General features: G+C 45.3%; 44 protein-coding genes, 1 tRNA gene, 4 pseudogenes and 1 other annotated feature. Of the genes and pseudogenes, 29 read left to right on the top strand and 20 right to left on the bottom strand.

What is annotated here, in order from left to right:
- Positions 1-119, top strand: a pseudogene (locus tag H6F66_RS15915) (IS1 family transposase); the annotation flags it as partial.
- Between the two features lie 27 nt (positions 120-146).
- A pseudogene (locus tag H6F66_RS15910) lies at positions 147-398 on the top strand (transposase); the annotation flags it as partial.
- Positions 399-1,076: 678 nt separating this feature from the next.
- Here the strand turns inward: H6F66_RS15910 and H6F66_RS15905 are convergent.
- Entirely contained in the window at positions 1,077-1,817 is a 741-nt protein-coding gene (locus tag H6F66_RS15905; RefSeq protein ID WP_190423019.1) for a peptidylprolyl isomerase, read from the bottom strand.
- 308 nt (positions 1,818-2,125) lie between these two features.
- Between H6F66_RS15905 and H6F66_RS15900 the strand changes: the two genes are divergently transcribed.
- Complete coding sequence (locus H6F66_RS15900) at positions 2,126-2,596, top strand: hypothetical protein (RefSeq protein WP_190423010.1); 471 nt, start codon at positions 2,126-2,128, stop codon at positions 2,594-2,596.
- 453 nt (positions 2,597-3,049) lie between these two features.
- Here H6F66_RS15900 and H6F66_RS15895 read toward each other — a convergent pair whose 3' ends face one another.
- The 9 genes and pseudogenes from H6F66_RS15895 to H6F66_RS15855 form a co-directional block, all read right to left on the bottom strand.
- A complete protein-coding gene (locus H6F66_RS15895) occupies positions 3,050-3,340 on the bottom strand; it encodes a hypothetical protein (protein WP_190423009.1) in 291 nt (96 codons plus the stop codon).
- 568 nt (positions 3,341-3,908) lie between these two features.
- Positions 3,909-4,136 carry a hypothetical protein gene (locus H6F66_RS15890; RefSeq protein WP_190423007.1) on the bottom strand — a complete coding sequence of 76 codons (228 nt, stop codon included), beginning with the start codon at positions 4,134-4,136 and terminating at the stop codon, positions 3,909-3,911.
- A 116-nt stretch (positions 4,137-4,252) separates the two neighbouring features.
- Positions 4,253-4,477: a hypothetical protein gene (locus tag H6F66_RS15885; RefSeq protein WP_190423005.1), complete on the bottom strand. Its 225-nt coding sequence runs from the start codon at positions 4,475-4,477 to the stop codon at positions 4,253-4,255.
- A gap of 241 nt (positions 4,478-4,718) precedes the next feature.
- Positions 4,719-5,168, bottom strand: coding sequence for a HetP family heterocyst commitment protein (locus H6F66_RS15880; RefSeq protein WP_190423003.1), 450 nt, complete (start codon positions 5,166-5,168; stop codon positions 4,719-4,721).
- A 36-nt stretch (positions 5,169-5,204) separates the two neighbouring features.
- On the bottom strand, positions 5,205-6,896 hold the full coding sequence (locus H6F66_RS15875) for an HlyD family efflux transporter periplasmic adaptor subunit (RefSeq protein ID WP_190423001.1): 1,692 nt from the start codon (positions 6,894-6,896) through the stop codon (positions 5,205-5,207).
- A 290-nt stretch (positions 6,897-7,186) separates the two neighbouring features.
- Entirely contained in the window at positions 7,187-10,384 is a 3,198-nt protein-coding gene (locus tag H6F66_RS15870) for an ABC transporter transmembrane domain-containing protein (protein WP_190422999.1), read from the bottom strand.
- A 440-nt stretch (positions 10,385-10,824) separates the two neighbouring features.
- Positions 10,825-11,468, bottom strand: a pseudogene (locus H6F66_RS28425) (IS4 family transposase); the annotation flags it as partial.
- A gap of 222 nt (positions 11,469-11,690) precedes the next feature.
- On the bottom strand, positions 11,691-12,971 hold the full coding sequence (locus H6F66_RS15860; protein WP_190422989.1) for an MFS transporter: 1,281 nt from the start codon (positions 12,969-12,971) through the stop codon (positions 11,691-11,693).
- A 302-nt stretch (positions 12,972-13,273) separates the two neighbouring features.
- Positions 13,274-15,682 (bottom strand): GH116 family glycosyl hydrolase, encoded by a 2,409-nt coding sequence (locus H6F66_RS15855; protein ID WP_190422988.1) that lies wholly within the window; start codon positions 15,680-15,682, stop codon positions 13,274-13,276.
- Positions 15,683-16,022: 340 nt separating this feature from the next.
- On the opposite strand from H6F66_RS15855, the gene H6F66_RS15850 reads away from it, so the two are divergent.
- The gene (locus tag H6F66_RS15850) at positions 16,023-16,346 is read left to right on the top strand and encodes a hypothetical protein (protein WP_190422986.1); all 324 of its coding nucleotides are present in this window, start codon (positions 16,023-16,025) and stop codon (positions 16,344-16,346) included.
- A 62-nt stretch (positions 16,347-16,408) separates the two neighbouring features.
- Here H6F66_RS15850 and H6F66_RS15845 read toward each other — a convergent pair whose 3' ends face one another.
- The 3 genes from H6F66_RS15845 to H6F66_RS15835 form a co-directional block, all read right to left on the bottom strand.
- Positions 16,409-19,684, bottom strand: a complete 3,276-nt coding sequence (locus H6F66_RS15845) for a tubulin-like doman-containing protein (protein ID WP_199295324.1) — start codon at positions 19,682-19,684, stop codon at positions 16,409-16,411.
- Positions 19,685-19,838: 154 nt separating this feature from the next.
- A complete protein-coding gene (locus H6F66_RS15840; protein ID WP_190422984.1) occupies positions 19,839-20,744 on the bottom strand; it encodes a vWA domain-containing protein in 906 nt (301 codons plus the stop codon).
- A gap of 436 nt (positions 20,745-21,180) precedes the next feature.
- A complete protein-coding gene (locus H6F66_RS15835; RefSeq protein ID WP_190422982.1) occupies positions 21,181-22,818 on the bottom strand; it encodes an ABC transporter substrate-binding protein in 1,638 nt (545 codons plus the stop codon).
- A 241-nt stretch (positions 22,819-23,059) separates the two neighbouring features.
- Between H6F66_RS15835 and H6F66_RS15830 the strand changes: the two genes are divergently transcribed.
- The 5 genes and pseudogenes from H6F66_RS15830 (at position 23,060) to H6F66_RS15810 (ending at position 26,741) form a co-directional block, all read left to right on the top strand.
- Positions 23,060-23,221 carry a hypothetical protein gene (locus tag H6F66_RS15830; RefSeq protein WP_190422980.1) on the top strand — a complete coding sequence of 54 codons (162 nt, stop codon included), beginning with the start codon at positions 23,060-23,062 and terminating at the stop codon, positions 23,219-23,221.
- Between the two features lie 63 nt (positions 23,222-23,284).
- Positions 23,285-23,827 carry a GIY-YIG nuclease family protein gene (locus H6F66_RS15825; protein ID WP_190422978.1) on the top strand — a complete coding sequence of 181 codons (543 nt, stop codon included), beginning with the start codon at positions 23,285-23,287 and terminating at the stop codon, positions 23,825-23,827.
- 59 nt (positions 23,828-23,886) lie between these two features.
- Positions 23,887-25,695 (top strand): serine/threonine-protein kinase, encoded by a 1,809-nt coding sequence (locus H6F66_RS15820; RefSeq protein ID WP_190422976.1) that lies wholly within the window; start codon positions 23,887-23,889, stop codon positions 25,693-25,695.
- Positions 25,696-26,025: 330 nt separating this feature from the next.
- A pseudogene (locus H6F66_RS15815) lies at positions 26,026-26,274 on the top strand (serine/threonine protein kinase); the annotation flags it as partial.
- 167 nt (positions 26,275-26,441) lie between these two features.
- Positions 26,442-26,741 (top strand): hypothetical protein, encoded by a 300-nt coding sequence (locus H6F66_RS15810; protein ID WP_199295323.1) that lies wholly within the window; start codon positions 26,442-26,444, stop codon positions 26,739-26,741.
- Between the two features lie 20 nt (positions 26,742-26,761).
- Here H6F66_RS15810 and H6F66_RS15805 read toward each other — a convergent pair whose 3' ends face one another.
- Positions 26,762-29,152, bottom strand: a complete 2,391-nt coding sequence (locus H6F66_RS15805) for an ATP-binding cassette domain-containing protein (RefSeq protein ID WP_190422973.1) — start codon at positions 29,150-29,152, stop codon at positions 26,762-26,764.
- A 625-nt stretch (positions 29,153-29,777) separates the two neighbouring features.
- On the opposite strand from H6F66_RS15805, the gene H6F66_RS29375 reads away from it, so the two are divergent.
- Positions 29,778-31,223 (top strand): serine hydrolase, encoded by a 1,446-nt coding sequence (locus H6F66_RS29375; protein ID WP_199295322.1) that lies wholly within the window; start codon positions 29,778-29,780, stop codon positions 31,221-31,223.
- A gap of 405 nt (positions 31,224-31,628) precedes the next feature.
- On the opposite strand, the gene H6F66_RS15795 is transcribed toward H6F66_RS29375, so the two are convergent.
- Entirely contained in the window at positions 31,629-31,964 is a 336-nt protein-coding gene (locus H6F66_RS15795; protein ID WP_190422971.1) for a hypothetical protein, read from the bottom strand.
- Between the two features lie 18 nt (positions 31,965-31,982).
- A complete protein-coding gene (locus H6F66_RS15790) occupies positions 31,983-32,729 on the bottom strand; it encodes a creatininase family protein (protein WP_190422969.1) in 747 nt (248 codons plus the stop codon).
- 170 nt (positions 32,730-32,899) lie between these two features.
- Here H6F66_RS15790 and H6F66_RS15785 point away from each other — a divergent pair, with 170 nt between their 5' ends.
- The 3 genes from H6F66_RS15785 (at position 32,900) to phoU (ending at position 36,049) form a co-directional block, all read left to right on the top strand.
- Positions 32,900-33,652, top strand: coding sequence for a response regulator transcription factor (locus H6F66_RS15785; protein ID WP_190422967.1), 753 nt, complete (start codon positions 32,900-32,902; stop codon positions 33,650-33,652).
- A 197-nt stretch (positions 33,653-33,849) separates the two neighbouring features.
- The gene (locus tag H6F66_RS15780; protein ID WP_190422965.1) at positions 33,850-35,148 is read left to right on the top strand and encodes a HAMP domain-containing sensor histidine kinase; all 1,299 of its coding nucleotides are present in this window, start codon (positions 33,850-33,852) and stop codon (positions 35,146-35,148) included.
- A gap of 316 nt (positions 35,149-35,464) precedes the next feature.
- Positions 35,465-36,049, top strand: a complete 585-nt coding sequence (gene phoU, locus H6F66_RS15775) for a phosphate signaling complex protein PhoU (RefSeq protein WP_199295326.1) — start codon at positions 35,465-35,467, stop codon at positions 36,047-36,049.
- Here the strand turns inward: phoU and H6F66_RS15770 are convergent.
- A complete protein-coding gene (locus H6F66_RS15770; protein WP_190422961.1) occupies positions 35,992-36,210 on the bottom strand; it encodes a hypothetical protein in 219 nt (72 codons plus the stop codon). The two genes, phoU and H6F66_RS15770, sit on opposite strands and share 58 nt — an antisense overlap.
- A gap of 57 nt (positions 36,211-36,267) precedes the next feature.
- Between H6F66_RS15770 and H6F66_RS15765 the strand changes: the two genes are divergently transcribed.
- The 11 genes from H6F66_RS15765 to rplL all read left to right on the top strand — a co-directional run bounded on the left by H6F66_RS15765 (position 36,268) and on the right by rplL (position 46,962).
- Positions 36,268-38,532, top strand: coding sequence for an alkaline phosphatase PhoX (locus H6F66_RS15765; RefSeq protein WP_190422959.1), 2,265 nt, complete (start codon positions 36,268-36,270; stop codon positions 38,530-38,532).
- A 185-nt stretch (positions 38,533-38,717) separates the two neighbouring features.
- Positions 38,718-40,691, top strand: coding sequence for an iron uptake porin (locus H6F66_RS15760; RefSeq protein WP_190422957.1), 1,974 nt, complete (start codon positions 38,718-38,720; stop codon positions 40,689-40,691).
- Positions 40,692-41,146: 455 nt separating this feature from the next.
- The gene (gene pstS / locus H6F66_RS15755; protein WP_242019237.1) at positions 41,147-42,241 is read left to right on the top strand and encodes a phosphate ABC transporter substrate-binding protein PstS; all 1,095 of its coding nucleotides are present in this window, start codon (positions 41,147-41,149) and stop codon (positions 42,239-42,241) included.
- Between the two features lie 403 nt (positions 42,242-42,644).
- A complete protein-coding gene (gene rplS, locus H6F66_RS15750; protein WP_190422946.1) occupies positions 42,645-43,007 on the top strand; it encodes a 50S ribosomal protein L19 in 363 nt (120 codons plus the stop codon).
- 91 nt (positions 43,008-43,098) lie between these two features.
- Positions 43,099-43,171: transfer RNA gene (locus H6F66_RS15745), tRNA-Trp, on the top strand.
- Between the two features lie 257 nt (positions 43,172-43,428).
- Positions 43,429-43,653 carry a preprotein translocase subunit SecE gene (secE, locus tag H6F66_RS15740; protein WP_190422944.1) on the top strand — a complete coding sequence of 75 codons (225 nt, stop codon included), beginning with the start codon at positions 43,429-43,431 and terminating at the stop codon, positions 43,651-43,653.
- Complete coding sequence (nusG, locus tag H6F66_RS15735) at positions 43,650-44,309, top strand: transcription termination/antitermination protein NusG (protein WP_190422942.1); 660 nt, start codon at positions 43,650-43,652, stop codon at positions 44,307-44,309. The genes secE and nusG overlap by 4 nt, the downstream gene beginning before the upstream one ends.
- A 19-nt stretch (positions 44,310-44,328) precedes the next feature.
- The gene (rplK, locus tag H6F66_RS15730; protein ID WP_190422940.1) at positions 44,329-44,754 is read left to right on the top strand and encodes a 50S ribosomal protein L11; all 426 of its coding nucleotides are present in this window, start codon (positions 44,329-44,331) and stop codon (positions 44,752-44,754) included.
- Between the two features lie 150 nt (positions 44,755-44,904).
- On the top strand, positions 44,905-45,621 hold the full coding sequence (rplA, locus tag H6F66_RS15725) for a 50S ribosomal protein L1 (protein ID WP_190422938.1): 717 nt from the start codon (positions 44,905-44,907) through the stop codon (positions 45,619-45,621).
- A gap of 83 nt (positions 45,622-45,704) precedes the next feature.
- Positions 45,705-45,884 (top strand) — a sequence feature (ribosomal protein L10 leader region).
- A gap of 44 nt (positions 45,885-45,928) precedes the next feature.
- Positions 45,929-46,483, top strand: coding sequence for a 50S ribosomal protein L10 (gene rplJ / locus H6F66_RS15720; RefSeq protein ID WP_190422936.1), 555 nt, complete (start codon positions 45,929-45,931; stop codon positions 46,481-46,483).
- An 80-nt stretch (positions 46,484-46,563) separates the two neighbouring features.
- On the top strand, positions 46,564-46,962 hold the full coding sequence (gene rplL, locus H6F66_RS15715; RefSeq protein WP_190422934.1) for a 50S ribosomal protein L7/L12: 399 nt from the start codon (positions 46,564-46,566) through the stop codon (positions 46,960-46,962).
- Between the two features lie 304 nt (positions 46,963-47,266).
- Here rplL and H6F66_RS15710 read toward each other — a convergent pair whose 3' ends face one another.
- Together H6F66_RS15710 and radA are read right to left on the bottom strand one after the other, a co-directional pair.
- Positions 47,267-47,731, bottom strand: a complete 465-nt coding sequence (locus H6F66_RS15710; RefSeq protein ID WP_190422932.1) for a DUF2141 domain-containing protein — start codon at positions 47,729-47,731, stop codon at positions 47,267-47,269.
- A 78-nt stretch (positions 47,732-47,809) separates the two neighbouring features.
- Positions 47,810-49,339: a DNA repair protein RadA gene (gene radA / locus H6F66_RS15705; RefSeq protein ID WP_190422930.1), complete on the bottom strand. Its 1,530-nt coding sequence runs from the start codon at positions 49,337-49,339 to the stop codon at positions 47,810-47,812.
- A gap of 260 nt (positions 49,340-49,599) precedes the next feature.
- On the opposite strand from radA, the gene rpaB reads away from it, so the two are divergent.
- From rpaB to H6F66_RS15685, 4 genes are all read left to right on the top strand, one after another.
- The gene (rpaB, locus tag H6F66_RS15700; protein ID WP_190422928.1) at positions 49,600-50,328 is read left to right on the top strand and encodes a response regulator transcription factor RpaB; all 729 of its coding nucleotides are present in this window, start codon (positions 49,600-49,602) and stop codon (positions 50,326-50,328) included.
- A gap of 83 nt (positions 50,329-50,411) precedes the next feature.
- A complete protein-coding gene (locus H6F66_RS15695; RefSeq protein WP_190422926.1) occupies positions 50,412-51,083 on the top strand; it encodes a cofactor assembly of complex C subunit B in 672 nt (223 codons plus the stop codon).
- Between the two features lie 156 nt (positions 51,084-51,239).
- Positions 51,240-51,779, top strand: coding sequence for a DUF456 family protein (locus H6F66_RS15690; protein WP_190422924.1), 540 nt, complete (start codon positions 51,240-51,242; stop codon positions 51,777-51,779).
- A 118-nt stretch (positions 51,780-51,897) separates the two neighbouring features.
- Positions 51,898-53,001, top strand: coding sequence for an acyl-CoA desaturase (locus tag H6F66_RS15685; RefSeq protein ID WP_190422923.1), 1,104 nt, complete (start codon positions 51,898-51,900; stop codon positions 52,999-53,001).
- 248 nt (positions 53,002-53,249) lie between these two features.
- Here the strand turns inward: H6F66_RS15685 and rfbB are convergent, their stop codons facing one another.
- Positions 53,250-54,449 (bottom strand): dTDP-glucose 4,6-dehydratase, encoded by a 1,200-nt coding sequence (gene rfbB / locus H6F66_RS15680; RefSeq protein WP_190422921.1) that lies wholly within the window; start codon positions 54,447-54,449, stop codon positions 53,250-53,252.
- A gap of 70 nt (positions 54,450-54,519) precedes the next feature.
- Here rfbB and H6F66_RS28955 point away from each other — a divergent pair, with 70 nt between their 5' ends.
- On the top strand, positions 54,520-55,014 hold the full coding sequence (locus H6F66_RS28955; protein WP_190422919.1) for a CatB-related O-acetyltransferase: 495 nt from the start codon (positions 54,520-54,522) through the stop codon (positions 55,012-55,014).
- Positions 55,015-55,114: the final 100 nt, after the last annotated feature.

Here is a 55,114-nt window from a genome sequence, read left to right as displayed (position 1 = left end):
GTCAAAGAATTTCTCGATTGGTTAGGAAAACTTTATCTTTTTCTAAAAAGTTAGAAAATCACATTGGGGCTATATGGTATTTTATCCATCATTATAATGCGTCGCTATCTATGCAGTAATTTTTTCACTACATATTTACCACTACCCAACTGATTACCAAGCTCAAACGAAACATGAAAAACCGCTTGATGACATTGGCTGATAAGCTGCTCCTGCGGCGACGAGCCATCATTGAATCGGTGATTGAGCAGTTGAAGAACATTTCTCAGATTGAGCATTCTCGTCACCGTTCGCCGGTCAACTGCTTGGTCAACTTGGTCTGTGGGTTGATTGCCTACTGTCACCAGCCCAAGAAACCGTCCCTCCTACCCGATGCCTTTTTGCCTGAGTCTATTTAACCCGAACTCACGTTAAGTAGATAAAGGGGTAGGCAGAAATAAACCTAGGAATAAACCTATTACAAAAGTCCCTTTTGCAATAGGAGGAAAAGGGAAAAGCTGCTCCTGCTAGGAAAGCATAGTAAAAACGGAAAAACCAAGTAATCTTTCTTCCCCTTCTCCTTTAACCTTTCTTCTGACTTGGAGCAAGAAGTTTAAACCTCGACTTAAAAACCCATTTTCCTAGAGAAAATGGGTTTCTTGATGTTAAGTTTTTTTGTGTATATTTAGAGGTACTAGAAAGCCAGTCCAGTAGAAGTATTTGACAAGATAAGCAAAAGATGTAGTCGGTAGGGGCTTTTGCCTTCAGACAAAAAATCTTGGCCGATCGCGATAAGATAAATTGTCGCCCGAATGCGAAAGCCCCTACTTTTATCAATATCGATTAATGGACTGACGCTGTAGATGTTGAGCTACTGCTACAACCCTTGCTGGAAGAAACTTGAACGGTGACGGTTTGACTAATTGTACTCTCAGCGCCAGATGCGCTCGCTATGCTCTTGGCTGACGCAACGCTTTTTCCATCTGGTAAAACTACCCGTTGGATTAAGATTCTAGAGTGGATCATAATCAATGTTTATTTATAGGCTAATAATCTTTTAACTTACCCCAACCCGAAATATTTAGGGAGGTAGCTTTTTAAGCTGTGGTGCTATGTAGCATATAGTTTAGCTCGCTAGCTAGCCACTCTTTAAACATCCTATCCACGATCTCTTGATGTGTTTGAGGCGTTAATTGAGCTGGGATAAACTCTTCAACTATAAACAGATGATAACCTTGGTCGGTGGAAATTGGGCCAAACACCTCTTTGCGTTTGGCACTAAAGATAATCGCTGATATATCTGGCTTAAAGCTCCAACGGTAAAGCTTGCCTTCATAACCGCATTGATGTCTGCGCCGCTCATCAATATCATAAAGGTGAGCTGCCTCATAAAAGCTAATTTCCCGTTCTTCAATTTGATAGAAGAGTTCTTGGGCCAGTCTTTCATCAGGAAGAATAATTTGATACAGTAAGATTTGGTCAAAATTCAGCTTATTTTGGGCAAAAAACTTCTCTGCTTCTTTGGCAAAAAGACTCTCTGCTAATTTTTTAGCAATCAGGCGATCGCAAATTCCTGCCTCCCAGTCCTCCGCCGATATCATCTGATCTCCTAACCATGCTAGGGTGTCAGCAGCCTTCTCCAAACGCTTTGCGTAACGCAGCTTGTTCGCTTCAGCTTGAATTTCCTCTGGAGTAACCGTTAGACTTTTTTCCTGAGCTGCTTGGTTAATAACTCTTTGATATAGAATCTTCTGACATACTTCTTTTAACTGTAGGTCTTTTTTCAGGAAATCAACAATTTCATTAACTTCAACGGATGACCCTGAAAAATCTTTCATGTTAGGTTTTATTTGATACACATAAAGTGGTCAAAACTCATTACTACGCATTCCAATTTTCCTAGAGTTAGGGTATCGCAGAAACATCGTGAAACTGTATTATACTATTTCGCGTCATTCGTGCATAGTATTAATGTGCAATGACCACTGAGCAATTTTATGCAACTGCACATTAGTATTAGTTGGAATTAATGGGAATTGCCCTCATACCTAAACCTGGAAAAACGCGGCTGGGTACTCCTATCACTCTGTAGGGAATCTGTCGGCTGACGCTACTATCCTGATTATCCTCAACACGGTTTTCTTTGTTGCCAGCACTAATAGCGCTGTTAGTTGGGAGAGACGATGGTAAGGAAAAGGTGCTAATGGATGTTGTTGCGGATGAAAATGTTCTTACGAATGGTGTTTTTCCCGAACTTACAGAACTAGCAGAATTACTAAATACGGCAGCAGGTGCGTTTACATTTGCGGCGGTAGCAGAATTACTATTACTAAATACGGCGGCGGGTGCGGCACTGGGATTGGTAAATACGGGTGCGGGTGCGGGTGCATTTACACTTGCGCCACCGGGATTGGTAAATACGGGTGCATTTACACTTGCGCCACCGGGATTGGTAAATACGGGTGCGGGTACGGGTGCAGGTGAAGTTGTGCCAGAATTCGGAGATACGGGAGCGGGTGCTGTTGCTGTGGCGCTAGTAGTAGGAGGAGCGCTTGTTGTCGCAGTTGCTGTAGCGCTAGCGCTGCTGGAGGTTGCTCCAGGAGTGAACGTTGCCTGACTACTACTACTGGTTCCTGTAGGCGAGGTTGCTGTCGCACTACTACTGCTACCAGAACCGCCTGAAGAAGAGGATGAACTAGAGCTGCTTGAGCTACTGCTGACGCTAGGGGCAGCGCCACCAGTGCCACCAGGAGGTGTAAAACCAGGAGCAATAAAATTAGGGGGAGTAGAACTAGGGCGAGGGCGAGCTTGGGAAGGAGAAGCAAAAGTAATTACCATGCTTCCGACTATGCAAAGATACAAAGCGCCTTTATGTGATGAGCTAATCATCGCTATCTCCTTATTAAATGATATAGAGGCGGTGGTATATTAATTTGATTAAATAAAAGCGATTAGAAATTTATGGCTATAAAAAAGTTTAAAAACCGACTATAAGCCATTGATTAGAACAAGCATTTTTGTAGCATCTCTAATCAACAGCTTATTAAGTCAAACACGAGTTTCAGAAGCTTTAGTAGGTATAAGCTTCGCTATAGGATGAGGTATACTGATAACCATCAGAGGCAGCACCTGCTGCTGCGCCAGCGACAGCTCCAGAGTATCCAAATCCTATTGAATAGCCAAAGGCACCCGTGGATTTGTCAAAGAAAGAACTCACATAATAGCCCGAACTTTTATTAGAGCTAACGCTGGTGGAAAAGCTACCTGTAGGATTGGAGATACTAATTCCTCCAATGACTTCCTCATTACTGGGGATTTCAAACTCACAGAAGTCTAGATCAACTATTTTTAATTGAATCATGCATTCCTCCTGGTAAATAGGGAATTAACCGCTGAATGCTTTTTAAATTTTGATTAATTTAGCCTTCAGCGATTTTTATATTCTGGCTACTCTGTTTTGTTTTGGTAAATATCTAGCTAATACCACTGTTATTTGCAGATGAAACAGATAGGAATTATCAAAACCTCTCTCAGACTGAATTTTTGACTTCCTATCAGCTTGGTGACTAAATAAAATTGGTATAACTCGCAGTTGCACCAGTGAAAAAGCTAGTATCAGCGGTAGGAACCAGGGGAGTAGTACCCTATGAACGAGTAGTTTGAAAGAGTACCAGTATAAGTGGTGCTGGAGGTAATGGCTACATAGTTACCGGTAGCATAGGCATTAGCAAATGCATATGCAGAGGCATACCCGCCTTTTACACTGTTTTCTTTGCGAACTACTTCCAGATGCTCTAGGTCAGAAATAATCATGAAATCCCTCTGTTGCAGTTTCAACTCTTTGTTGCCGGATCGCAATCAAATCTTGTTGTGCCGAAAGCTTCTCAACTGTGGAGTAGTTAGGTAGAAGCGTTTCGGCAAATATCTACCTAAGCAGCAGTTGAACTAGAGGAAGAGCCAGAGGAAGCGGAGTTGGGGAGGTCGTAGTAGTAATAGTAATACCCCGAACGAGCGCTGGTATAAGTGCTGGTGTAGGTGGAGGCGAAGTTGTTTCCATTAGCATAGGCACTAGCGTTTGCATCAGCGGATGCAAACCCGCCTTCAACGCTGATTTCTTCAGAAACGACTTCCAAAATATCTAGATCAGAAATATTCATCGCTTTCTCCTTGAGATTTACAAACATTTGTTAGCTGGTCACAAGCAAATCTTGTTGTGCCGAAAGCTTATTAATTTTGGATTTATTTAGCCAAAAGTGTTTCGGCAAATATCTGCCTAAGCAGCAGTTGAACTAGAGGAAGAGCTAGAGTAAGCGGAGTTGGGGAGGTCGTAGTAGTAGTAATACCCCGAACGAGCGCTGGTATAAGTGCTGGTGTAGGTGGAGGCGAAGTTGTTTCCATTAGCATTGGCACTAGAGTTTGCACCCGCTGATGCAAATCCGCCTTCAACGCTGGTTTCTTCAGAAACGACTTCCAGAATATCTAGATCGGAAATATTCATTGTTTTGTCCTTGGCTTGATTAACCTGTTTGGTTCTTATGAATAATGTAACCAAAGAGAGTAGAACAGTGTTGCCATTTTGGCAGGTTTATTTATGCCAAAAAACAGTTGAAGTAGCCAATAAAAAACGCCTGGCTCTGGAGAAGAATGAACTAGGCATTAGTTAAGCAACACAATAAAACTGTTGCGTATATTTAATTAAATTGAATCTGAATTTTGTAACTCTTGAAGAAGCTTTCTCGTTAAAAAATAGAGAACCAATGCTTCTTCACTGGCACCACTTGAACTGGACTGTCTTCTGGATGGGAGAAGACCAACTCCTGCTCTAGATTGCCACCCGTTAGGTGGGGATGTGGTTCGCTAACTGCCTCTAGATAACCCAAATCCGTAATTTTGCTTAAGCAATTGTGCGGAGATAAATCCTCAGAGCGAGTAGGAGCGCTTTGGTTATCCGTATTTATACTATCTGCTTTCCGTTGGCTTGGTCTGCCAATTTGGCAGTTTTCTTTGAGCAATCGGTTGTATGTACGGTAAGGGATGTAGTGTAAAGGATTGTAACCAGAAAACCTCAGAAGCAAAACACAAGCCCAGGAATATTTTCCAGCCATGATAGCTTCAACGACTTGATTAAACTGTTCGGGATTTATGGTTTTGTCAAGATTGGGATTAGAACAGGGAATTCGATAAGTCATAGCGATCGCCCTTTTTACTAAACTGTTTTTTGCGTTTTATAAATTGATGCCGCCTTTTTGCAGCTGCCGGATCGGATCTAGCAAGATGTCGGCGATGCGACGATGCCGGATGATAATATCAGCGGTCGCTGTCTGACCCGTCTTAAAGTGGATGGTTTGATTATTGGCGGTGACAGAGTTCCGGTCTAGCGCCACTTCTACCTGATAAACTGCCCCGAGTCGTTCATCGGGTTTAGCATCGGGGGATACGGATAGTACCTTCCCGGAAACGGTACCGTAGTCTTGATAAGGAAAAGCGTCAAATTTGATTTGCACCGACATTCCTGTCTTGACAAAGCCTGCTTCTTGATTGGGCAAGCTAGCCGATAAAATTAGAGGTGCTTTGTCAGCAGCCAGTTCAGCAACGGTCTGTCCAGGTTGCACAACAACGCCTGTGTTGTGGATGTTGAGGGATGACACGACACCATCCACGGGAGCGTAGAGAAACCGCTGTTTTAGCTTGCTCTTAGCACTGGTAAGCAGATTTTTATTTTCAGCAATTTTAGCTTTGAGCTGGGTGATTTCTACTTCCAGTTGCTGAATTTGCTGCTGTGCCTCTAACTGCGTTCGGCGTGCTTCGGCTTGCTTCTGGTGCAGCTGTGCTTGCAGTTGCTCGGCTTGGGCTTGAGCTTGCTGGAGTTCGCCTTGGGTTTCGGTAATGGCGCTTTGGCGATCGCGTAATGCTTGCTCGGCTTGAAACAGTTGTTCCTTGACACCCGTATCCTCTTCCAGCTTGTTTTTGGTAATAGCACTTTGGCGATCGCGCAAAACTTGCTGGGAATCAAACAGATATTTTTTGGCGATCGCACCTTCTTCCACCAAAGGCTTAAGCCGTTCCACTTCCTCAGCCGCCGCCGCCGCATCCGCTTGCCGTTGCACCAGCAGTTCTTGTGCCGTACCGGAGAGCGGTTTTAGCCGTTCTAGTCTTGCCTGATTTGCCGCTGTATCCGCCAGATATTCAGTCAGCAGCTTTTGGGAAGCAGCTGTCTTGGCGTTAGCTTGGGCGATCGCAGCAGCAGCAGCCTCAACGTCCGCCTTAGCAATTTCCGCACGAGTTCCGCTTTCTTGACGCATTTTTTCAATAAGCGTTTGCTTCTGGCTTAACTCGATTTGGTTGGTTCCCAGCATTTGCTCTAACCGTTCCACTTCACCAGTAGCAATTTGAGTATCCAGTTCCACCAACATCTGCCCCGCTTTCACCGCTTGCCCTTCTTTGACGGCAATATTGACAACCTTGCCCATTTCCACCGGGTCAATTTTATAAACCTCCCCTTTAGGCACTAATCGCCCTTGGGCGTGTCCCACTTCGTCAATTTGCCCAAAGCAAGCCCACCCAGCAAATGCCGCACAAAAAACTAACCCTCCCAATACCAGTTTTCGGGGGAGTGTTGAAGGCGGCTCTTCCAGAACATTTTGTAGGGAAGTAGACCAGTTGCCCGAAGCAGGTGCTGAGTGTTTCGGCTCTTGGTTTCCGGTTCTAGTGCGGAGTGAAAAGCCAGAAGATTTGGGTTCTGATTGGGGACTTTGTACGGAGACATCTGTACCTCCATAGATAGATGCAGCCTCACTACTTCTATCGTCGGATAGGTCTACGGGAAGGTCTTCCCAGCTATTCTCAACAGCAGCCGATAATCTGGCTGGCGGGTTAAAGGACTCTGAGTTGGGAATCGGTACGATTCGTTTTTCCATATTAGTCAGGCAGAATTAAGAAATTCAGCGTCAATAGCCTTGTATTACCTCGATTTATCCAGAATTGCCTTATAGATTGCCTGAGTTCTATCGGGTTGATGGCTCAATCTTTGGCTCACCTCTTCTAGTTGCCAATTCAGAACCCAATACTTTTCGGTTAAGGCTTGATCCCCCTAACCCCTCTTTTTTATGGGGGTTAGGGGGATCTCCTTGGACTAAACATCGTTAACCGAGATGTATTAATTCAGAACCCAAGAACATCGAGAGTTATCCGAGGTATGCAAGTTGGATTAAAGATCGAGCTGCTGTTGCGCTAGGTGGTAATAAAGACCTTGCAGCGCAATTAGTTCCTCGTGGGTGCCGCGTTCAACCAAAATGCCTCGATCTAGCACTAGGATGCAATCGGCTCCGCGAACGGTAGAAAGTCGGTGAGCAATGATAAAACTCGTGCGATCGCGGCTAATACGAGCGAGATTCTGCTGAAATCGTCGCTCAGAATCCGTATCTAGAGAGCTAGTTGCTTCATCTAAAATCAGGATGCGAGGATCGCCGAGTAAAGCACGAGCGATCGCAATCCGTTGTCGCTGTCCTCCAGAGAGATTCGTACCCCGTTCCCCAACTTTCGTGTTGTATCCCAAGGGCATATCTTGAATAAACGCATGGGCTTCTGCCAGTTTAGCAACTTCCACCACTTGCTCCAGCGTATACTCGTCAGCATAAAGCGTGATGTTTTCTATAATAGTTCCCGAAAACAGAAAACATTCCTGCGGCACCACGCCCAACTGTCTTCGCAACGATTGGGGAGAAGCATGTCGAATATCGTGTCCATCTACACAGATTCGACCACTGGTAGGGTGATATAAACCTTGTAGCAGACTAACTAAGGTACTTTTGCCGGAACCACTGCGCCCCACAATCGCCACGGTTTGCCCAGCCGCCACCTCAAATGAAATATTCTGGAGCGTGTTGCGCTCCTGCTCCTGAGAGTAACGAAACGTAACGTTCTCTAACTTCACCTCACCCCTCAGATGAGGCAGAACAAGTAGAGGTTGTTGGGGATTTTCTTCAGGTTGGGCTGAAAATACATCATTCAGCCGTTCCACAGAAACCATCACTTCTTGCAGTTCATCCCACAAGTTCACCAACGCCAGCACGGGGTTGATGACATTGCCAATCAGCATATTGAATGCGACAAACTGACCGATAGTGAGCTGATTCTGCATTACGAGTGTCGCCCCATACCAAAGCAATGCAGTACTACCCAAAGTATTAATTAAGCCGCCAGTTGCTTGCAACCCATTCGCCAGTTTTTGCCCTCGAAATCGCGCATTTAACGTACCAGTTAACCGATCTTCCCAACGCCAGCGCAACTCTCGCTCTGCTGCTGCTGCTTTTACCGTAGCAACGCCGTTCATCATTTCCACAAGGGAGGAGTTTTGCGCTGCCTCCTCAGCAAAGACTTCCCGCGACACCTTTCTGAGGAATGGACTCGCCACAACTGTCAAAATGGCGATGGGGGGAATCAGTGCCAAAACCAAGAGCGTCAAACGCCAGTTATAATACGCCATCAACCCCACATAGACAATTGCCATTGAGGCATCTAACCAAGCGGTGACAGCTTGGCGCGTTAGAAACATCTGGATTTTCTGGTTTTCCTGCACCCGCGTAATAATGTCTCCCACGTGGCGGGATTCAAAAAACTTCAGGGGTAAGGTCAGGGTATGGCTGATAAACCCACCGATCAGGGTGAGGTCTAATCGATTGGCAAAATAATCCAACAGGTATTGGCGAATGGCACTTAAGCCGATGCGCCAAATGCCAAAAAGTAGCAATCCGATGGCGAAGACGTGTAGGGTGATAAAGCTTTTGTTGACAACAACCCGGTCGAGAATGATTTGGGTAAATAGGGGGGTAATTAGGCCAAAAACCTGGATTAGCAAAGATGCTAAGATAATTTGCCCGATTAGGGAGCGGTAAGGCAACAATATGCCCCAGAAGCTACCGAGAGAGCGTTTCTCACTTTGGACTGTTTGCAGTCGTTCTGTGGGGTCGAGGAGTAAAGCGTATCCCGTCCAATTAGCTTGAAATTCCTCGTGAGAAAGCGATCGCCTGCCCACTGCGGGATCGGCAATTAGGATGCGCCTCCCTTTGACTTGGTAGACAACGACATAATGATCGCCTTGCCAGTGGGCAATCCAAGGGTTAGTCCGATCTACCAAGCGGCTTAAAGAAGCCCGCACGGGACGCGCATGAAACCCGACGCTTTCGGCGGCAGTAGCTAAGCCTTTAGTCAGGGAGGCACCGGAACGCCCTACGCCAGCTAGATTGCGGAGGGAATTGAGGCTAAACCGTTTGCCCCAATACTGTCCGATCATTGCTAAGCAAGTGGCACCGCAGTCGGCAGTACTCTGCTGTTGAATGAATGGATAGCGTTGTCCTAACAATCGCCGAGGCTTTAACGGTTTGGGAAAAGCAATTGGTTGTTGGTTGTCTGTTCCCCCTTCTTTCCCTCCTGTTGATGAAGGTGATGAAAGGGGAGTTTGTCCGTTATTCAGTGACGGCTGAGGATTGACACAGACGCGATGAATCGGCATTACCGCCTGATGACTTGCTAGCTTTTGATATCCGTTGCTAGCGCTATCGCTGGATACAACTGCTAAAACCGGAGCGATCGTGATCGCTGCTTCCCAATGTTCTGTGGGCAGATGGTAAACCACTAAATCTGTCTGTGCAACCCAATCTGTGGGCGTTGGATTTGGATATCCCCAGCTTTCTCCTACTGTTGGTGGCTGCGATCCTTGAATTTGCCCATTGCCAAGCCAGAAGCGACCCGTTTCTGCGGGAATATACTCCAGCGACTCGCCAGCAGAGATCCGTATTTCTACTAGGTAGGGTAAGAGTTGCCGCAGACTTAGGCTGGGAAGCGATCGCAATTCTGTAGCGGTTTTTAAGAAAATTAGACATTGCCGCTCCTGAGAGAGTTTCAGCAAGTAGTCTCTTAGATTGGGAAGTCGCTCTAACCAAGTTTCCAATTGTGCAATTGGAATCCTTGCTGCTACACCTGCACTGGCAGCGATCGCTTTTGGCATCCTTACGCTTAGGGCGCTTTGTAGCTCCATATTGCCGAATAAAGCTTCTGCACCAAAATTTTCGCCTGCTTCCAGTACTAGAGCGGAAACTTCTCTTCCCTGCGTAGCATCAAAACCCAGCAGCCGTACCCGACCTTGGCAAATTATATAAAACCAATCAGTGTTTTCTCGATCTAGTTCACCATGAACGGAATTCCCTGAGAGAGGGGATACATAATAGCTAACCAAGGGATCGCCAAGTTGAAACTCACACATTTCAAACACTTGGTTAAATTCCGATGCCTGATTGGGATCTGATTGAGATAGCCTCAGTAGGTTGAGGATATTTGCAAGACTATGGGAAGCGTTCTCAAGGTTCTGAGGCGGAGGATGCTCTGGCAATCCTAACATCCGATTCATTTATTAGGCTCTTAGCTTTCAAAGTTTAACTTTGTTCGTTTTAGGTTTTTGTTAAAAACACTAAGAAAAGGGTAACGGTATTTCCCCTTTGATCATGTATTAGTGAATTTACGTAGTGCTGTCAATATAGCCTCTAATAATTTATCAAATCTTTACTACAACTTTATAAAATCTTTATTTTAACTTCATGATAAAAAATATGAAGACCTTTAACAGAAGTTATCAGACAATTTTATATTTTTATGCCTAACTAAACTAAGCTAGAAAATTGGAACATTTAAGACATGATGATTTAAAACATCTGTAACAGATTCCTCTTTGATAGCGAAGACATCTAGAGGCACTACGGGAAATGCCAAGGCATCAGGGTTGCAATATGATTTACTTAACAATACTTCTCGGATAAGACTCGATCCCCCCTAGCCCCCTTAAAAAGGAAGCTACCGTGTACACACAAGTGGAGTCTGAGCAAGTTTCCATCCCAGGAAGAGCGACTCCAACTGCCGCAGACCATTAACCAGAGTGGGCATTCCAGGGAGACGCTGGGAGCGATAACCCGACCATCCTCTGAGTCGGGCAATTAACCAGGTTGCCCAAGCTAAAGAATTGGGGAGATAAGGATTTTGCTGTTTTTGAGTGCGTCCTTGCAACAAAGGTGCCAGTTGAGCCAGGCAGTGCTGCTACTCCGAAGTGAAAGCAACCGAGGCAGGTAAAATCTGGGTTATCTCGCCCTTCCACCAGTTGCAGGGTTCGCACAGCAATCGACAACGCTAAGACACTCAAGCGCTTAATAGCTTCTATCGATTCGAGTTGAGTGACTTCGAGATTCAGTCCTGCCTACTTGAGGGTGGCTTTCCAGTTGCTCAATCCGCCAGCCCCAGCAATACCACTTAATCACTTCGAGTGCCTGTTCCAGACAAAGGACTTCATGGGTGGTTCACAGTCGCCAATGAATCGGTTTTTGCCCAGCAGGTGGGTTGACCTCCTTTGCCTCGACTGCACAAAAACGGACACTGGCGGGATAGTCTTGGGCATTGAGATTGTCAGGTCGTTGAATGTCTACCTTGGTAATGCGAACACTAAGGTTACATTTCGAGCTTTTTAGCTCTCAGCAAACCCAGCAAATTAAGCTTGTCGCGCTACTACTTGTTCTCCAATTGTCGTTTATCTGAGAAGTATTGAGTTGCGTTGAGGTTAGCATTACCTAAAGAATGATTATATTTCGTTGGGTTGAGCGCCAGCGAAACCTAACCTACTTTTGACTGAATCCATTTATAGGTATGCAGCCTGAAAGTTTCTGTTGTAATTATGAATTAGGCTGAGGTTTGATTACACCAATCTTTGTATATATTGGGTGGATTAATCGCCTTAAAGTAGGTAACTCTTTGGCAAAAAGTAATGAGCCTAAGATACAAAAACTGCCAGCAATAATTAACGTGTTGGGCGCGCCGATTTGATTTGCTAAACTACCAGCAAATAAATTTCCCAAGGGAACTACACCAAAAAATGCCATTGTGTATATGCTCATCACCCGTCCGCGTTTATCATCTTCGACAATTGTTTGAACAATTGTATTACTAGATGTAAATTGCATAATGAAACCCAATCCCACGATTAACATCATCAGTAGAGAAAGCGCCAGTACGCGGGATAAAGAAAAACCAATTAGCCCAATTCCCATGAAGGCTGGTGAATAAGCAATAAATTTTCCTAGTCCTAAAACACTTTGTCGCGTAGTTAGATAAACCGCACCTACTAAGGCTCCTACTCCGGAAGCAGCCATTAGAAAACCTAGAGTTTCAGCGCCGCCGCCAAGAATTTCTGTGGCAAAAATCGGCACGAGAACGGTATATTGCATTCCCATAAAGCTGACTAAAGCCAGCAATAGGATAATGGCGCGAATGGGTGGAAACCCAAAGGTATATACAAATCCTTCTTTCAATCTCTGCCAAGGATGAGTATTTGTAACGTTGAGTTTTTTGGGCTTTAGCTTCATTGCTAATAAAGCAGCAATCACAGCAATGTAACTGAGTCCATCAATTAAAAAACAGTAAGCAGATCCAACTGAAGCAACAAGTAGTCCTCCAATAGCAGGGCCAATTAATCTGGCTCCATTAAACATAGAAGAATTGAGAGCGATCGCATTCGCTAAATCGTCTTTTCTTTCTACGATTTCTGGTACGAAAGCTTGACGGGCTGGCGCATCAAAGGCGCTGACAACTCCTTGAAATATACTCAAAAATATCAGATGCCAAATATTTACTATTCCTGTAAACGCTATAAAGGCAAGCGCTAAAGATTGGATCATAGAAAGTATTTGAGTAATGACTAAGATCCGGTGGCGGGGGAATTTATCTACTAAAACACCCCCAATAGGGGTGAGAATAAAACTAGGAAATTGACCTGCAAATCCCACTAAACCTAGTAATAAAGCAGAATTAGTCAGGCTATAAACTAGCCAAATCGTAGCAACTTGAGTCATCCAACTTCCAATTAGAGAAAGCCCCTGACCTCCAAAAAATAACCGATAATTTCTCGATTTCAATGCCGGGAGAACTGGCATCAATTTGATAGGATTTCTCTTCATATACCTTGGTCGTTTTTGGCTCAAACCTACGGGAGCATATATTATATTTTGTAAAGTTACTTAAAAAATTACTGCAATCCCTCTGTCAACGGAGGGAAGTAATCAAGCAATACGGTTCGGTTAGAGCGAAAAACACTAATATTCGCGTAGGTTGCGTTGAGGAACGTCACCCAACAAAACGTAAGCATTTGTTGGGTGACGTTCCTAGAATTATTTTTTACTGCAATCCCTCCGTCAATAGGAGGAGGTAATTAAGCCAAAAGTCAAAATGATTCCTTCCCAGGCTGAGTATGGGAACGAGTTTAAAATTTTGTCAGTACGCCGTAGATTGCCCAAATTGCCATTGCTCGCAGGTAGTGACTAGCACGGAAAGTACCAGCAGCTGTGATCGCTTCGGGGGTGCGGAATTGCAGCCCATTGTCGTAAACTTGGCGCACGACAGCTTCCGTCATTTGGAAAGCTTCATCTTTCATCCCCATTTGCACCATGAATGCCGCAAGCCCAAAGTTAATTCCTGTCCAAACTTCTAGGGGATGAGTAGCATTAGGATTGAAAGGCGTACCATCTGGTTTTACTCCATTTGCAGCACCCAGAAGACCATTATTAAATTTCAAAAAGCAGGACTCATACACAGTTTTGAGGGTAGATTGTATGCACTCTACTGGCACAATGTCGGGTAATCCCAACCAACGAGCGTAGAACTGACCGCAAAGTTGATCTGCCATCACAATATCAGATCCGCTTTCGCTGTCGAGTCGGTAATATTTACCGTTCCAAAGCTTTTGTTGATATAAAGATTGGGATTGGTCTAGCCAGATTTGGTAATTGGTGGTGTTGTATTCGCCGTCAGGGTAATTTTCGGCTAATATTTGTCCGATAGCGATCGCACTCTCCAAAGCCGCTAACCACAAGCCGCCGCAATAAGCACTCAGACCCTGCAATCTCCAATCATCAAAAGTCTGATCTGGCGCACCGGAATTTTCTGGAATCCCATCCCCGTCTAGATCAAACTCCTTGACATAAGCCAGCGTCTTGACAATTGAATCCCAGCATTCTCCCAAAAACTGGATATCTGTGGAGCCAGTCATCACAAAATCTCGATAAACTTGCAAAACAAAATCGCAAGGTAAATCTTTCCAAAGGTTGCAATCCTGATAACTGGTATAGTTAGTTTTTTCCCACGGATGCTCATTTGGTGCGCCGAGATCGTGGGGTGTGGCATTGGCAGCTTTCCGAATTGCCTGTGCTTGATTGTACCCAATAATTCTGGGAGTATCGTCCCCTGTGGGGATTGCCCGTGCAAAAGCTTCTAAAACTGCTTTATCTAATTTCGGCCAAAGCATCGCCAAAGCAAACGAGCCGTAAAGCCGCACGTCTAAACTTTCGTACCAACGATAATCTAGGCACTCTAAAACACCAAATTGTCCAATCGGATCTAACTCTGATGCTGCTGTCCATAGAGTACCGCCATCGCATAACAGATACAGCTCATTAAACAGTGCCATTTTGAACCAAGAAGGCAAGTCCTGCTGCTCTAAAATTGGCTGTTGCCATTCGCGAATTGAGTCCCGCCAAGTATCATCTTGCTTAAGAGCCGTGCGAATTATCGACCAAGCATTTGTGCCATTGCGACCAAAGAAATCAGTATAACGACGGTAATATTTAGTGATAGAATCCCCCGTACCGAATTCCATCACCGGAAAATCCCAGCAGAGGATAAAAGGAACATAGCGAGTTCTACCAGGTTTCAGGGTAAAGCGGACAGCGATCGCACTAGCTATTTGTTCCCCTGGTGCGGCTGGCGTTTCATCTTGCCGATCCGATAAGGTGCCATTACAAGCAAAAATATCCCAAATATCGCCGCCATCGCTTGCCGGGTCCCAACGACTGTGATGAAAGACTTCTAAACTGGGATTAGTCACAGTAGCGATCGCTAACTGTCCTTCCCCCTCGCCAATTTCATCATGCAGCCTTACCCGATCTAGCAGACATCCCACGCGGTGAAAGTCGGAAATCCACTGATTTAAGTTTCCCGTACTATCTCCCCATCGTGGCTGATACTCGTAAACCGGGCTACCATCATCCCGCACCCGTACTTCTGGCGACTTAATCGCATTGGTAAACCAACCGACCACATTCTGCCAAGTCAGCATAATGCTAATCGTTATCGGCTTATCTGTGGGATTGTATGCAGTCCAGCGAAACACAGCTGTAGGGTAAGAAGTTTCCTGATAATTTCCCGCCCAAATTGGCGAAAACTGCTCGCAAGTCAACTCCGCCTGAAACACATTTTCATAGACAAACCAACTGCGCGGATAAAGCGCATGATAAGTCCCCGTCCCCAGTCCCTTATCCCCAGTCCCTTCCTTGGGATACCACTGCCAGCGAGATAAACTGCCATCCTCTGGCGGTTCCGTACACAGCGCATAAGCTTGCGCTGGGGAGTCTTCTGGCTGCTCAAAGACGCTAAACTGGCAAGCAGGCAGACTGCGAAATACGTGTTCTCCGCCATTCAGATGCCACAAGTTAAAGTCACCTCTTGGGGAACGACCAATGCAACCTGCGCCAAAGCCACCCAAAGGCATACCGTGCCAAGGGCCATCGTCGAGATTACTGGCATAGCGGACAGTGTAAGGCTTGTCCCATCCGAGTCCGATGGGACGCTTCCAGGTGCATTCGGGAATTTCCAAGCGAGGGCGTTGATAAATCATTTCCTGATTTTACGGCGTTTCGTCTGATTCCACCCCAATCCGGGCGAATATTGATATTGACATTTACTAAAGTATCAATATTTTTAATAAATTCGATAGCAATCTCTATGTTGTGCGTTTACTCAACGTATTGCTTCCCAGTCTATTCATCATTTCTTCACTAATATTTTATACACTCTGGTTTCAGAGGCTTCACGATTCTTAATCTATAAAGCTGGTGTTGATTGCAAACCTCTCCAAGAGTCTGTCACAAAAAAACATTGCCTAATGCAATAAATTGCTCGAAGTGACAATTTTATTGCTATCCTTTCTAAGGCGTTAATAAATAGCTGTACGTAAAATGGGTCTAAAAATCATTGAAAATTTTGATGGCAATTTTACCCTCGATCCAGAGGCAAAAGAAACTCTGTTTAATTTATTAAAGGGCGAAGCTTTTGTAAAGCAAATTACTGAGCAAATGCAGTGCGAAGAAGTTGAATTTACAGAATTTCTTTTCCAGCCAGTTCCCTACAGCACAGCCACACCTAAAGGGATGCCAGCCGAATTTGAGAAATTCCACCAATCTGAGGATCACCTGATTATTAACGTCCCCCCTAATTTCATGTTTAAAGCTAAAATTTTTAAACCAAGTCGCCTTTGTGCCATTTATCGAAAGGTGAAATAAAGACCACCTTCTCGTTCCCAGGCTTAGCCTGGGAACGAGTTAATCAAGGTGTCTCGATTAATTTAGGTGAATTGAACCAGTCGAGTACCGCACTTGGAACAAAACTTAGAATTAGCGGGGTTTTTGTTGCCGCAACTGGTGCAGAAAACCTGTGCAGGTGCAGCACCACCATTATTAACAGGCGGCTGATCTTGCGGTGTTGGTGTGGTGACACCAACACCAACACCAACATTTAACTTATTGGCAGCTATGACATTTTGAATAATCGTAGCTTCCCGTCTGTAATCTGGGCTATCAGTTCCCCCATTTTTCTCCAATTCCACTTCTCGCTGCTTCAGATAAGCCATCAACTGATTATATAAAACTCGCTTTTCTTGGGGTTGATCAGCGGCGGCGAGGAGTGCTGTCACTTGACGCTGGATTTCCTCTTTATCAGGACGACACGCCAGCACTTCCAACACTTGTACAGCTTCTTCCCAACCGGAAGCAATATCTACATTTTCTGTGCCGATGACAGTTTTCCTTGTGTAGCGGATCGTATTTTCTTTAGTGTTGCGATTTTCTTCTAGTCGCAAAACACGAAAAGCTCGTGCTTGTACCACCAACCGGAACACTTCTGGATCTTCGGGAAACACATCCCAGAAAGGGGGTTCTTTTTGAATGTGGACGGGTACGGGAGGATCTTTGCTTTCGCCTTTAAGTTGCGATCGCTTGGCTTCTATAGATTGTCCTTTCCAGTCTTGATATGATTGTCGCAGCTCTCGCATTCCGTCAATGCAACGCAGAGAAAAGCCGCCTTTTTCTTGCACAAAAACAATTCGGTGACGTTCTTGTTCTCCTAATGGTGTGATCGCATCGCTACTCCCAACTCGTTCTTGCAAATAAGGTAGTAGTTTAATTGCGGCTGGATCGGTGCTGTTGCGACCGCCGACGATGGCAACTTTGGTATTTAATGCTGGTGTAAAACCTGCATCTGCACCACTGAGAACGGCTTGGGAAAGTAAAATCAGGGGTTGTGATTTTTGGTAGGCGATGCGAATGTTGCTACGGATTGCTTCCGGGTCGTTTTGCAAGGCTTTGAATAAGCGATCGCTTGCGGCGAGTTCCCTTTTAAACCGACTTTCTTGGGGAGACTTTTCTACTACTAACTGAGTTTTGCTAACGACAATTTCCTTAAAGTCATCCGAGTTCACATCTGGTAGTTGAGTAATATCAAATAGCTGCATTACTTCACCCGCAGCGCGTGTCTGTTTCCACAAAGGACTAGCATCGCGCAACACGTCTTCTGACATCGTGCTGCAAATTTGATCTATCCCCAAATCATAGCGGCTTTTACTACCTTCTGATGCACCCGCCAACTGCTCAATCATATCGCGATAAAGCAGATTTAGTTCTTCCCGTTCGTACAGTTTAATTCCGTTGATTTTTAAAGCATCGGCGCTATCAGCTTCTTTATCAGCTTTTTGTTTGAAACCATCGCGTAGTTGCCGTAATTTTTGATTAAATCGAGCCAGTCTCCGTTCTAGCAATTCTAGATGTTCTTGCATTCTGGCAATTACTTCTAATGCTAAAGCGCGTGCTTTGCGCTGAATAATAGCAACAAAACTACCTTCTAAACCTGTGAGAGCATCTTCGCAATATTTCTCCATTTGTGCTTGCTTGGTAAGACCAAACAAGCTTTTAAATTGATTAATATCTTGTAAAGCTGTCTCATACTGTCTTTGCCGATTTGCTTCGTTGGGTTGCCAAATTTTTTCTGAGTCCCGGCGAAACTTTTCTGCGGAATTTATGAATAGTTGGCGGGCTGTGGCGATGAAGGCATCGGCAAATTTTAATCCTCGGTTGCGATCGCGTACAATGTCGTACAACTCCGCCTCTAGCGCTTTTCTTCCCTGTTGAATAATGCGGTTGCGGTTATCGTACATTTTTTGCAGGAAGTCACCATGCGATCGCTCGTCCGGACTTAATTCCCGCAAGTGGTTGGCGCGATATTCATCTACCTTGGGTGTGAGATAAGTATCTACAAATTGCAGAATTTTACCGCGTTCCGAACCGATAACATTTACACCTTGATGGGTGCATTGCAGCTTATTATCAGTGGCAATTTCATTGCGAATGCTATTCACCCAGTTAGAAATTTCTGACACATAGGATTTATCATTCGCTGAGGATAAATCTGCTATAACTTCCGCGTCCGTTAACCGCATTCTTTTTAGGATATCGGTCTGCACCAAATCCAGAACATTTGGCGGTAACGGTACAGATTCATTCAGCCACCAACTAACTAAATCTACTCCCAAACGGCTAGATAAAGAAGTGCGAATTTGAGCCAGGGGAATTTCAATTGTAGAGAGTCCAAAACTCATAAAGTTCTTGGGATAACCTCTCCCGCCTGGATCTGCTTGCGCCCAAGCACCTTTAATATTGTCTCGAATTGAACGCTTATGGGGAGCAAAATCGCTAGTTAAATCTAGGAAAATATTTTGCCCGATCATTTCCCGGATTTGGTCTAAGGAAAACTCACTTTCGCCATTTTTTGTACCTACTAAATAGGTAAAATCAAATGGAGGGCGTTTGTTGCGAACTTCATCTGCTAATCCACCGCTAAATTGAACAGCGTACTCGGTTCTGTAGTCCGAGAAATAGCTTAATTCCATCATCGCTGCGTAGCCATTAGCGAGAACGCGATCGCCCACTTTGATACTCGCAAAGGCATTAGGCATCGGCACAATTGCCGTTATCAGGGGGCTGGCTTGACCTTTGAGCCAATTGCGGATACAGTAGCCCAAATCGATGAGCATACCGCTACCAGTACCGCCAGAAAGGGAGCCTGTGACGAAGACATTTAACCCACCGCTGCTCACCTTAATGCCGTATTTATCCAGCATAAAGTTTTCGTGACCCTTGACGCGATCGCAAGCTTCATTAAATTTTTGCTGAATCTTGTGGTAGTTGTAAAAAAAAGCAAATCGGCCGCAAGCGCGAATTTGACCCGCACCTGCTTCTAATGCGCCAATATTTCGCTCTAATTCTTTGGGAAACCACGACTCAATCCAAGGATATTTTCCCATATTGGACATAATATCGCTGACTTCTTTGCCGCTGACACTTGCCCAAAATTTCTCGTTATCTTGTAATGGCGTTCCTGCTGCTTCTGGATTGTTTACTTTGTAATCTTTATCGGTATCAATTGTCAGGAAACTAATGATCGGAAAATTCTTTAAACTGCCATAAGTTTCTTCTACCAGTCGGCGTACCCGCGACAGCACTTCCACGCCTGTTCCACCTACTCCTACGAGTACGGTGGGAACCATACTTTTTTCTTCTACTGCTGCCATGATATTTCTCCTGTATCAGCTTTTTTAGTTTTAACGCAAAGATAATCGCAGAGGTAGCGCTGTCGCGCCGCTTCGCTAACGCAGAGTCAGAGTAAGTCCGTTGCGCCCCTTTGCGAAAGCCTCTGCGTTCTTCGCGTTGCAAAACATGACTTGATCAACACGACGAGAAAAAGGGTAAATCAAGTGTTTTCCAGATTTGCCAAATAATTATTGGCGTAAGTACGCTCCAAAATAAAGCATTGCCTAGAGATAATTGTCCAGAAAGATTCATCGGTAACTTGAATAAACCCTGAAAGATGAACTTATCAAAAATCAGAGTCAGCGTCCACATCAACGCAATCCAAGCAGCACCTAGCCATAAGATAATCCATTGGCGGTTACTGTTAAATCGAGTAAAAAATCTTTCTGTAAAAAACCTTTGGAGATTACTGGTTTCACCAGACGCATAAATGCCGCCTGTAGTGAAAGCTGTTAATTTTAATTCTGGGGAATCTGCTCCGACTACGATTGCATTAACCTTAACTTTACGCGCTACAGCATTACTTACAACATTTGGTGATACATTAGCACCGCCATCAGTTACTAATAATAATTCCCGGCAGCGATCGCTAACTCCACTGAGTGCTTCTGTACCTTTTTGAATTGCGGCATTGATGTCGGTTGTATTATTCGCAACTAACTGAGGTAAATCGGGATTTTGCAAGGCTTGGGTTAATTCATCGCTTACCTGTTTGCTATCAGTTTTAAATTCGTTACCTGTAAGACTTTGCACCACACCCCCAAACCCTAAAACTTGCACTTGGTTGGCGTTTCTTAACTGGGCATTTTCTGCCAAATACGACTGTACGGCTTGCACTTCCTGGTACATAATCGTACCAGGGGCGTTGAACTGCGTGCCGTAGGTGCTGGTGCTAAGATCGAGAGCGATCGCTACCGCAACTTTTGGTCTACCTAATCCCAATAGCCAGCACAAAAGCGCTGCTATTAAACAAAGGGAAAGAAACATTAACGGAATCTGGAATAGAGGATACCGCCAGAATGCGCGACGAAAACTACTCATGGGATGTTGGGTGTGAGATTGATAAATTGGTAGACAAAATTAAATAAAACCTCTCCCCCAACCCCTCCCCTACAAGGGGAGGGGAGTCTTGACAATTTTTTCTAGTGTAGCGGTGCGTAAACCCACGGGTTAGAGGGTACCTGACCTTGTTTGCATCACGTTTTGATCCCCCCAACCCCCCTTGGAAAGGGGGGCTAAGAAGAAGTTGCACATGGTGTAGCCTTTCCCTACATTTTGATTTCCCCAACCCCCCTTGGGAAGGGGGGCTAAGAAAAAGTTGCACATGGTGTAGCCTTTCCCTACATTTTGATCCCCCCAACCGCCCTGGGAAAGGAGGGCTAAGAAGAAGTTGCACATGGTGTAGCCTTTCCCCCCTTCCCTTGTAAGGAAGGGGGTTGGGGAGATAGGTTTTTTGTCCATATACTTACCCCTCTACTTAAATTGGATCGAATTGATATTTCGATCCGGCTGGCCCATATTTACCGGGAACAGCTTTAACCAAAGGAACCTCATTGAGAACATTAAAATCGGTTGCAGTTCCCGTAATCGGGATACCAACTTGAAGTTGCTGCGATACTCCAGAACGGTTAGGGTTTTGGTTGAAGGCAGTTGCTAAAGCTTGAGTAGCATCATAAGCTGTGGCAGTGCGCCAGCTGACTCTTCCTTTCCAAATTGTGGCGGCTTGATTTGCAAATGGATCGTTTGGCTGGGAACTCCAGGGAACCGCCAGCACGATGTTTTGAATTGCATCTCCCCCTTGTATTAAAATTGCAGGGTTATAAAGTTCATCGCCGCCAATTAATTCTAAGGATTTATTAGCTTTAGCGATCGCAACGGCTTGATCGGCTTTGTTTTTACTTAGTGCCAAAAAGCCAATTTTCGCCCCAGCGTTGGTAACATCGGCAATAGTAGCAGCAGCATCAAAGCCAGCAGAATTAATATCCACTTCTTTAACGACTTTGCCGTTAACTTGAGATAAAGCAGCTGTGAATTGATCTTTGAGTTGCTGACTGTATTGACTATCAGAATTGTAGAAAATGGCAACAGCAGCGGGAGATTGCTTAGAGTTTGCGTATTTCGCTAAGGTAGTGCCAACAGTTTTTAGGTAACTTCCTAATAATTCGTTGGCTTTTTTGGCGAGAGAAATTGTTTGCAAAGTTGATTGACCGCTGCTATTGGGGGTGATGCTGGTGCTGATGGGAGAAAGTACGGTTAAACCAGCTTGTTCGTAAAGCGCGATCGCTTGTTGACTTCCATTATCTACCCCATGTCCCAGCACTCCCAAAATATTCGGCGACTTAATCAAATCTTGCGCCAGGGAAGCTGCTTTTTGCGGTTCAATATCATTGACAATTACCACCTCCAATAAACGTCCAGCCGTCGGAGGCGAGGCGTTAAACTTGTCCTGATATTGTCCGACACCCCGAAGAACTTCTTTCGCTGTATCGGGGTTGGGGGTGACGGGAACCACAACAGCCATCGTCTGGGGATTTCCAGCTTTTTTAGCTTGGGCGTTGTTCAGGTAAATTTTGCTTTCCGGGTCGTTGGGGTTGGCAGTGACGGCTTGCTGGTATTGCGTGATCGCATCATCCCATTTCTTCTGGGCAAAAGCCAATGCCCCAGCTTGTTTTGCCGGATTTGTTGCACCCGCAAACAATATCTTTTCACCCTGACTAATCAGCTGGGCGTTTGCAGATGTATCGCTGACAATTGCTTGCGGATCTGCTGGCGCTACTGCTTCTGTATTAGCTGTGGGAGGTTCAGAAACGCTAGAAGTAACTTCCGCAGGCTGCTTCCCTTGTAAAACTTTATATAAACCCAATCCTGCTAACAGCGCGATCGCAATTCCCGCCACGATGACAGCTAGCCGCGCCGACGACTTAGAACCGGGGATACTCGATACGACAGTTTTCTGACTTTTTTTGCCCCCCGCGATCATTGCCTCTTTAGGCAAGCCACACATAATACAGTCTGGCCCGTGATTTTCCTGGGGTGTATGGGGTTCAGTGCTAGGGTACTGTTGATTGTTATTTTTAGGTACACCGTCGCAAATCCATGTGCCTTGAGGATTCAACTTTCCCAATCTCCGTGATAACCCTTTTGGTATTTACTTAATTGTAGTAATTACAATCTTCAACCCACAGAGTGAATGTTCCACCCCTGTCTACCCTCTAAGTATTAATTGTTGTTACAAAAATATTTAGAGCGCGATCGCCCAAGTTTTGGCTATAGCAATCCTCGGCCCAGTTGTGAGATGCCAGCGCTTTAGATCCCACACTTCTTTAAGAAGTCTGGGATCTCGCCTTCACGAATCATTGAGGACTGCTATAGACGATTTAAAATTAGTAGGGTGCTTGAGGGATGCGATCGCTCAAGCAAGAAGCGAAGAAACCGGGTTTCTGCCTTCTGGCGATCTGATGTTTAATTATAACGGCCTACTTATCACCACTATCCCCAAGGACAAAAAGCCTAAATAAAGATTATCAACATCCTAGATGCGCTCATAAAAAGTAAGATATAAAAATTTCCCGAAAATCTCAATGACTGATAACAACATTCCCCCTCTCGCCAGTTTAGAATACATCCCTTACATTGACGAAAACGGACATTTACCTGAGCAATGGCAGGGAAAAATTGGCGTATACGCAGTTTTTGATAATGAAAAAGTGCTGCAACTGATTAACTATTCTCGCGATATCTCAGTCAGCATCAAACAACATCTAGTACGCCAACCTCAACACTGCTACTGGCTAAAAGCACACATTATCGAACGTCCTAACCGTACCATTCTCGAAAGCATTCGAGATGCTTGGATTGAAGAAAATGGTGCGATACCAGTAGGGAATAGTTCTGAAAAAGAAAAATGGAATGACCCCATCGACGCAAAACTAGCGATGACAGCCGAGGAGCAGGCGAAGTTTACGAGTCTAACGATAGATGAAATAGGACAAGCAAAACTGTTAAAAAATGTAGCACGGCGAGTTGAAGAAGAAATCTTCACAGAGCTAAAAGCCCGTGGCGTACAAGTGGAACTCCGCTTCAATCCCAAATTAAAAGAAAGTGGCTTACTTGACCTAAAATAATTGCGGCTCTAAAATTCCCGTTTCGTCTTGGCACAAACCCTCGCTTGTGATTTTATCTCATGCCCCCATTGCTGAACAATCGTTATAAAATTATCCAGACTCTGGGAAGTGGTGGATTTGGCAACACCTTTCTAGCAGAAGATACTCATATGCCTTCGGGTCGTCGCTGTGCAATAAAACAGCTGAAGCCAATAGCACACGACCCCCAGATGTTCCTACAGGCTCAAACTCGTTTCCAGCGAGAAGCAGCAATTTTAGAGGATCTGGGTGAAGGCAGCAATCAAATTCCCAAGTTATACGCCTACTTTTCGGAAGCTGGGCAGTTTTATCTGGTTCAGGAATTTATCGAGGGTCAAACGCTGACGAAGAAGGTGCAAGCCGAGGGAGTGCTTTCTGAGAACGCGGTTAAGGATATTCTCGTGAGTTTGTTGCCAGTGCTGGATTTTGTCCACAGCAAGCGGATGATTCACCGGGATATCAAGCCGGACAATATCATTATCCGGCAACGGGATGGAAAGCCTGTGCTGATTGATTTCGGTGCTGTTAAGGAAAGTGTGGGTGCGGGGAATACTGCCGTAGGGAACGCCGTCGCCTCGATGGTGATTGGTACGCCGGGGTTTATGCCTTCCGAACAGGGAGTAGGACACCCTGTATTCGCCAGCGATTTGTACAGTTTGGCGCTGACGGCGATTTATTTGCTGACTGGCAAACTGCCGCAAGATTTGCAGAGTGACCCGCGAACTGGGGAGATTTTGTGGCATCAGTACGCATCGAATCTCAGTCCCGGCTTTACGGCGATGTTAGATAAGGCGATTCAGTCGCATCCACGCGATCGCTTTTCCACTGCCAGAGAAATGCTTGATGCTTTACAATCTAGTGCCGCTTTTACCCCAACTCCTGCACTTTCTGACGTAGCAACAGTAGCGGTGTCTCCTGGCGCTGGCGCTAACATTCCGCCTACTCCTGTATATCCACAAACAGCAAACACCACACCGCCTGCCGTTGGTCAACCCCAACAGCGGAATCCTTTGCTGATCGGACTTTTAATTGCATTTGGTTTGGTAAGTGCGGCTGTAGCTGGCACCGTAGTTTTTACCAGAAACCAGCAATCGCCCGACCCGGTAGCTTCATCTTCTCCCCGCGCCCAGGAACCAATCCCCAGACAAACGCAGCCAACCCTTTCACCAACGCCTGACAATTCGCCTGTAACCCGCGACGAACCAACACCTTCTGTAGTGATCGCGCCAACTCCGACACCAGAACCAGTGGGCGAACCGGAACCAGTGCAAACCGCTGAACCCGAACCAGTGCGGGAACCGGAACCTACGCCAACCCCGGAACCAGCAGTTCCCACACCGGAACCAGCAGTTCCCACACCGGAACCAGCGCGTCCCACACCGGAACCCGAAAACAATAACCCAGCACCAAACGTATCTACCAGCGTTCCAACATTTCAAGTAGGTACAGCCAGAAGCGATATACAAGCAGCACTCGGCAAGCCAAGCAGAGATGTCAGTGGTCTTTGGAGGACGCGCGCTGTAATTTATGAAGTGGTGCCAGATCAGATTGACCTTGGCTACTTATTCGATCGCACTTCTGGACGGCTTCGGCAAACCGAGGTATCCTTTGCCGATTCGGTAGATCCTCAAACGATGTCAACCACATTGAATGGACTTTTACCCAGTGGTGCATCCCCAGATATTCGCCAGGGACTCCGACAAGTGCAACGGGGGCGGCGCACTTCTTATACTTTCACTCAAGGCAACTTAAGAGGAATGATTGTGCGGCAAGATTGTAATGTTATTTACATCAGTATTTGGGATGCAGATTTACATGAATTTAATGTTAGTTCTGCTCGAAAGTGTTGAAGCTAAAACACGGTAAACTGAACATCTCACTTTTTAGCAAGAGCAATTAACGCCAAGCACGAACAAAGCAAGCCGTAGCTTAGCAGGATTTTAAGGTCGCTTATGCGGTCTTTGTTTGTATAGCGTCATGCTTTATTCTGAGCAGACTAAATTAGCTTTTTTTGTCACAATTAAGTAGATGGGTAATATAAACTACTCAGATGTGATCGCATCTACCATAATTGATATTTAGATACTGAGTGACACTGATGAGAGACCGGGTACTCTAGGTGCTACAGGAAAGAGGTAATTACCGATTACCGATTACCAATCCAAAATTGGCATAAGTCAATGACACCAACACTCCTAAACAACCGCTATCGAATCATTCAGACTCTAGGAAGTGGTGGATTTGGCGATACCTTTCTCGCAGAAGATACCCAAATGCCATCGCAACGCCGCTGCGTGATTAAGCAGCTGAAACCGATAACAAATAACCCTCAAATTTACCAACTGGTGCAACAGCGGTTTCAACGAGAAGCGGCAATTTTAGAAGAACTTGGGGAAGAAAACCCGCAAATTCCGCGTTTGTATGCCTATCTTGAATTAGTAACCACCAAGTTGTAGGTTGGGTTGAGGAACGAAACCCAACCTACGTAAGGTTTGGATTTTTAGCTTTAAGTGAACCGTATTGGGTTACGAGAGGGTTTATGCTTTTCTGGTTCAATCGACAAAAAAAGTTGGAGGAGTTTTTGCAGCGTTCTCCAATGAGCGACGAAGAATTTATGAATATGGTCAGATTGCCGGGGGATCTATTCAAGAAAGCAGCCAAATGCTATCGCTCAAAATTGGGAGAAATGTTTCGCGTTCCTCCTGAGAAGATATATCCAGATGATAGTTTTAGTGAGTTAGCTCGCCTTGGGACTTCAGACTGGGACATTCTTGAGATCGTTCTTTTCCTAGAACAAATATTAGAAGTTGAACTTGATGATACAAAAGTTCCTGAATGGAACTTGAAAACGACTGTAGGACAGTGGATAATAGACTTACTTGTAAGGGGAAGCTGAGACACCTGCCCCACTGAGAATTAAAAAATATCTTTTCGCTTCTGTAACCACCAAGTTATTATTAAGTAAACTAAAGCGTGCAGCAACAATATACCCCAATTTAAACCCAAATTATCCCACGTTGCAGCGTAAATTGGTGTCTTTTCAAACGGCATTGGAGCCAGCGTACCATTAGGTAAATAAATTGGGTCGGGAACCATAGCATTAATATTCACCAAAGAACCATAAGCGCCAACAGACCAGCGGCTTAACATTAGCCATGATAATTTACTGGCGATGCCTTCCATCTTAAATAAGACACCGGAAAATATAATTTGAGGTAATAAAAGTAGAGGTAACGCACTATTGGCTTGACTGCTATTTTTGACAATAGCTGAGACAAGTAAACCCAAACTCATGCTGGTGACAAGAGTAAGAAAAGTAGTAATTGCAAGTCCCAAAGCCCACGGAATTAGCTCAGGGGTGGGAGATTTAAAAACTATTAAAATTACCAGTGACATTAACAAACTTTGGAGTAAAGCAAGCCCCGAAAGTATTAATATTTTAGAACCGAGGTAGGGAATTAATCCTAAATTTACCAATCTTTCTCTTATGTAAATAGTCGCTTCTTTCACAATTTCTTGCAAGGAACTGGAAAGCCCAACCCAAATAGCGGCACAGGTAAAGACAAATAATACTCGCAATGCTAAAGGTGCGAGACTTGGGTCGGATTCACTACCTAAAACGAGGGGATTTTTACCTTGAATTGCCAAAGGAATCAAGGCAATACCGATGGGAGCAGTTAAAAGGGATAATCCTAGATAGATGCGATCGCGTCTGATCAGCTTGAAATAGCGATCGCTTAATATAGCCAGTTGCTTAAAAGGAGAAATATTAACTTTTTTCGGCGTTTCATCGTTTTGTTGTAATACCTGAGTTCCATCGCCGATATAATTGCCGATATAATTTTGATAATCAGGAGATTTGTGAAAGTTTGCAGAAATTTGCTTGACAATCGCCTCTGTTTCTACGTCTGTTTCCTTCTCCAACTGAGTGTAAATATCGGCAAAATCGCCAGTTGTAATCCCAAAAAATTTCAGCGCGTCATCAGGAGAACCAAAGTAACAAAGCCGTCCGCCGCGACCGAGAAAGATAATGCGATCGCATATTTTAATATTCGCCGTTGCATGAGTAACTAAAATAATCGTGCGTCCCTCCAAAGCCAATTTCCGCAACAGCTGCATCATCTTCTTATCCAAACCGGGGTCAAGTCCAGATGTCGGTTCATCCAAGAAAAACAATTTCGGATCAGCTAAAAGTTCCACCCCAATACTGACTCGCTTCCGCTGACCACCACTGAGGTTTTTTATTAGCGCATCCCGCCAATGAGACATTTCAATATCTTTAAGCGTTTTTTCTACCACCTGTTCCACATCCGTATCTGGCGGTAATCGCAACGATGCTGCATAAGAAAGCACTTCCGCCACCGTTAAATCCCGGTGCAAAATATCATCTTGAGGCACATACCCAATTTGGGTGCGATAAATATTAAAGTCCTTTTGCAAATTGTCCCCATTCAGATAAACCGCGCCGCTAGCCGTCTCCTCAATCCCCAATAGCGCCTTCAGCAACGTAGATTTCCCAGTTCCACTTCCCCCCACCAAAGCCACAAATTGTCGCGGTTCAATTGCCAGAGAAATGTCATCCAGCCGCCCTTTTATTACCAGATTCTCAGCATCAAGGCGAATTTTATCGCCTTGGTCGAGTATCATCAAATCATCACCGCGCAACACCAGGGTAAACGGCCCAATCCGAATCATGGCACCCGGTTGTAGCACTGCCGAACCTGTCACTTTTTGCCCATTTACAAACACACCATTTTGACTATGATCTTGCAAAATGTAGCGCCCCTGAGCATCAGCATCAATGGTGGCGTGGCGACGAGAAACTATTGGCGCATCCAATTGCAAAACGGCATTACCGGAGGGTTCGCGACCTAGTTCCACCGACTGATTTTTTAGGGAGATAGAATGCAGCAGGGGTTGCGTTGCTGTCTGAGAACTGGAAGGATTAAAATATCGCAACTGAATTAAGTTTTGGGGATTCTGTCCAATATGAATTTCAGTGGCGTTTTCCAGGCGATGTCCTTCAGTTGGCGTTATCCGCGTGTGATTGAAAAATAGCCCATTGGTACTGCGCTTGTAACCATCCCCGTCATGGATGCGGTAGTCATCCCCTTCCTTGCGTAACACAGCGTGACAACCAGAGATTACTCCCCAGTCATCAGGAAGCACCAAATCGGCTCGTTCTGGGTCGCGGCCCAAAAAATGTTGATTTTCTTTCAGTTCAAAGCGTTTGATCTGCCCTTTATTATTTAGAACTATGAAGGGATTTGTGCTGACAACGGTTGGCTTGCCGGGTTTGCGGATCATTTCAAGTAGTTGTTAGTTGTTATTCTTTACTTGTTAGGCTTAAGATATTTATCCATGATATCTGCATTTTCAAGCTGCCACCATAGTTGAAATGTCAGAGTGTTTTCGCTTATGAAAGTTGAAGAAGTATTATCCGCTAGAGACATTATTTACTCGGACACAGAGATTAAGAATGCTATTCCTGTCTTAGTCGAAACCAATGCGCCATTACAGACTCTGTTCGACAGCTGCGAAGAAGATAGTTAGATAAACTTATGGCGTTCCCCTAGATGAAAAATTGGATATTTCAAATCTTTATTCACCCCAATAAAATTTTTTTCATACTTTAGCCAAATCTTCTTTATATTAAAAATTGTGTAAAATCAAAAAATGCTAACGTTTTCTAATACTCGCACTGATCACTTATTAACGAGTTCAATCATATAATCAAATTCTAAAACAAGGTATAGCAATTTTTCTCCATTTATGAAACTCTCTTTCTTCTCTCTCTCTGCGCCTCCGCGGTTCATTAATATTCCTACAAATCGGATTGCCGTATGAGCAAGCCTCCAAAACCACGCAATGTTTTGGGAATTAATTTAATCAAAAATTGCTTCAAAATCCAAAATTGTAAAGGGTGTAGATAGTGCGTCCAAAACCGCCACCAGGATGGGATGAGATTGACGAAGAGATTGCCGAACTGGAGGCAGAACTTGACCATACTTATCGAGTAATTGAAAATTTACGGTTGCAGAATGTGCAACTAAAAAAACAAATTGATTACTTAAAAAAGCGCGAAAAGCAACAACAGGACAAGCTTAAAAGAAAGCGGGTTCCACCGCCAAGTTCGCCCACCCGAAAGCCTAAACCAAGACAAGCTTCAGGTAAAACTCCTAGGAGGCGCGTATCTAAACGCCGCGTTAAACTTTCTTGTCTGCAATTTATCCTACTAGCGATCGCAGTTGCTACAATCTTCACAACTCTAGGATTATTTGTCACTCGCCTAATAATTCAGCGTCCGACAAGGCCATCTGTCGAACCATCCCCAACTGTACCGCAAACACTGTATTTACCTCCTTCCCCACCGATATTTTCAGACTTACCTCAAGCAGCCTCACAACCAGTTCCCTCTCGTTTACCAGGACGAGAAAATTCCGAAGTTGTCTATAACCTCACGTCCCCACCGAACTTTCAGCAAAGCGCCCGATTGCAAGCAATTGTTGATGAAATTGTGAGGCTTGTTGCTGTTAGAAATTTTCCCAAAAAACCTTTATCTATCACTTTAATAGATGTAAAACGGCAAGAGATTGCTGGATATAGACAAAATCAATTGCGATATCCTGCCAGCGTAATTAAAATGTTTTGGATGACGGTTGTTTATGCTCAAATAGAAAACAGCATTTGGGAAAATGAGTCTGATTTTAATATATATATTTCTAAAATGATTCAGGATTCTGATAACCAGGCGGCTAGTTTCATTCTAGACAGTATAACCAACACCGAATCCGGTTCAAAACAATCAGAAGCAGAATTTCAAGCTTGGCTAAATAAACGCCAACAAGTTAACAGATTTTTTCAAGCAGCAGGCTATGAAAATATTAACATCAACCAAAAGACTTATCCCGTTTATTACCTAAAACTTCCAGAACCGAAAGGTATCGATTTGCAGATGCGAGGCAATCCGCAAAATCCTATCCGCAATCAAATAACAACAGACCACGCCGCCAGACTTATTTACGAAATTTGTGCGACTGGAGAGGCTGTTTCACGAGCAGCAAGCGAAAAAATGTGCGGATGGCTAATACGAGATTTGCGTTCGGAAGTTTGGAAAAAACAGTGGCAAGATCCTGGTGATTTTAACCCTATACGAGGTTTTTTTGGCGAGTCTTTAACTAAAGCTGATGTAAAGTTCGCTTCCAAAGCTGGCTGGACTTCCAATTCGCGGCAAGAGGTAGCTTTTGTGGCAACCAAAGATGGCGAAACAGCTTATGTTCTGGCTGTTTTTGGTAACGATGACGCTTATGCTAATGATGGGAAAATTTTTCCTAGAATTTCTCGTTTAGTTTTTAAACGAATGAGAGCTACTAATTAACCATAATGATTTAATCGCGATCGTGTCTTTGAAACTCATAGCACGACAGCCTGTCGCGATCGCATACCCACCGTCATAAAACTTTACTTTTCCATACCTACGATAAGTTCCTCGCCTCTGCGATTGTCTTCACATAGCTGTATGCTCATCTCATAGGTTCAAAAACCCTCCTCAGGAAAAATACTAGAACTTCATACAATCTTCACGCAATTATTTCTGTGTTAATACCTATAAAAACGGCTTTAGCTAAGGAAGCAAGTTTATTTTATCAGTATATTTACTTTGCTTGTATAAAAATAATTGCCTTTTTTTGATGAAGATTCCGTATAACTACTAGAAATTTATAGGTACGCTATGTAAGTATCTGATAAATAGACTTGTGTTTCTAAAAATTATGTACAACTCTCAAGAAGCCTCATCCCTAAGTAAGAGTTTTAACACAGAGAGTGAATTTATTTTCCCAAACCAGCTCAAAGTTAGCCGCCGAACCCGCCGCTTAGTATTTTCTGGGTTCCTGCTGTTGACGGTTGTAGGTTCTATTCTGGGAATATTGTTAGGAGCGGGGCTGAGTATAGGCATGGCTATACTCGCTTTTATTGTCTTGTGGGCAATATTGATTAGTGTTAGTTCAAGTTGATTGTAGGTTGGGCCCATGCGAGATAGGGAACCCACAATCATCTTTAGTATTTGTTGGGTTTTTACCTCAAACGCCACGCACCCCCGTGCAGGAGTGGCTCCCATTCTTTACAAATACGACTCTTATTCCGCATTCAAAAATTCTAAATACCCATTGCTGAGTTCCTTCACAGCTAATTCATAAAACTGCTTGCCGTGTTCGGGTGTCGCCAAAGCGGGATTAGAACCCATGCGCCCATCAGGATAACGCACTCGGAAGTCAGCAGCACCATAAATTTTGTATCCAGAACCAACTTCCGCTGCAAGAGGTGCTTGCTTAATCGCCTCTGGATAGACATATTGAGTTACAGCAACTTCACTAGGCGTAGCGTGAGAGCCTTCTTGGTCGCCGTATAATTCTTTTGCCAGTTTGTAGACCGATCCGCACATGAACCAGTTACCTACTTGACACTTTACTAAGTGGGCATTGGGAAGATTTAAGTCGGCTAAATGAGCATAAGTCTCAGCGAAAGCAGCCTTCAGCGTGGCAATATTGCCACCATGACCATTAATAAAGAAAAACTTGGTAAAACCAGCTTTAGCTAAACAAGTAATATATTCTTGAATCACCTGAATCATTGTGCTGGGGCGCAAGCTAATCGTACCGGGAAAAGCTGTGTGGTGCAAAGCCATACCAACATTGATGGTAGGGCCAACAATTGCGCTGATAGATTCTCCGACACCACGAGCGATCGCTTCGGCACAAATCGCATCCGTCCCAATCAACCCAGTAGGCCCGTGTTGCTCTGTCGAACCAATCGGTAAAATAATTCCGGTAGAGCTGACTAAATAAGCTTCTACTTCAGTCCAGGTACTTAAGTGCAGCAGCATATAGGGTAAGGAGTGCTTTCTCTCTCGTCAGGATCGCCAGATGCCGCAATTAACAGCGCATCGACTCTATCCTAGCTAGGTTGTGGGATTGTATACCAGAAGATGAATCCTTAGGGCAGCGATTTTATTGTATGAATGAGGATGGAAATATACTCTCTAGTTTCCCTATTATGCTTTCTCTAGACCTACCGAAGAGTGCTTCTAGTCCAGAACTAGGGCGAACCAGTAAAGTTCTGGTTGTTGAAGATGAGGATCTCATCCGAGAAATGTTAGTTTTGGCTCTAGAAGAAGAAGGCTACGAGGTAGTCACAGCCGCCGATGGACGCAACGCTTTAAACCTTCTTCAGAGTGAATACCCGGCTAGTATAGACTTCCCGTTTGATTTGGTCATTCTCGATTTAATGCTCCCGCAAGTCAATGGGCTGGATTTATGCCGTTTGTTGCGTTATCAAGGCAACCCAGTACCGATTCTGATTCTCAGTGCCAAAGCTAGCGAAACTGACCGCGTTTTAGGCTTAGAAGTAGGAGCCGATGACTACCTAACCAAGCCCTTCAGTATGCGCGAATTGGTGGCGCGGTGTCGTGCCTTGTTACGCCGCCAACGCCTGGGCAATTTGCCCCAAGCCCCAGTGCTGCAATTTAAGGATGTCACACTTTATCCTCAAGAGTGCCGCGTAGTTGTTCGGGGAGAGGAGGTTAACCTTTCGCCAAAGGAGTTTCGACTGCTGGACTTATTTATGAGTTATCCTCGTCGAGTTTGGTCGCGTGAGCATTTGATCGATCAGGTGTGGGGCCCCGATTTTGTTGGCGATAGTAAAACAGTTGATGTTCATATCCGCTGGTTGCGAGAAAAATTAGAACGCGACCCCAGCCAGCCAGAATACATCATTACAATACGCGGCTTTGGCTATCGCTTTGGCTGAAAAAGTGTTGAATTTTGAGTTTTGAGTTTTGAATAGAAAGTAAGCATTAGCTGATCGTAATTGTCCTAATTCAGAGATTTCTGTAATATCTGATACCTAACCGAAATGTATAAGGGAGGGTTAATCGGAAATTAAGCTTTACGATTAAGCTAATTGCTTTAATTCAAAATTCAAAACTCATAATTCAAAACTTTTTTATGACTCTTCTGGCATTTTTCCTGGGGCTGGCTTTAGGAATAGGGTATTGGCTCTGGCGGCAAAAGAAGCTCTACCGACAGTTGGAGCAAATTCTGCGGTTGCTGCCTTCAGGAGCAGAGGGGGTGTCCTTACCGCTACTGTCTCTACTGCGGCGAGGAATTTCCCTCTCTAACCAGCATTGTCTTGAGCTAGAAACCCAACTGAAAATCGATCAACAAATTCTGCAAGTTGCCCCTTTGGGATATCTTCAGGTTGATGAAGAAAACCAGCTGATTTGGTGTAACGAGCAAGCACGGCTGTTGTTACAGCTTCACCGGTGGGAACCAGGACAGGTGCGCTTGCTGCTGGAGTTGGTACGTTCCTATGAACTCGACCATCTGATTGAGCAAACTCGTCATCAGCAAAAACCTGGCGAGCAAGAGTGGGTTTTTCATCCAGATTGCGCGGATGCAGCGATCATAGCTGAAATGCGTAGTCTCACCTTACGAGCATCCAGTTGGCCTTTACCAAACGGGCAAGTGGGAGTATTTCTGGAAAATCGGCAACCTTTGGTAGAACTTTCCCAAGCACGCGATCGCTGGGTAAGCGATCTCGCCCACGAACTCAGAACCCCCCTCACCTCGATTCGTTTAGTAATCGAAACCTTACAGAAACGCTTGCAGCAAGACAAAGAGCGTCAGTGGGTTGACCGCCTCCTACCAGAAGTTAATCGGTTGATTAACCTAGTGCAAGATTGGCTAGAACTGAGTCAGCTAGAGCAAGACCCCAGCAAACATCTTTCTCTCAAATCAGTAGAACTGCATAACTTAATTTATTCTGCCTGGGAAACCCTAGAGCCATTAGCGCGACAAAAGCAACTGAGTTTGAAATATTTTGGCCCCGATACCCTTTACCTAAAAGCCGACTCTTCCCGCCTCACCCAAGTTTTTCTCAACTTACTCGACAACAGCATTAAATACAGCCCCAACGAAGGCACCATCCACATTGAAGTAACTCTCCTCCCTACAGAGGATGCCCCCAACTCAGTGCAAATTCATATAATTGACTTTGGCATAGGCTTCCCAGAATCCGATTTGCCTCATATTTTTGAGCGACTTTATCAAGGAGATCCCTCTAGGCGGCGACACCACGAGTTGTCTGGAACTTCGGAAGATTTGCCAGTGCGGGTAACGACTGGCAGCGGTTTAGGTTTAGCGATTGTGCGTCAAATCATCTTGGCTCATGGCGGTTTGGTCAAAGCCAGAAATCATCCAGAAACAGGCGGCGCATGGCTACACATAGAATTGCCTTCGTCTTAATCTCCGATTGCCATTCAAAGTTAGCCACTGTTTCCACTCCGCAAATTAGCCTTAAATACCTAGCACCGTCAAATCACCTTTGTATTAAATATACTTTTTGATGTTTGTACTTAAAATTTACATCTATCTTTAGATAGTATTTATTAAAGTCTACAGGCATACAGCCAAATTAAAAAATTTCAGCCATTGTAATGTAGAGATAACTGTCCTTTTTTCCTCACTAGCAGCTGTGGTAAATCTTTCCTCTAAACACGGCAATTCAGAACGTATCCAATTCGAGCGAAAAACCAGGAGCTTAGCAAGAGATGTTTTGCGGATGGGAGCCTTGGTAGAAAACTCCTTTCGTCTGGCGCACCAAGCCTTATTTTCTCGCAACCTGGAAGCTGCAAGGGAAATTCCCTTGCTAGATAAACAAATTGACCGCTTTTATCGCCAAATCGAATTAGACTGTTCTACTCTCATGACTCTGGAATCCCCAGTAGCACAGGATTTGCGCCAGCTAAGTGCTTATATGCAACTGGTGCGAGACTTGGAACGAATTGGTGATTATGCCAAAGACTTAGGAGAGATTGCCATTAAACTCTTTCCTTACCCGCCTCATTCTTGCCTGCCTGAGATTGAAGCTATGGCTCATCATGCCCAAGCCATGTTAGCGTCGAGTTTGGTGGCACTGGCAGATTTGGATGCCGCCGCTGGGAAAGCTATCAAGCAACAAGACGATGCCGTAGATACCGCCTACGAAACCGTTTATCAGACCTTAGCCTTTCAGCGGGATATCAAAGGGGTGATTGAGCCAATTCTGCTAATGGTATTGGTGATTCGTCACCTAGAACGGATGGCAGATCATGCTACCAATATTGGGCAACGAGTGGCATATATTGTTACTGGTACTCGCTCTTGAAGTTGTTTGTCTGAGGTGCCTTGGTTTGCAGCCGGACGCAGAGCTTCCTCTTCTTCATTCCCAGGCTGCGGACTGGGAATGAGAATGAGTAATGGCTTAACCTGAAGATTACCAAATGCTAACTTACTACTAAACTTGCCCATATAAGATGTGGTGTCCATGTTGAAGACGCATCCTAGTAGTCCTAAGATAGTTGCCGTAATCCACACATTCAGTTAATGAAGCTCAAGCGCAGAGATTTCTTGCTTTTCTTGGGAGGGAGTGTCGGTGTCGTCACCTTGGGGTCTCTCAAATCTTGCGGAAAAAATTCCCCGTTTTTAGCAGAATTTAACCAAGGAGTAAAGAAACTAGGTTTCAAACCAGTTAAGGGAACAATGCCCTTGGCAACTAATAACCTGGAATTAACCAAGCAAATCGCAGATTACACGACCTATGAAGTGGTAGATGACTTGGTGTTGCCGGAAGGCTTTACTTATGATGTTGTTGCTGCTTGGGGCGACAAAGTAGGGGATTCTCGCTTTGGCTATAATAACGACTATTTATCTTTCGTCGAGACGGGCAAAGATGAAGGGTATCTCACTGTCAATTTTGAGTACATTAGTGCGATTCCCTGGTTGGAAACTTATCAGCAGGTGATTGGTAAGCCTCTACCTTTGTCCCAGGTACAAGCGGCGCTTCAAAAAGCTGGGAAGGATGGAATTAATGCTTATGCTTTGCCAGATAATGACCCGACAAAAGCACAAATTAGAGAAATTGTCAAAGAAGCTCTGATAGACCAGGGAATGGGTGTAATTTCCATTCGCAAAGATGCTAACGGGAAATGGGTGCGGACAAATTCCCCATCTGACCGACGGATTAGTGGGATTTCTGGTTTAGAAGATGGTCGGTATTTGAAAGTCACCGGGCCTGCTGCGGCTGTGTTTCGCAAAAAGCAGGGGATGGGCTATGTAGATGGATTAGGCGATCGCATAATTGGCACCTTTGGCAACTGTGCTGGTGGAACAACGCCTTGGGGTACGGTGCTGAGTGGGGAAGAAAATTTTCAGGTGCAGGTGCCGGAACCAGTGTATGCCGATGGTACAGCTTTCGCGCCCAAAGAGCGCACCGTGACTATTGACGACGAGGAAGTGTCTGGTCAGGGTAATGTATTCGGATTAGCTGGGAACAAGTATGGCTGGATTGTGGAAGTAGATCCAGCAAATCCCAAAGATTACGGTACGAAACACACTTGGTTAGGACGCTATCGCCATGAAGCTGTGGGGGTGCGAGTTGAGACTCTTAAACCACTGGCATTTTATTCAGGATGCGATCGCCGTGGCGGACATATCTACAAATTCGTCAGCAAAGACGTTGTTAACAATCCCCAAGACAAAGCCAATTCCCAGCTACTAAAACAGGGAATGCTTTACGCCGCTAAATTTAACCCAGACGGTTCAGGGCGTTGGATTCCCCTTTCCCCAAACACCCCAATCGATCCAGATTTGCCTAGCAACGTCGCTGGGGAGATGATTCCCTTACCCGAAAGAAAAGGGGGAGACAAGGAAAAAAAAGCGTTGTCCTCCAAGTCTCCAGCCCCCAGCCCCTCTGGTGGCTACTTCAAAGCTGATAAAGATGAACTCAGCACCAGTTTCAAACAGCAGTTCAAGACGCTAAATGACCTCTACACTGGCAACCCAGAAGAGAAACAAGGGGCAATTCTAATTGATGCCCATTATGCCGCTAATGCTGTTGGGGCAACCTGTACCGCCCGCCCAGAAGACACAGAAATTGCGCCAGATGGTTCGCTTTACATCTCCTTTACCTCCGGTTCCCCCGGTGGCGACGGCGGGCCAGACAAGCGCATCTTCAAGGGGCCAAAGGGAGAAATACCTTATGAGTATGGCTGGATTATGCACCTAATTGAAGATGGCAATGAACCAGGGGCAGGAAGCTTCCGCTGGCAGATGTTAGCCACAGGAGGCGAACCTGCTCTTGGAGGAATGGGTTTTTCCAATCCAGACAACCTCTTGATTGCTCCAGATGGTAATGTTTGGATGGTTACAGATATGTCCACCTCCAAACACAATAAAGCCGTTACCAGTCGTGTTGATGTTGAGGGTAAGCCGCTTGAAGAGACTAGCTTACAGGGGATATTTGGCAACAACTCCATTTGGTTTATTCCCACTACTGGGGAGAATGCAGGTAAGGCGTACTTGTTCGGGATGGGGCCAATGGAGTGCGAAACAACTGGGCCATTTTTTACCCGCGACCAGCAGACATTGTTTCTCGCGGTGCAACACCCAGGCGAAGCCAATGGCATTCGCAAAAACCAGGCTACAGAAACTCGTCAATTTGCCATGAAAACTGTAGATGGTCAAGATTTTATCCAAAATCGGGCAGTGCCAATAGGCTCTAACTGGCCTGGGAAAAATGTAAATGATCCGCCCAAGCCTGCGGTGGTTGCCGTTCGTCGGTCGGATTCTCAACCGATTACCTCAGTATGAGCCGACTTAATAATTACTATGAGTATCCGTAAAATGGGGGATAGGGAGGAGGTAAACAGTGTAATCCTGAAAACAGACGTGTAACAAGTTTGGTGGTAAGGTAAAATTTTGTAAAACGTTCTCAAAAGTGTTCCATTAAATCCGGAACGTTCTCGGTGAGTCCAGTTAGGTGTGAGGAAAAACTAATGTTTAATTTTGTCTGGAATGCTCTAAAACTGGGGCCAGCCTTATTGGGTGCATCTTTATTAATTGCAAGTAGCGCCCTCGCCGCCCAGCAACCTGCCGCCGAAAACGCGATCGCTCCAATGGCACCAGCTGCCGAGAGTGAAGCAGCTGATACACAAGAAACGATTGTTCAGTCGAGCGAAGCGGCTCAGGAACAGTTAAAGGAAATCGCGATTGCGCCCGCCCAAGAAACTCAGCAGCCCCAAATTGAGCAACTAGCTGCCCAACCAAATATCAACATTGCTCCGGTAGCTGAGACACCAGTAGCCGAAAACGCAAGTCCAGCGCCAGTTGTGGCAGAAAGCACAACCGTGGCCCAAACACCCGTAAATAGCGCTCCAGCAGCTCAAAACACAGAAGTTTTAGAACAAATCAACCGCTACAGTGGTGAAACTGGTTCCTCTGATTCGATGGATCAAGTAACCAACATTTCCCAGCTGCGGGACGTGCAACCGACTGACTGGGCTTATGAAGCACTGCGAAGCCTAGTTGAGCGTTACGGTTGTATTGCAGGTTATCCCGATGGCACCTATCGTGGCAATCGCGCTCTTTCGCGGTTTGAATTTGCCGCCGGATTAAATGCTTGTTTGCTGCAAATTGAAAAATTGATTGCCGCTTCCACCGCAGATTTCGTCACCAAAGAAGATTTGGCAACACTTCAGCGGTTGATTGATGAATTTGGGGCAGAACTGGCAACCCTGCGGACGCGGGTAGACAACCTGGAAGCTCGCACCAAATTCCTAGAAGAAAATCAATTTTCTACCACTACCAAACTGGCTGGTGAAGTTATCTTCGCATTTGCTGATGTCTTTGGCGAAGACAGAGCTGTAGCTTCTGGTCAGCCTAATTCAGATCAGGAAATAGAAGCAAATACCATTTTAGCCAACCGGGTACGTCTGAACTTTGACACCAGCTTTACCGGACGCGATCGCCTGAGAACTCGCTTGGAAGCTGCCAACATCCCCTCGTTTGGTTCGGGTCTAACTGGCACCAACATGACCCGCTTGGGATTTGAGGGAACAGGTCCGGTCAATACTGACAACGACGTTGCCGTTGACGAACTTTACTATCGCTTCCCCGTCGGTCAAAGACTAACTGTTCAACTTGATGCCGTCAGGGGTGAGTTCAACGACACGGTTATCCCCACGGTCAATCCCTACTTTGAAAGCAGCGGCAGTGGTTCCATCTCCCGCTTCGGTCGTTTTAACCCCATCTATCGGTCTGGGAACCCAACTGGCGCAGGTGGCGGCGGTGGCGCATCCTTCAACTACAGCATTAGCAAAGCCTTGTCCTTGTCTGGCGGTTACTTTGCCCGACGTTCCAACGACCCAAGCGAAGGTCGCGGTCTATTTGACGGTACATATGCTGCTCTGGGTCAGTTGACCTTCCAACCTAGTAACGCCTTCTCCTTAGGTCTAACTTATGTCCACGGCTACTATTCTGGCAGTAATAACGATGTCAGTGTCTCAGCAGGTACAGGCAGTAGCTTTGCTAATACGCCTTTTGGTGGTGGAGTTGCTACGACATCGAATTCCTACGGTTTGGAAGCTAACCTGCGCCTCAGCCCTCGCTTCTCCCTTGGCGGTTGGGTAGGTTATACCAACGCCGTTGCTGAAACCAGTCCCGCAGGCCCGGCAACGCGAGGATCTAATGCAGACATTTTCAACGCTGCTGTGAACGTGGCTTTCCCAGACTTGGGTAAACGAGGCAACCTGCTGGGTTTTGTCTTCGGTATACCACCTAAAGTTACCGATAACGAAGTGACTGGTCGTGAAGATAACGATACCTCTTACCATCTAGAAGGTTTCTATCGCTTGCGGGTAACTCCTAACATCGCTATCACCCCTGGTCTGATCGTGATTCTGAACCCAGAACACAACGATAACAACGATTCCATCTACGTTGGAACGATTCGGACAACCTTCACGTTCTAAAAAAGAAAAAAGGCAAAAAAGAATTTTTTTGCCTTTTTTCTTTTAGATAATTGCCTCTCATTGATTGGTATCAACTTTTCTCGTTTCTAGTTTCGGCTGGGAACGAGAAATCAGAGATTTGCTGAGATTAAGAAGTTTGTGAGGTTACTCTAAACTTCAAAAGTCCGCTTGGCTAAAGCCTTCTAATCATCCCCATCCTCATTACTTAACCTTGATATTACCAATAATTTACCTTTGCATAACCTTGCACAACTAGCATGGGATCGAAAATGGGAGCATCAAGCGTTTTGTAAATACATAACTCTTGTAGGGTGTGGGATCGGCTTTCATCCGCTACTGGTGCGTCGGTGGTACACCAGAGGTTATCACCGCGTTTTTTAGATGCACTCGAAAGATTTTTGCAATCATTCAGCTTCAGCTTTTACCAAAACTCAAAGATTAGTATGTTTTCTTCAATGCGTTCAACCCAAAGGGCTTTTCTATTTTCTGCGATCGCCCTCTCCATGAGTTTGAGTGGTTGTCCTTCAAACAACCCACCAGCTTCTCCGCCAGCAGCAACGGGTGGTAGCCCTGCTCCTGCCGCCAACGCTGGGGGCGGCGGTGGCAACGCCAGCATCACTGGTGCTGGTGCTAGTTTCCCCGCTCCTTTATATCAGCGGTGGTTTTCTGAATACAACAAGCAAAATCCCAACGTCCAAGTCAGCTATCAATCCGTTGGCAGTGGCGCTGGGGTAGAACAGTTCACCCAGGGAACCGTGGACTTTGGAGCCAGCGATACAGGCATGAAGCAAGAGGAAATCGCCAAGGTTGCCAAAGGTGCTGTACTGTTACCTATGACAGCTGGAAGCATTGTATTAGCATACAATCTTCCGGATGTCAAAGGACTGAAGCTACCACGCGCAGTTTACACCGATATTTTCTTGGGCAAAATTAAGACTTGGAATGACCCCAGAATTGCCCAAGCCAATCCGGGATTAACATTACCAGACAGACCAATTACGGTTATACATCGCTCGGATGGTAGCGGCACCACCGCCGTCTTCACAAACCACCTGAGTGCAATTAGTCCAGATTGGAAAGGCGGCCCCGGCGCAGGTAAAACTGTCAACTGGCCTGTGGGAGTTGGTGCTAAAGGTAACGAAGGTGTCACCGCCCAGCTGCTACAAAGCGAAGGCGCAATCGGGTACGTTGAGTACGGCTATGCCAAGCAGCAAAATATACCTGTAGCAGCTTTGGAAAATAAAGCAGGCAAGTTTATTGATCCCAGTGGCGAAGCTGCTGCCAATACTCTAGCCGCAGCGACTCTACCAGCAGACTTGCAGGTTTCCATCACCGATCCAGAAGGGGACAATTCTTACCCCATTGTTACCTATACCTGGATCATGGCTTACAAAACCTATGAAGACCCCCAAAAGGCACAAGCCTTGAAGAATGTTCTTAACTGGAGCTTAACTGAGGGGCAAAAATACAGCGAGGAGCTAGGATACGTGCCTCTTCCCGCGCCAGTCGTCCAGAAGGTTCAAGCAGCGGTTAATAGCATTCAACCGTAAAAAGGCTGTCATCGGCTCCCCCCAACCCAAGGGTAAGTGGGGGGGTGCATTTCCAAATCAAAAAGGGGAGTTGGAGCGATCAAGTCTTAACCGGAAAGTATTGATATGCCGCTACTGCCCTTAAAAGGCAGAAGGTGAAATTGAGGAATTCTCCAATTTTACCTTCTGCCTTTTTCCTTCTATATGCCCACCCTACTTAAGTTGGGATTAGCTATAGACCAATACAGTTCAGTTAAGGAATATAGTTGAGACTGTTCTCAATAAGAACAAGAAAAGTAACCTAGGAGTAAGGCTTCCAACACCTCTGAATTCTTCATTCATCACTAACTGAACCGTATTGAGCTATAGACAAACAACCGGGCATTAAGATAAGCTAGGAGGCTGTGAGTTTTTTACAAAACCAATGAATGCTCAGGAAATAATTCACTCCATTGAAGCGGAGCAACTGAAAAAGGAGCTACCCATAATCTATGTGGGAGACACTGTTAAGGTTGGGGTAATTATCCAAGAAGGCGGCAAAGAACGGACGCAGCCATACGAAGGTGTTGTTATCGCTAAAGGCGGTAGCAGCATAAACTCCACAATTACCGTGCGGAGAGTATTCCAAGGGGTAGGCGTTGAGCGAGTGTTTTTGCTCCATTCTCCCAGAATAGAAAACATCAAAATTATTCGCCGTGGTAAGGTGCGTCGTGCTAAACTGTATTACCTACGCGATCGCATTGGTAAAGCCACTAGGGTTAAGCAACGGTTTGATCGCAACTCGTAGTTGAAATTGGAAAGGTTATTTCCGATTGATACCACAAGGGGTTAAACTGGAAACTAGAGAAGTTTAGGCGATCGCTCTGGCTTCCACCTGTGCGCTCTTAGTTCAGTTGGTAGAACGCAGGTCTCCAAAACCTGATGTCGGGGGTTCAAGTCCTCCAGGGCGCGCTCTCAGCACAAATCAGGACTGAGGACTGAGTAAAAAAGTGAAAAACTCAAGACCTTAGTTACAAAGCTCTGCCCGAAGGGATCTTTAGGGTTGGATAGCCAGCCTCAAAGATATAAACTTTCGGGTAGACTTATGTTGTGTGGGTAGTCATTCTCGTTGTCAAGTTGAAACATTGAAAGGTTATAACAACATTTCAACCGTTAAAACGTTCAAACGCCAAGGGACAACCTACATCTGAATTCACGGGAGAGATAGTGTGGCAAAGAAAAACGAACCAGAAAGCACAGAAAAAAATACTGGGTTTAACGTATCGAACTTTGTTCAGGAAACAAAAGAAGAACTGAACAAAGTTGTCTGGCCCAGTCGGCAGCAGTTGATCAGCGAATCTGCGGCTGTGCTGCTAATGGTGACTCTTTCGGCGACTATGATTTATCTTTTCGACGGTTTGTTTGCATGGGCAGCAAAGCAGGTGTTCGGATGAGTTATGCAGCTGACGACGATACACAAGATTTCGAGCAACGAGAAGAAAGCTCCAATGCGCCTGTAAAGTCTAGATGGTATGCTGTTCAGGTTGCCTCTGGATGTGAAAAGCGCGTCAAGACAAACTTGGAACAGCGCATTCAAACCCTGGATGTAGCAGAGCGAATTTTACAGGTAGAGATACCTCAAACCCCTACCGTAAAAACGCTCAAAGATGGCAGTCGCAAGACCTCGGAAGAAAAAGTTTTTCCAGGTTATGTGCTAGTCCGGATGCGCCTAGTTCCCGGACAAGACGGTGAACTGGAGATGGACGACGAAGCTTGGCAGGTCGTCAAAAATACTCCAAACGTAATCAACTTTGTCGGGGCAGAACAAAAACGCCGCTACGGAAGAGGGCGCGGACACGTAAAACCGTTGCCGCTGAGTTTCTCGGAAGTGGAACGGATCTTTAAACAAACCACCGAACAGGCACCAGTAGTCAAAACTTATCTGGCTAATGGAGATAAAATTATCGTCCTTTCTGGCGCGTTTAAAGATTTTGAAGGCGAGGTAATTGAAGTCAGCCCAGAACGGAGCAAGCTGAAGGCGTTACTATCGATTTTTGGACGCAATACGCCAGTAGAATTGGAGTTTAATCAGGTTCAGAAACAAGGCTAAACAAGGCTAAACAGTCAAGATGGCAAAGAAAGTTGTTGCGGTCATAAAACTAGCTCTAAATGCTGGGAAAGCTAACCCCGCCCCTCCGGTGGGACCTGCTCTAGGTCAGCACGGTGTAAACATCATGGCGTTTTGCAAAGAGTACAACGCCAAAACATCTGACCAAGCGGGAATGGTGATTCCAGCAGAAATTTCAGTCTATGAAGACCGCAGTTTTACGTTTATTCTCAAGACACCACCAGCATCAGTTTTGATTCGCAAAGCAGCTGGCATTGAACGCGGCTCTAACGAACCAAATCGGAAAAAAGTGGGGTCAATTACACGGGGGCAACTGCAAGAAATTGCCCAAACCAAACTACCTGACATCAATGCCAACGACATTGATGCGGCAATGAAAATTGTCGAAGGGACGGCTCGAAATATGGGCGTGACAATTTCGGATTAGTCACTGAACGTTAAAACATTGTCAAGTTGAAAGGTTGTAAAGTTGTAAAAACTTGACAATTTTAAAACGTTAAAACGCCGAAGGACAACGGACAAACAACACTTTATCGGGGGAGAGGCGACACCTCGTTAGTGACCCCAGGAGAGAAATATGGCAAAGAAACTATCCCGCAGACTTCAAGAACTGCAAAAGAAAGTTGAAGATCGAGTCTACCAACCGATAGATGCTCTAAACCTGTTAAAAGAGACAGCAACAGCAAAATTTCCCGAATCAGCTGAGGCACATATCCGGTTAGGAATTGACCCCAAGTATACCGACCAACAGCTGCGAACCACGGTGGCTCTGCCTAAAGGAACTGGACAGACAATTCGAGTCGCTGTAATCGCTCGTGGGGAGAAGGTACAAGAAGCAAGCGCTAACGGTGCGGATATCGCTGGATCTGAGGAGCTGATCGATGAAATCCAAAAAGGTATGATGGATTTCGACCTGCTGCTGGCAACGCCGGATATGATGCCGCAGGTAGCAAAACTGGGACGTATGCTAGGCCCACGTGGTTTGATGCCTAACCCCAAAGGGGGGACGGTGACATTTGATTTGGCGGGTGCGATCGCAGAGTTTAAAGCTGGTAAGCTAGAATTCAGAGCAGACCGCACTGGCATCGTTCACGTTATGTTTGGCAAAGCTGCCTTCCCAACCGACGACTTGCTGGTGAATCTGAAAGCATTGCAGGAAACGATTGACCGCAACCGTCCAACCGGAGCAAAAGGTCGCTACTGGCGCACGATGTACGTATCGGCGACAATGGGTCCATCAATTCAACTTGACATCAACGCTCTGCGCGATTTTAAGTTCGGTGATGCTGCCTAAAATTTAGATTTCGTAGGGTGGGCTTCTTCCCAGCCTACGAAAGGAAGGATACAAGGAGAAAGATTTCAAGATTTAAGCCCAATAAACTGAATAAGTACGCGCCGGAGACAGCAGGAGCGATCATATGCTTAATTTCCTGCTTAGGTTTGCGCCTTTATTGCATCAAGTATCAATCTTCTAGCCGCAAGTAGCATGGCAGAAGTGATATTAAGGATGCGATCGCTCCTACCCCGGCTTTACCACTGGGGTTTTTTATTGGGCTTTTGAAAGTTTGGCATTCTGCACTTAGTAAGGAGGTGAAACATAGATGGGTAGATCGCCAGAAAATAAGCGCGAGATTGTTGCTGATCTCAAAGAAACTTTGGATCAGTCCAATTTGGCACTTGTGATTAACTACCAAGGGCTAACCGTTGCTGATATTACTGACTTGCGGCGGCGACTGCGCCCAAGTGGCACAGTGTGCAAGGTGGCGAAAAACACCTTTATGCGAATTGCCGTGGACGGTAACGACGCCTGGCAACCAATGACGGAATTGCTCACTGGGTCTTCCGCCTTCCTGCTAGTAAAAGACGACTTGAGCGGCGCTATCAAAGCTTATCAAGACTTCCAAAAAGCCACCAAGAAGACAGAACTTCGCGGCGGTGTCATGGAAGGTCGCTCTCTTAGTGAAGCTGATGTCAAGGCACTTGGTGACTTGCCCTCGAAGGAACAACTCATGGCGCAAATTGCTGGGGCGATCAATTCGTTGACAGCCAAAATTGCCATCGGTATCAACGAGGTTCCCGCTTCGCTGGCACGGGGTTTACAAGCGGTGTCCGACAAGCAAGAAGGTGGCAACGCCGAGGGCGATGCTGCTGCATAGATGCCTGACGACTAAAGTCAAGGGCGAAAGAAGTCCGCGCCTGCGGGCTTCAAAACAATCAATTTTACTGGAGTTTATTCATGTCTGCTACAACCGATCAAATTCTCGACCAACTCAAATCGCTGACTCTGTTGGAAGCTGCTGAACTCGTTAAGCAGATTGAAGAAGCCTTTGGCGTGAGTGCTGCTGCACCCGCTGGCGGCATGATGATGATGGCTGCTCCTGGTGCTGGTGGTGGTGCTGCTGCGGAACCAGTGGAAGAGCAAACTGCGTTTGATGTGATTCTGGATGATGTTCCAGCTGATAAGAAGATTGCCATCCTCAAGGTGGTGCGGACTATCACTGGTCTGGGTCTGAAGGAAGCTAAGGATTTAGTGGAATCCACTCCTAAGCCAGTTAAGGAAGGCGCTGCCAAGGAAGAAGCTGCTGATATCAAGAAGCAGTTGGAAGAAGCTGGCGCGAAGGCTACTGTTAAGTAAGAGTTGCGTTCCACCCCATAAGCGCCGAGGACTAAAGGATACTGTTGACGACTTCCCGATAAGAGTTCTCTCCTAGTAGGAGAGCTTCCGGTTTCCGCAACCCTTGTAAGGGTTACGGGGCTAGGGTTAGGTTCTTGCGCCAACAGCATCCTGAAGTCAAGGGCGAACAAAAGAAGTCTTGCGTTATGTGAGATTAATGACTCTCAAAGCCTGCAAAAGCAGGCTTTGTTTGTGTAACCCCAAATAGCTGTAGTTTACGCAGATTTGGGATTTTGAGCTTCTAAATGACTGTATTGCCCGGTATTTAACTATTGATCGAATATTTCATCATAATCTTGATATTGGTACTTTCTCCGGCAACAATTAACAGCGCTTCTCTATATTTGGCGGGTGCTGTGCCGACAAAGGGGTTATTAGAAAATCCAAATCCTTCTGCGGGAATACCTAAACTGTCTCGGTTTAGTTTTTTGTCTCCGTTCTGGTCGTGGTATACCGAGACAGCATAGCTGCCATATTTCAAGCCTCCTAACGTTACGGTAAGAGGACGTTTTGTTATTGGAAAACACTGTTTTTTAACAGCTTTTTCGGAATCGCTGGGGAATCCTCGGCTACCAGAAAAAATATTCAGACAAACTTCGCCTTGTTGATTGCGTAGTCCTTCGATTTCAATATTAATCTTGCCTGTGTTCTGCGCGATCGCGTTCTGAGTCAGGGCGATGCAGCCTAAAACGGAAAGTACAAGGCCGCAAATCTTTATTTGATTTTTCATAACACTCCTCTAGTCATTAGTTAATCGCTAATTGAATCATGGCTTTTGAAGAATTAGCCATAATTCAACTAACATCTATCAATCTTCATCTTCTTCCAGCATTTCTTCATCAGCATGATGTTGAGGCGGAATTGCGGCAATGATAGCATCTATCACTTTTGCCACCGGGATAATTTCTAAACCGAGTTCTGGGAACTTTTGCCCTTTGGGAACAATGGCTTTTTTAAAGCCCAATTTAGCTGCTTCTTTCAGCCGCAGTTCCATCTGGGAAACTGCTCGAACTTGGCCGCCTAAGCCGACTTCGCCGATTAAAACGGTACTGGGATCGACAATGCGATCGCGAAAAGAAGCAACCACAGCGATCGCCATTCCTAAATCTACCGCCGGTTCTTCTACATTCAGCCCTCCGGCAGATGCAACATAAGCATCTAACTTAGATAAAGGTATGCCGACTCGTTTTTCCAAGACTGCCAAAATTTGCAGCAGTCGGTTATAGTCAACGCCAGTCGTAGAGCGCCGGGGAGAACTGTAGCTAGTGGGACTGACTAAGGCTTGTAGTTCTACCACAATCGGGCGAGTTCCTTCACAGGCGACTACCAAGGCTGTACCGGGAACCACTTCGTCACGGTTGCCTAAAAATAGCTCCGAGGGATTAGAAACTTCTCGCAGTCCCCGGTCGATCATTTCAAAAACGCCGATTTCGTGAGTTGCACCAAAGCGGTTTTTTACTGAACGCAGGAGTCGGTGAGAAGCAAAGCGATCGCCCTCAAAATAGAGTACGGTGTCTACTAAGTGTTCCAAAACTTTTGGGCCTGCGATCGCACCCTCCTTCGTTACGTGTCCCACAATCAACAGCGTGATATTCTCCCCTTTTGCCACCTTCATCAGCGCCGCAGTACATTCTCGCACCTGAGCCACTGAACCAGCCGCAGAAGTCAGAGACGGTAAGTAAATGGTCTGAACGCTATCAATCACCGCCACATTCGGTCTTAGAGCTTCCAACTCCCTAATAATCTCTTCTAAATCTGTTTCCGCCAGCACATATAAATCCGCAGCCGCGCCAGGGATGGATTTCACAGGAGCCTCTACAGATACAGATGACTCCACCTCGACAGATGCGCCGCCATTTTCTTCCTCATCCTGATTAGTGTTTCCGACACCCAATCGAGAAGCCCGCAGCTTCACCTGTTGTCCCGACTCTTCCCCACAGACATAGAGAATGCGATACCTCTGCGCCAGCTGATTCGCCGTTTGCAATAGCAGCGTTGATTTACCAATCCCAGGATCGCCACCAATTAACACCAAAGAGCCGGGAACAATTCCCCCGCCCAGTACGCGATCTAATTCGTCATAGCCAGAACTCCATCGCTCCTGATGATTGTCGGTAATTTGCGCGAATGTCAGAGATGCTCTGGCCTGGGGGATTTTGGCGGCTGATTTGCCGTTGCGCTGCGAACTCTGCAAACCCCGACTGGGAAGGGACGCAGACTGTGGCAAGAGCTGTTCTTCTAGAGAGTTGTAGGTGCCGCAGGAAGGACACCTGCCAAACCATTGTGAAGCTTCTGCCCCACATTCGTTGCAGACATAGTTGGTTTTAGGCTTTGCCATTTTTAGGTATAGGCTACAGCTAGGAGCCAGGAAATAAAGTTGGTAGAGACTCAAATTTTGCCTCTGCCCAAAGTCTAACGTCCAAACTCAAATATTTATTGTTAAAGAATCTTAATATTACGTAATATTAAGAAAGTATGAAAAGCTGTAACAGTGCGAATTTCAGCCGTTACAAACTGACTAAATTGAATGATATCTTAATGTAATAGCACTCAAATTTACGATTAGAAATCGGACTTAAGGAAGGAGCGTTCACGAGCTTGGAAAGCCATAAAGAAAAAATCCTGGTAGTTGACGACGAAGCCAGCATCCGCCGCATTCTGGAAACACGCCTTTCCATGATTGGCTACGATGTCGTGACTGCTGCCGATGGAGAAGAAGCACTGGATACCTTTCGCAATGCCGAGCCTGACTTGGTAGTTTTGGACGTGATGATGCCAAAGCTCGATGGCTATGGCGTTTGTCAGGAATTGCGGAAGGAATCCGATGTCCCAATTATTATGCTAACTGCTTTAGGTGATGTTGCTGACCGCATCACTGGATTGGAGCTGGGAGCAGATGATTACGTTGTGAAGCCCTTTTCGCCAAAAGAGCTGGAAGCACGTATCCGTTCGGTGTTGCGACGAGTGGATAAAACTGGGGCAACTGGTATTCCCAGTTCTGGTGTCATCCATGTGGGGAATATCAAAATTGACACCAATAAGCGACAAGTTTACAAGGGCGATGAGCGAATTCGGCTTACCGGGATGGAGTTCAGCCTGCTGGAATTGTTAGTCAGCCGTTCTGGAGAGCCTTTTTCCCGTTCTGAGATTTTGCAGGAGGTTTGGGGTTATACGCCAGAACGCCATGTAGATACTCGCGTGGTGGATGTACATATCTCGCGGTTGAGAGCTAAGTTGGAAGATGACCCCAGTAATCCGGAGTTGATTCTGACGGCACGAGGCACTGGCTATCTGTTCCAGCGAATCATTGAGCCAGATGAACTGTGAATTTGAAAAGTTGGAAAGTTGAAACTTGAAAGTTATTCAAACTTTTAACGCTTCAACTTTTAACCTTCAACCCTTAAGCAAGTATGGCTAAACCAGATCAAAATCAGGTTTTGCGGCAGCTGCCCATTGTTGTCGGTGGGTTGGCGAGCGTGCTGCTGCTGATTAACCGTTTGTTGACACCCCAGCTAACGGAATCCCAAGCTCGTTCTGATGCGCTGGGTGTGATTATTAGTGCGTTGCTGATTTTGACAGGTTTATTATGGCAGCAGGTGCAGCCGCGATCGCCTGATGTTGTTGAACTGATCGGTAAGGAGGGGTTTGAACTAGCGCCAGACTTGCCAGAAGCAGTGAAAACAGAGTTAGCTTGGGCTTCGCATCTGCTGCTGACCAATACGGTGACGCGATCCCTTGTCGTTTGGTACAAAGGACAAGTGCTATTGCGTCGGGGTATCTTGGGTGTCAACCCGGAAGTAAAACCGGGGGCGATTTTGCAGCGAGTGCTGGAAAAACAAAAGCCAGTTTATCTAGTGTCGCTAAAGATATACCCTGGACAGATTGAATTTGACTATTTTCCAGAGAATACTCAAGGTGTAATCTGCCAGCCTATCGGCGATCGCGGTGTGCTGATTTTAGGTGCTAATGCTCCTCGCAGTTATACTAATCAAGATGAAAACTGGATAGCTGGGATTGCCGAAAAATTAGATTTCACTCTCAGCTCTCATTTAGATGATGCTTACAAAGTCCCCAGCGAATAGAATTTGCGGCTATACAAACCAAGTCTGACGAAGGCAGACTAAACATTATATTGGTTTCTTCAACCCTTACCGGGTTTTGCCTGTATAGCCGCGTACAGTCGCCAGGGCATCTTTATAAACATCTTCTTGAAAAATGTCGCAACCCCTGGAATTAAAATGTCCCTACCACTTCTCTATTGGCTACTTGTTGCTGTCATGGTTGTTGGCATTATCGGCGCAGTGGTTCCCGGAATTCCCGGAACCAGCTTGATTTTAATTGCCATTCTAATCTGGGGAGCCATTCAAGGTTTTAATACTGTGGCTGTACCCCTGGGCGTTACTATCGTAGTGTTGATCTTGGGTATTGGTATCGATTTCTTCGCTAGCTATTTGGGGGCGCAGCGAGCTGGGGCTAGCAAGTGGGGGCAAATTGGTGCCATTGTCGGCTTGGTGGTCGGTTTTTTGGGATTATTGCCTGCTTTCCTAGTTGCGGGGCCATTGGTGGGGATTCTGGTTGGGCCATTACTGGGGGCAATTATTGGGGAATTTCTCTATCGCCGCGACTTGGAACTGGAGCCTAGATTTAAGCTATCGCTGAAAGCTGGTGTGGGCATTGTGGTAGGTTCGCTGATTGGGAATGTGATTCAGGGATTGCTAGCGATCGCCACAGTTGTTGTTTTCCTCTTCACAACTTGGCCTTTTGGTGCCGGAGCATAATAAATTTACTAATATATGTCTTCAGGTCAATCTTAATAGTTTTCCCAGATTTTTGGCTGCATCGTCACCGTAAAAGACGTTATACTATTACGGTCATTTGTGTATAATTGGTTACTGAATGCAGTCAAAAGTCACTTTTTCAAAAGCAGTTGGATTCAGAAAAGAACTCAATCGAAGAGTTGAAGCTTATTTTGAATCGGAAAGTATCAAACAGCGAGATAATTTCGCCATGTATCTCAAAGGCGTAATTTGCCTGACATGGATGATTTCCACTTGGGCATTTATTATCTTCGTACCTAGTGATTCATGGATTAAACTCCTTGGATGTGTAGTTCTTGGAATTTCAATGGCTGCAATCGCCTTTAATATTGGGCATGATGCTAATCACGGTGGTTACTCGAATAACCAAAATGTTAATAAGATACTCAGTTTAGCTACCGACTTATTAGGAGTCTCCAGTTATTTATGGAGATATCGTCATAATGTTCTTCATCATACTTATACAAATATAGTTGATCATGATGTGGACATAGATGGTGAAGGCTTGGTGAGAATGTCTCCCGAACAGGAGTATCGATGGTTTCACCGCTTTCAGCAGTTTTACATTTGGATACTATACGGGTTTGTACCTCTGCATGGATTCATCTATGATTTCTATGTTCTGCTAATCAAGCGCAACTATATTAATCATGGAATTCCTACACCGAAAAAAAGCGATTTAATAACGTTTTTCAGCTTTAAAGCTTTTTGGGTAGCCTATGTTATAGGTGTACCTTTAATGTTGGGATATTCACCACTCGAAGTAATTTTGGGTGTTGTTACAACTTACATGACGGTTGGTGCAATTATGGGTTTTGTATTTATACTTGCCCATGTAGTAGACACAGCAGATTTCTTAACACCATCTCCTGAGACAGGAAGAATAGATGATGAGTGGGCGGTTTGCCAAGTACGCACCACAGTAGATTTTGCCCCCAAGAATCAGGTTTTAAACTGGTATCTCGGCGGTTTAAACTTTCAAGTTGTTCATCATCTTTTTCCTCATATCTGCCATATTCATTACCCGAAACTGGCAGGAATTGTCGAAGAAGTATGCGGTGAATTTGGAATTGAATATAAGGTTCATGAAACATTGGGCGAAGCGATCGCTTCCAATTACCGCTGGTTGAAAGCAATGGGAACTCCGCCTAAGATGGCTGAGGCTACCAGTGGGGTGAGTTAAGGTTGGATGTAGGACGATCGCTTTACCTATAGCGTTTCTCAGTTAGGTGGAATGTATCGCGGTTCGGACATTTTGTTACCTTGGTAGGGACATGGCAATGCCATGTCCCTATAGATGTATAGCGCCCAACCCTTGAATTGCTATAGTTACTTCCAGCTCCGAAATTAGTAAATTTGTAGATTAAGTTTAGCCTACTCAATCTCGTTAATCTAATACTTATCTTTAACAGAGAAATTATTCCTATAAACCTATAATACGTAAACTTGGCGATAGTATTCCTGATATTCTTCAGACAGCAACGGTTCCCACCAATCGCGGCGAGTGAGATACCATTGAACGGTGCGACGCAAACCAGCTTCAAGAGTTACAGAAGGTGTCCAACCTAGCTGAGTTTTCAGCTTAGTGCTATCAATTGCATAACGCCTGTCATGTCCTAGTCTATCCTTAACAAAAGTAATCAAATTGCTAGAGGGACGCACTGGCAAATCGGCAGCTAATTCATCCATTAGCTGACATAACATCTTAACTAAGTCGATATTTTTAACTTCGTTATTGCCACCAATGTTGTAAGTTTCGCCTATTTCTCCGCGATGAATTATGACATCCAAAGCTTGACAATGATCGTCTACAAAAAGCCAATCCCGCAGATTCTGCCCATCTCCATAAATAGGTAATTCTTTCCCCATTAAGATGTTGATGCACATCAAGGGAATGAGCTTTTCTGGAAACTGATAAGCACCGTAATTGTTAGAGCAATTTGTGATGATGGTTGGTAGTTTGTAGGTATGATAATAGGCGCGGACTAAGTGATCGCTTCCTGCTTTGGACGCTGAGTAAGGACTGTTAGGGGCGTAGGGCGTGGTCTCTGTAAAAGGCGGATCTTCGGGCGCGAGGCTTCCGTAGACTTCATCGGTGGAAATGTGGAGGAAAATCCTCCTCTGCCCGTTTGGATAAGCCAAATCGAAGGATTTAGAATTCTCTTGTAGGGAAGGGGGAATAAGCTCCTCTCCTTGTTGGAGAGGGGTTGGGGAACCAGCGCCTTGCGGGGGTTCCCCCCGTTGTGGCGGCTGGCGTGGAGACGTTAACTGATAGTGGCGGAAGGCTTCTAATAGGGTGAAAGTGCCAACTACATTGGTTTGAACAAAGGCACCTGGGCCTAGAATAGACCTGTCAACGTGAGATTCAGCGGCAAAATGGGCTATTGTGTCGATATTTTCTTCTTGTAGTAGAGTATCAACGAGAGCGCGATCGCATATATCTCCCTGAACAAACCGAAAATTTTTTTGTCCATCGAAAGCTAAATTACGCAGATTTCCCGCATAAGTAAGCGCATCCAGAACCACCACGCGATCGCTTGGGTAAGCATTACACCAATAATGCACAAAATTGGAGCCAATAAAACCTGCCCCACCAGTCACTAATAAGCTGCGATGGTTTTTTAAAGGCATAATTACTTTTAAATACTGATTATTTCAATTTAGTATAATTGCCAAATTTAACATTTTTACTCAGAGCTTTATGGCCTATTACGAGTATTTATCCCCTTCGTCAGAATGGTTAGCACCAAAAATCGATGATAGTCGAATTACAGTTGGCGATCATACTTATGCCAGCAGTCGGATTAAATTTGCCTTGTGGAACCCCGAAGAAAAAATTCAGATTGGCAAGTTTTGCTCTTTTGCTAAAGATGTGATAATTTTCGGGGGAGGAGAGCATTTTATCTCCAGAGCTACAACGTACCCCCTGCAATGGTTTTTATCTGAAACTAAATCTTATGACCGCAATTTAGACGGAACAACTAAAGGCATCACAGTCATTGAAAATGATGTTTGGATTGGCTACGAAGCAACAATCATGTCAGGTGTCAAAATCGGTAATGGCGCAGTCATAGGAGCAAAAGCAGTAGTAGCCAAAGATATTCCTGATTATGCGATCGCAATTGGCAACCCAGCCAAAGTTATCCGTTATCGATTCAAACCCGAAACTATAGCACGTCTCTTAGAGGATGTTTGAAAAGTGGTGAGGGGTTAAATATTATGCCAACCGCCTGACCATGATACGGATCATTGCCAGATAAATAAAAGTCTCCGATGTTTCTGGCAATAACTCATAA

This window comes from Trichocoleus sp. FACHB-6, assembly GCF_014695815.1.
GTDB lineage: Bacteria > Cyanobacteriota > Cyanobacteriia > Cyanobacteriales > FACHB-T130 > Funiculus > Funiculus sociatus.
This window is presented reverse-complemented; position numbering and strand designations above follow the sequence as displayed.

Excerpts from the sequence above, each read along its gene's own strand:
- H6F66_RS15905 (WP_190423019.1), bottom strand. The coding sequence starts at position 1,817 with ATGAAAGATTTTTCAGGGTCATCCGTTGAAGTTAATGAAATTGTTGAT.
- H6F66_RS15895 (WP_190423009.1), bottom strand. The coding sequence starts at position 3,340 with ATGATTCAATTAAAAATAGTTGATCTAGACTTCTGTGAGTTTGAAATC.
- H6F66_RS15890 (WP_190423007.1), bottom strand. The coding sequence starts at position 4,136 with ATGAATATTTCTGATCTAGATATTTTGGAAGTCGTTTCTGAAGAAATC.
- H6F66_RS15885 (WP_190423005.1), bottom strand. The coding sequence starts at position 4,477 with ATGAATATTTCCGATCTAGATATTCTGGAAGTCGTTTCTGAAGAAACC.
- H6F66_RS15880 (WP_190423003.1), bottom strand. The coding sequence starts at position 5,168 with ATGACTTATCGAATTCCCTGTTCTAATCCCAATCTTGACAAAACCATA.
- H6F66_RS15875 (WP_190423001.1), bottom strand. The coding sequence starts at position 6,896 with ATGGAAAAACGAATCGTACCGATTCCCAACTCAGAGTCCTTTAACCCG.
- H6F66_RS15870 (WP_190422999.1), bottom strand. The coding sequence starts at position 10,384 with ATGAATCGGATGTTAGGATTGCCAGAGCATCCTCCGCCTCAGAACCTT.
- H6F66_RS15860 (WP_190422989.1), bottom strand. The coding sequence starts at position 12,971 with ATGAAGAGAAATCCTATCAAATTGATGCCAGTTCTCCCGGCATTGAAA.
- H6F66_RS15855 (WP_190422988.1), bottom strand. The coding sequence starts at position 15,682 with ATGATTTATCAACGCCCTCGCTTGGAAATTCCCGAATGCACCTGGAAG.
- H6F66_RS15850 (WP_190422986.1), top strand. The coding sequence starts at position 16,023 with ATGGGTCTAAAAATCATTGAAAATTTTGATGGCAATTTTACCCTCGAT.
- H6F66_RS15845 (WP_199295324.1), bottom strand. The coding sequence starts at position 19,684 with ATGGCAGCAGTAGAAGAAAAAAGTATGGTTCCCACCGTACTCGTAGGA.
- H6F66_RS15840 (WP_190422984.1), bottom strand. The coding sequence starts at position 20,744 with ATGAGTAGTTTTCGTCGCGCATTCTGGCGGTATCCTCTATTCCAGATT.
- H6F66_RS15825 (WP_190422978.1), top strand. The coding sequence starts at position 23,285 with ATGACTGATAACAACATTCCCCCTCTCGCCAGTTTAGAATACATCCCT.
- H6F66_RS15820 (WP_190422976.1), top strand. The coding sequence starts at position 23,887 with ATGCCCCCATTGCTGAACAATCGTTATAAAATTATCCAGACTCTGGGA.
- H6F66_RS15810 (WP_199295323.1), top strand. The coding sequence starts at position 26,442 with ATGAGCGACGAAGAATTTATGAATATGGTCAGATTGCCGGGGGATCTA.
- H6F66_RS15805 (WP_190422973.1), bottom strand. The coding sequence starts at position 29,152 with ATGATCCGCAAACCCGGCAAGCCAACCGTTGTCAGCACAAATCCCTTC.
- H6F66_RS15795 (WP_190422971.1), bottom strand. The coding sequence starts at position 31,964 with ATGGGAGCCACTCCTGCACGGGGGTGCGTGGCGTTTGAGGTAAAAACC.
- H6F66_RS15790 (WP_190422969.1), bottom strand. The coding sequence starts at position 32,729 with ATGCTGCTGCACTTAAGTACCTGGACTGAAGTAGAAGCTTATTTAGTC.
- H6F66_RS15785 (WP_190422967.1), top strand. The coding sequence starts at position 32,900 with ATGCTTTCTCTAGACCTACCGAAGAGTGCTTCTAGTCCAGAACTAGGG.
- H6F66_RS15780 (WP_190422965.1), top strand. The coding sequence starts at position 33,850 with ATGACTCTTCTGGCATTTTTCCTGGGGCTGGCTTTAGGAATAGGGTAT.
- phoU (WP_199295326.1), top strand. The coding sequence starts at position 35,465 with ATGGGAGCCTTGGTAGAAAACTCCTTTCGTCTGGCGCACCAAGCCTTA.
- H6F66_RS15770 (WP_190422961.1), bottom strand. The coding sequence starts at position 36,210 with ATGGACACCACATCTTATATGGGCAAGTTTAGTAGTAAGTTAGCATTT.
- H6F66_RS15765 (WP_190422959.1), top strand. The coding sequence starts at position 36,268 with ATGAAGCTCAAGCGCAGAGATTTCTTGCTTTTCTTGGGAGGGAGTGTC.
- H6F66_RS15760 (WP_190422957.1), top strand. The coding sequence starts at position 38,718 with ATGTTTAATTTTGTCTGGAATGCTCTAAAACTGGGGCCAGCCTTATTG.
- pstS (WP_242019237.1), top strand. The coding sequence starts at position 41,147 with ATGCGTTCAACCCAAAGGGCTTTTCTATTTTCTGCGATCGCCCTCTCC.
- rplS (WP_190422946.1), top strand. The coding sequence starts at position 42,645 with ATGAATGCTCAGGAAATAATTCACTCCATTGAAGCGGAGCAACTGAAA.
- nusG (WP_190422942.1), top strand. The coding sequence starts at position 43,650 with ATGAGTTATGCAGCTGACGACGATACACAAGATTTCGAGCAACGAGAA.
- rplK (WP_190422940.1), top strand. The coding sequence starts at position 44,329 with ATGGCAAAGAAAGTTGTTGCGGTCATAAAACTAGCTCTAAATGCTGGG.
- rplA (WP_190422938.1), top strand. The coding sequence starts at position 44,905 with ATGGCAAAGAAACTATCCCGCAGACTTCAAGAACTGCAAAAGAAAGTT.
- rplJ (WP_190422936.1), top strand. The coding sequence starts at position 45,929 with ATGGGTAGATCGCCAGAAAATAAGCGCGAGATTGTTGCTGATCTCAAA.
- rplL (WP_190422934.1), top strand. The coding sequence starts at position 46,564 with ATGTCTGCTACAACCGATCAAATTCTCGACCAACTCAAATCGCTGACT.
- H6F66_RS15710 (WP_190422932.1), bottom strand. The coding sequence starts at position 47,731 with ATGAAAAATCAAATAAAGATTTGCGGCCTTGTACTTTCCGTTTTAGGC.
- radA (WP_190422930.1), bottom strand. The coding sequence starts at position 49,339 with ATGGCAAAGCCTAAAACCAACTATGTCTGCAACGAATGTGGGGCAGAA.
- H6F66_RS15695 (WP_190422926.1), top strand. The coding sequence starts at position 50,412 with ATGGCTAAACCAGATCAAAATCAGGTTTTGCGGCAGCTGCCCATTGTT.
- H6F66_RS15690 (WP_190422924.1), top strand. The coding sequence starts at position 51,240 with ATGTCCCTACCACTTCTCTATTGGCTACTTGTTGCTGTCATGGTTGTT.
- H6F66_RS15685 (WP_190422923.1), top strand. The coding sequence starts at position 51,898 with ATGCAGTCAAAAGTCACTTTTTCAAAAGCAGTTGGATTCAGAAAAGAA.
- rfbB (WP_190422921.1), bottom strand. The coding sequence starts at position 54,449 with ATGCCTTTAAAAAACCATCGCAGCTTATTAGTGACTGGTGGGGCAGGT.
- H6F66_RS28955 (WP_190422919.1), top strand. The coding sequence starts at position 54,520 with ATGGCCTATTACGAGTATTTATCCCCTTCGTCAGAATGGTTAGCACCA.